This is a genomic window from Streptomyces sp. NPDC041135, from assembly GCF_055592085.1.
The window spans coordinates 1-57,671 of the sequence record NZ_JBVIYZ010000019.1; the positions used below are offsets into that span (position 1 = coordinate 1).

General features: G+C 71.7%; 42 protein-coding genes and 2 pseudogenes (1 of these 44 running past the window's edge). 21 read left to right on the top strand and 23 right to left on the bottom strand.

The window, feature by feature from the left end; all coding sequences use genetic code 11:
- The 4 genes from ACZ6CZ_RS29705 to ACZ6CZ_RS29720 all read right to left on the bottom strand — a co-directional run.
- A partial coding sequence (locus tag ACZ6CZ_RS29705) for a non-ribosomal peptide synthetase (protein WP_469027309.1) occupies positions 1–2,219 on the bottom strand: 2,219 nt, incomplete at its 3' end.
- A 53-nt stretch (positions 2,220–2,272) separates the two neighbouring features.
- Positions 2,273–9,055: an amino acid adenylation domain-containing protein gene (locus ACZ6CZ_RS29710; RefSeq protein ID WP_469027312.1), complete on the bottom strand. Its 6,783-nt coding sequence runs from the start codon at positions 9,053–9,055 to the stop codon at positions 2,273–2,275.
- A 327-nt stretch (positions 9,056–9,382) separates the two neighbouring features.
- Complete coding sequence (locus tag ACZ6CZ_RS29715; RefSeq protein WP_469027314.1) at positions 9,383–10,780, bottom strand: MFS transporter; 1,398 nt, start codon at positions 10,778–10,780, stop codon at positions 9,383–9,385.
- Positions 10,781–10,785: 5 nt separating this feature from the next.
- The gene (locus ACZ6CZ_RS29720) at positions 10,786–11,400 is read right to left on the bottom strand and encodes a helix-turn-helix domain-containing protein (RefSeq protein WP_469027317.1); all 615 of its coding nucleotides are present in this window, start codon (positions 11,398–11,400) and stop codon (positions 10,786–10,788) included.
- Positions 11,401–11,609: 209 nt separating this feature from the next.
- Here ACZ6CZ_RS29720 and ACZ6CZ_RS29725 point away from each other — a divergent pair, with 209 nt between their 5' ends.
- On the top strand, positions 11,610–12,929 hold the full coding sequence (locus ACZ6CZ_RS29725; protein ID WP_469027319.1) for an FAD-dependent oxidoreductase: 1,320 nt from the start codon (positions 11,610–11,612) through the stop codon (positions 12,927–12,929).
- A 52-nt stretch (positions 12,930–12,981) separates the two neighbouring features.
- Here ACZ6CZ_RS29725 and ACZ6CZ_RS29730 read toward each other — a convergent pair whose 3' ends face one another.
- From ACZ6CZ_RS29730 to ACZ6CZ_RS29740, 3 genes are all read right to left on the bottom strand, one after another.
- On the bottom strand, positions 12,982–14,229 hold the full coding sequence (locus tag ACZ6CZ_RS29730) for a L,D-transpeptidase (RefSeq protein ID WP_469027321.1): 1,248 nt from the start codon (positions 14,227–14,229) through the stop codon (positions 12,982–12,984).
- A 195-nt stretch (positions 14,230–14,424) separates the two neighbouring features.
- Complete coding sequence (locus ACZ6CZ_RS29735; RefSeq protein WP_469027324.1) at positions 14,425–15,354, bottom strand: NADP-dependent oxidoreductase; 930 nt, start codon at positions 15,352–15,354, stop codon at positions 14,425–14,427.
- Between the two features lie 162 nt (positions 15,355–15,516).
- Positions 15,517–16,155 carry an HD domain-containing protein gene (locus tag ACZ6CZ_RS29740; RefSeq protein ID WP_469027326.1) on the bottom strand — a complete coding sequence of 213 codons (639 nt, stop codon included), beginning with the start codon at positions 16,153–16,155 and terminating at the stop codon, positions 15,517–15,519.
- A gap of 433 nt (positions 16,156–16,588) precedes the next feature.
- On the opposite strand from ACZ6CZ_RS29740, the gene ACZ6CZ_RS29745 reads away from it, so the two are divergent.
- Positions 16,589–17,041 (top strand): DUF5707 domain-containing protein, encoded by a 453-nt coding sequence (locus ACZ6CZ_RS29745; RefSeq protein ID WP_469027328.1) that lies wholly within the window; start codon positions 16,589–16,591, stop codon positions 17,039–17,041.
- A gap of 88 nt (positions 17,042–17,129) precedes the next feature.
- On the opposite strand, the gene ACZ6CZ_RS29750 is transcribed toward ACZ6CZ_RS29745, so the two are convergent.
- Positions 17,130–18,590: a carotenoid oxygenase family protein gene (locus ACZ6CZ_RS29750; protein WP_469027331.1), complete on the bottom strand. Its 1,461-nt coding sequence runs from the start codon at positions 18,588–18,590 to the stop codon at positions 17,130–17,132.
- 515 nt (positions 18,591–19,105) lie between these two features.
- On the opposite strand from ACZ6CZ_RS29750, the gene ACZ6CZ_RS29755 reads away from it, so the two are divergent.
- A complete protein-coding gene (locus ACZ6CZ_RS29755; protein ID WP_469027513.1) occupies positions 19,106–21,148 on the top strand; it encodes a discoidin domain-containing protein in 2,043 nt (680 codons plus the stop codon).
- A gap of 282 nt (positions 21,149–21,430) precedes the next feature.
- Positions 21,431–21,700, top strand: a complete 270-nt coding sequence (locus ACZ6CZ_RS29760) for a hypothetical protein (protein ID WP_469027333.1) — start codon at positions 21,431–21,433, stop codon at positions 21,698–21,700.
- Between the two features lie 58 nt (positions 21,701–21,758).
- Here ACZ6CZ_RS29760 and ACZ6CZ_RS29765 read toward each other — a convergent pair.
- Positions 21,759–22,535: pseudogene (locus tag ACZ6CZ_RS29765) on the bottom strand (cytochrome ubiquinol oxidase subunit I); the annotation flags it as partial.
- Positions 22,536–22,711: 176 nt separating this feature from the next.
- Positions 22,712–22,882, bottom strand: a complete 171-nt coding sequence (locus tag ACZ6CZ_RS29770; protein WP_469027335.1) for a hypothetical protein — start codon at positions 22,880–22,882, stop codon at positions 22,712–22,714.
- A gap of 140 nt (positions 22,883–23,022) precedes the next feature.
- Here ACZ6CZ_RS29770 and ACZ6CZ_RS29775 point away from each other — a divergent pair, with 140 nt between their 5' ends.
- Entirely contained in the window at positions 23,023–23,586 is a 564-nt protein-coding gene (locus ACZ6CZ_RS29775) for a dihydrofolate reductase family protein (RefSeq protein ID WP_469027338.1), read from the top strand.
- 55 nt (positions 23,587–23,641) lie between these two features.
- On the opposite strand, the gene ACZ6CZ_RS29780 is transcribed toward ACZ6CZ_RS29775, so the two are convergent.
- Positions 23,642–24,409 (bottom strand): hypothetical protein, encoded by a 768-nt coding sequence (locus tag ACZ6CZ_RS29780; protein ID WP_469027515.1) that lies wholly within the window; start codon positions 24,407–24,409, stop codon positions 23,642–23,644.
- Positions 24,410–24,795: 386 nt separating this feature from the next.
- Here ACZ6CZ_RS29780 and ACZ6CZ_RS29785 point away from each other — a divergent pair, with 386 nt between their 5' ends.
- Positions 24,796–26,316, top strand: coding sequence for an FG-GAP-like repeat-containing protein (locus ACZ6CZ_RS29785; RefSeq protein WP_469027340.1), 1,521 nt, complete (start codon positions 24,796–24,798; stop codon positions 26,314–26,316).
- Between the two features lie 77 nt (positions 26,317–26,393).
- On the opposite strand, the gene ACZ6CZ_RS29790 is transcribed toward ACZ6CZ_RS29785, so the two are convergent.
- Entirely contained in the window at positions 26,394–28,184 is a 1,791-nt protein-coding gene (locus ACZ6CZ_RS29790; RefSeq protein ID WP_469027342.1) for an adenylyl cyclase, read from the bottom strand.
- Between the two features lie 264 nt (positions 28,185–28,448).
- Here ACZ6CZ_RS29790 and ACZ6CZ_RS29795 point away from each other — a divergent pair, with 264 nt between their 5' ends.
- Entirely contained in the window at positions 28,449–29,189 is a 741-nt protein-coding gene (locus ACZ6CZ_RS29795) for an SDR family NAD(P)-dependent oxidoreductase (RefSeq protein ID WP_469027345.1), read from the top strand.
- A gap of 90 nt (positions 29,190–29,279) precedes the next feature.
- Here ACZ6CZ_RS29795 and ACZ6CZ_RS29800 read toward each other — a convergent pair whose 3' ends face one another.
- Positions 29,280–29,807, bottom strand: a complete 528-nt coding sequence (locus ACZ6CZ_RS29800) for a DUF6584 family protein (protein ID WP_469027346.1) — start codon at positions 29,805–29,807, stop codon at positions 29,280–29,282.
- Between the two features lie 273 nt (positions 29,808–30,080).
- Here ACZ6CZ_RS29800 and ACZ6CZ_RS29805 point away from each other — a divergent pair, with 273 nt between their 5' ends.
- Complete coding sequence (locus ACZ6CZ_RS29805; protein ID WP_469027348.1) at positions 30,081–32,873, top strand: serine/threonine-protein kinase; 2,793 nt, start codon at positions 30,081–30,083, stop codon at positions 32,871–32,873.
- A gap of 492 nt (positions 32,874–33,365) precedes the next feature.
- Here the strand turns inward: ACZ6CZ_RS29805 and ACZ6CZ_RS29810 are convergent, their stop codons facing one another.
- A complete protein-coding gene (locus tag ACZ6CZ_RS29810) occupies positions 33,366–34,556 on the bottom strand; it encodes an epoxide hydrolase family protein (RefSeq protein WP_469027351.1) in 1,191 nt (396 codons plus the stop codon).
- A 115-nt stretch (positions 34,557–34,671) separates the two neighbouring features.
- Here ACZ6CZ_RS29810 and ACZ6CZ_RS29815 point away from each other — a divergent pair, with 115 nt between their 5' ends.
- Positions 34,672–35,247, top strand: a complete 576-nt coding sequence (locus tag ACZ6CZ_RS29815) for a CGNR zinc finger domain-containing protein (RefSeq protein ID WP_469027353.1) — start codon at positions 34,672–34,674, stop codon at positions 35,245–35,247.
- Between the two features lie 271 nt (positions 35,248–35,518).
- On the opposite strand, the gene ACZ6CZ_RS29820 is transcribed toward ACZ6CZ_RS29815, so the two are convergent.
- Positions 35,519–36,352 carry a hypothetical protein gene (locus ACZ6CZ_RS29820; RefSeq protein ID WP_469027355.1) on the bottom strand — a complete coding sequence of 278 codons (834 nt, stop codon included), beginning with the start codon at positions 36,350–36,352 and terminating at the stop codon, positions 35,519–35,521.
- A 353-nt stretch (positions 36,353–36,705) separates the two neighbouring features.
- On the opposite strand from ACZ6CZ_RS29820, the gene ACZ6CZ_RS29825 reads away from it, so the two are divergent.
- The 6 genes from ACZ6CZ_RS29825 to ACZ6CZ_RS29850 all read left to right on the top strand — a co-directional run bounded on the left by ACZ6CZ_RS29825 (position 36,706) and on the right by ACZ6CZ_RS29850 (position 46,237).
- Complete coding sequence (locus tag ACZ6CZ_RS29825; RefSeq protein WP_469027358.1) at positions 36,706–38,310, top strand: amino acid permease; 1,605 nt, start codon at positions 36,706–36,708, stop codon at positions 38,308–38,310.
- An 84-nt stretch (positions 38,311–38,394) separates the two neighbouring features.
- A complete protein-coding gene (locus ACZ6CZ_RS29830; protein WP_469027360.1) occupies positions 38,395–39,300 on the top strand; it encodes an urea amidolyase associated protein UAAP1 in 906 nt (301 codons plus the stop codon).
- A gap of 1 nt (position 39,301) precedes the next feature.
- Positions 39,302–40,120: an urea amidolyase associated protein UAAP2 gene (locus tag ACZ6CZ_RS29835; protein WP_469027362.1), complete on the top strand. Its 819-nt coding sequence runs from the start codon at positions 39,302–39,304 to the stop codon at positions 40,118–40,120.
- Positions 40,117–43,710, top strand: a complete 3,594-nt coding sequence (gene uca / locus ACZ6CZ_RS29840) for an urea carboxylase (RefSeq protein WP_469027365.1) — start codon at positions 40,117–40,119, stop codon at positions 43,708–43,710. The genes ACZ6CZ_RS29835 and uca overlap by 4 nt, the downstream gene beginning before the upstream one ends.
- Positions 43,711–43,751: 41 nt before the next feature.
- A complete protein-coding gene (locus tag ACZ6CZ_RS29845) occupies positions 43,752–45,449 on the top strand; it encodes an allophanate hydrolase (RefSeq protein WP_469027517.1) in 1,698 nt (565 codons plus the stop codon).
- 74 nt (positions 45,450–45,523) lie between these two features.
- Positions 45,524–46,237, top strand: a complete 714-nt coding sequence (locus tag ACZ6CZ_RS29850; protein WP_469027367.1) for a TetR/AcrR family transcriptional regulator — start codon at positions 45,524–45,526, stop codon at positions 46,235–46,237.
- Between the two features lie 38 nt (positions 46,238–46,275).
- On the opposite strand, the gene ACZ6CZ_RS29855 is transcribed toward ACZ6CZ_RS29850, so the two are convergent.
- Complete coding sequence (locus ACZ6CZ_RS29855) at positions 46,276–46,911, bottom strand: AAA family ATPase (RefSeq protein WP_469027370.1); 636 nt, start codon at positions 46,909–46,911, stop codon at positions 46,276–46,278.
- A gap of 100 nt (positions 46,912–47,011) precedes the next feature.
- Positions 47,012–47,356 carry a hypothetical protein gene (locus tag ACZ6CZ_RS29860; RefSeq protein ID WP_469027373.1) on the bottom strand — a complete coding sequence of 115 codons (345 nt, stop codon included), beginning with the start codon at positions 47,354–47,356 and terminating at the stop codon, positions 47,012–47,014.
- Between the two features lie 200 nt (positions 47,357–47,556).
- Between ACZ6CZ_RS29860 and ACZ6CZ_RS29865 the strand changes: the two genes are divergently transcribed.
- A complete protein-coding gene (locus tag ACZ6CZ_RS29865) occupies positions 47,557–47,826 on the top strand; it encodes a hypothetical protein (RefSeq protein ID WP_469027375.1) in 270 nt (89 codons plus the stop codon).
- 129 nt (positions 47,827–47,955) lie between these two features.
- On the opposite strand, the gene ACZ6CZ_RS29870 is transcribed toward ACZ6CZ_RS29865, so the two are convergent.
- The gene (locus tag ACZ6CZ_RS29870; protein WP_469027377.1) at positions 47,956–48,531 is read right to left on the bottom strand and encodes an AMIN-like domain-containing (lipo)protein; all 576 of its coding nucleotides are present in this window, start codon (positions 48,529–48,531) and stop codon (positions 47,956–47,958) included.
- Between the two features lie 240 nt (positions 48,532–48,771).
- Positions 48,772–49,287: a GNAT family N-acetyltransferase gene (locus tag ACZ6CZ_RS29875; RefSeq protein WP_469027379.1), complete on the bottom strand. Its 516-nt coding sequence runs from the start codon at positions 49,285–49,287 to the stop codon at positions 48,772–48,774.
- Positions 49,288–49,648: 361 nt separating this feature from the next.
- On the opposite strand from ACZ6CZ_RS29875, the gene ACZ6CZ_RS29880 reads away from it, so the two are divergent.
- Positions 49,649–50,629, top strand: coding sequence for an SDR family oxidoreductase (locus ACZ6CZ_RS29880; protein WP_469027381.1), 981 nt, complete (start codon positions 49,649–49,651; stop codon positions 50,627–50,629).
- On the opposite strand, the gene ACZ6CZ_RS29885 is transcribed toward ACZ6CZ_RS29880, so the two are convergent.
- Complete coding sequence (locus tag ACZ6CZ_RS29885; protein WP_469027384.1) at positions 50,620–51,678, bottom strand: helix-turn-helix transcriptional regulator; 1,059 nt, start codon at positions 51,676–51,678, stop codon at positions 50,620–50,622. The two genes, ACZ6CZ_RS29880 and ACZ6CZ_RS29885, sit on opposite strands and share 10 nt — an antisense overlap.
- A 935-nt stretch (positions 51,679–52,613) precedes the next feature.
- Here ACZ6CZ_RS29885 and ACZ6CZ_RS29890 point away from each other — a divergent pair.
- Complete coding sequence (locus ACZ6CZ_RS29890) at positions 52,614–53,228, top strand: DUF1326 domain-containing protein (protein ID WP_469027385.1); 615 nt, start codon at positions 52,614–52,616, stop codon at positions 53,226–53,228.
- Positions 53,225–53,983 carry a DUF2182 domain-containing protein gene (locus ACZ6CZ_RS29895; RefSeq protein ID WP_469027387.1) on the top strand — a complete coding sequence of 253 codons (759 nt, stop codon included), beginning with the start codon at positions 53,225–53,227 and terminating at the stop codon, positions 53,981–53,983. Before ACZ6CZ_RS29890 ends, ACZ6CZ_RS29895 begins: the two co-directional genes overlap by 4 nt.
- 63 nt (positions 53,984–54,046) lie before the next feature.
- Here the strand turns inward: ACZ6CZ_RS29895 and ACZ6CZ_RS29900 are convergent, their stop codons facing one another.
- Complete coding sequence (locus ACZ6CZ_RS29900; protein WP_469027389.1) at positions 54,047–54,736, bottom strand: hypothetical protein; 690 nt, start codon at positions 54,734–54,736, stop codon at positions 54,047–54,049.
- A gap of 253 nt (positions 54,737–54,989) precedes the next feature.
- Entirely contained in the window at positions 54,990–55,652 is a 663-nt protein-coding gene (locus tag ACZ6CZ_RS29905; protein WP_469027520.1) for a formylglycine-generating enzyme family protein, read from the bottom strand.
- A 194-nt stretch (positions 55,653–55,846) separates the two neighbouring features.
- Between ACZ6CZ_RS29905 and ACZ6CZ_RS29910 the strand changes: the two genes are divergently transcribed.
- Both ACZ6CZ_RS29910 and ACZ6CZ_RS29915 read left to right on the top strand, forming a co-directional pair.
- On the top strand, positions 55,847–56,647 hold the full coding sequence (locus ACZ6CZ_RS29910; protein ID WP_469027391.1) for a phosphotransferase: 801 nt from the start codon (positions 55,847–55,849) through the stop codon (positions 56,645–56,647).
- 88 nt (positions 56,648–56,735) lie between these two features.
- Positions 56,736–57,101 (top strand): annotated as a pseudogene (locus tag ACZ6CZ_RS29915) (transposase); the annotation flags it as partial.
- Positions 57,102–57,154: 53 nt separating this feature from the next.
- Here the strand turns inward: ACZ6CZ_RS29915 and ACZ6CZ_RS29920 are convergent.
- Positions 57,155–57,671: the 3' portion of a beta/gamma crystallin domain-containing protein gene (locus ACZ6CZ_RS29920; RefSeq protein WP_469027394.1), read on the bottom strand. Its footprint extends 92 nt past the window's final position; 517 of the gene's 609 nt are visible here — the last part of the coding sequence; its start codon lies off the right edge, out of view — the gene reads right to left on this strand; it ends in the stop codon at positions 57,155–57,157.

A 57,671-nucleotide genomic window follows, 5' to 3' on the forward strand; every position in this document is an offset into this window, starting at 1 on the left:
GCGGCGAGGACTTCGAGGTGGGAGGGGGTGGCTTTGAGGAAGCTGATGGGGGTGTTGGTGCAGATGAGGTCGATGGCGGCGTCGAAGGCGGTCTGGCCGTCTGCGGTGACGGGGATGGCGAGCTGCTGGCCCTGGATGAGGGGGAGGAACAGGGCGGTGATGGTCAGGTCGAAGGTGACCGAGGAGTAGAGGATGGTGCCGATGCCGCCGGGGGTGTGGGCGGGGTAGTTCTGGTCGCACCAGTGGAGGTAGTTGACGACTCCGCGGTGTTCGAGGGCGACGCCCTTGGGCTTGCCGGTGGAGCCTGAGGTGTAGATGACATAGGCGAGGTCATCGGGCGAGGCGAGGGGCTGGGGGTTGTCGGCGGGTCCGGTGGGCCAGTGGGTGTCGACCAGGAGGTGGTCGATGTCCTGCGGGAGTCGGTGGGCGAGGTCGGTGCTGGTGATGATCAACGGTGTTTCGGTGTCGTTGATCATGTAGGTGATGCGGTCGGTGGGGTAGTCGGGGTCGAGGGGGACGAAGGCGGCGCCGGCTTTGAGGATGCCGAGGAGGGTGGCGATGAGGTCGGGGGAGCGGTCCAGGCAGACCGCGATGAGGGTGTCCGGCGTGATGCCCCTACCGCGCAGGTGGTGGGCGAGTTGGTTGGCGCGAATGTTGATCTCGGCGTAGGTGTGCTGTTGGTCGCCGTGGGTGACGGCGATGGCGTCGGGGGTGGTGGCGACGCGGTCTTCGATGAGCTGGTGGATGGTGGCGGTGTCGGGGTAGGGGCCGGTGACACCGTTCCAGTCGACCAGGATCTCCTGCCGCTCCCGCTGCGTCAGCATGTTCAGTTCCGACAGGCGGGCCTGGGGCGCGGCCGCCACGGACGCGGCCAGGGTGGTGAGGTGCCCGGCCATCCGCTCGATCGTCGCCCGCTCGAAGAGATCCGTCCGGTACTCCAGGGCGGCGAGCAGCTCGCCACCCGACTCGGCCGCGGTCAGCTGGAGATCGAACTTGGCATCCTGACCACCCACACCCACCTGCTCGACCGTGACACCGGGCAGGCTCCACGCGTCGCCGTCCGGGGTGTTCTGGAAGACGAACAGGGTCTGGAAGAGGGGGTTGCGGGACAGGTCCCGGTTCGGGGCCAGCTCATCGACGAGGCGTTCGAAGGGGAGGTCCTGGTGGTCGTAGGCGCCGAGGGCGGTGTCCTTGATGCGCTCCAGCAGCTCGGTGAAGGTCGGGTCGCCGGAGAGGTCGGTGCGCATGACGAGGGTGTTGACGAAGAAGCCGATCAGGTCTTCGGTCTCGGCGCGGTTGCGGCCGGCGATCGGGGTGCCGACCGCGATGTCGTCCTGGCGGCAGTAGCGGGCCAGGACGATCTGGAACAGTGACAGCAGCGCCATGAACAGGCTCGCGCCCTGCCCGCTCGCCGTGGTCCGCAGCGCCTGCGCCACCTCCGGCGGCACCGAGAAGGTGACCACGTCGCCCTCACCGCTCGGCTGCGCCGGACGCTGGCGGTCGGTGGGAAGCTCCAGCGGCGTCACGTGGGCGAGGCGCTCGCGCCAGTACCCGAGGTCGCGCTCCAGGGCCGGACCGGTGAGCTGGTCGCGCTGCCAGGTGGCGAAGTCGGCGTATTGGATGGCCAGTTCGGGCAGTGACGCCTCGCGTCCGGTGACGGCGGCCGCGTACAGCTCGCGCAGTTCCCGGGCCATGATCCCGGACGACCAGCCGTCCGACACGATGTGATGGACCGTCAGCAGCAGGTAATGGTCGTCGTCCGCCAGGCGGACCGCGACGGCGCGCAGCGGCCGGCCGGCGGTCAGGTCGAACGGCCGCGTCGCCTCGGTGCGCAGGATCTCGCCCGCGCGGGTCTCCGTGTCCGCGTCGGCCCGCAGGTCGTGGACCGTGACCTCCACGGGCCAGGGCGCGCCGATCACCTGACGCGGGGTGCCGTTCTCGTCCGCCGGGAAGGCCGTGCGCAGCACTTCGTGGCGGGCGACCAGGCCCGACAGGGCCGTGCCCAGTGCGCTCAGGTCCACTGCGCCCCGCACTCGCAGCACCGTCGGCACCAGGTACTCCGGGCTGTCCGGCGCCAGCCGGTCCAGGAACCACAGCCGGTGCTGTGCGAACGACAGCGGCAGCGGTCCGGCCTCCCGGTCACCGCGTACGATCCGGGCCGCGTCCGCACGCCGTCGCATGCGGGACAGCAGCCGTGCCTCAACCGAGTTCTCGCCCATGATGATCTGTCCGTCCTCTTCTTCGTCTTCTCGCGTGGGCAACGGGCCGCTGTTCAGGAATGCTGTTCCTGCGCGTCGAACAATTCGATGAGCTGCTGCTTGATACCGACGACCGTCGGCGACTGGAAAAGGCGGCGGAGGCCGATACGCACTCCGGTCACCGCTTCCAGCTGATTGACGAGCTGAATGGCCAGCAGCGAATGCCCGCCGGACTCGAAGAAACCGTCGTGGATGCCGACCTTCTCCACGCCGAGGACGGTCGCCATGATCTGCGCGATCTCCGCCTCGATCTCGTCCCTCGGCGCGGTGTGTCCGGCCGTGCTGTCACCGTCGCTCCCGGGAGCCGGCAGTGCCGCGTGGTCGACCTTGCCGTTCCGGTTGAGCGGCAGTTCCGGCAGGATCGCGAAGGCGGACGGCATCATGGCGCGCGGCAGCCGCTCGGCGGCCCACTCGCGCAGCGCGCCGGTGTCCAGTGTGGTGCCGGGCGCGGGCACGCAGTAGGCGACGAGCCGCTTGTCGCCGGGCGTGTCCTCCCTGACCACCACCGCGCAGACCCCGACCGTGGGGTGGGTGAGCAGCGTCGCCTCGATCTCGCCCAGCTCGACCCGGACGCCGCGCAGCTTCACCTGACGATCGATGCGCCCGAGCAGGTCCAGCCGGCCGTCCGGGGTGAACCGGCCCAGGTCGCCGGTGCGGTACATCCGGCCGCCCCGGAAGGGGTCGGTGACGAAGCGCTGCGCGGTGAGGTCGGGCCGCTGGTGGTAGCCGCGCCCGACGCTGTCCCCGCCGAGGTACACCTCGCCCAGGACGCCGGCGGGCACGGGGCGGCGGTCCGGGTCCAGGACGTACACCGTCTGGTTGACCATGGGGCGGCCCGCGAGGACCGGTCCGGCCGGGTCGGTGCGCGAGGCCCGCCAGTAGGTGGTGTCCACGGAGACCTCGGTGGCGCCGTACAGGTTGACGAGGTCGCCGGGGAATCGCTCGGTGAACCGGCTCACCAGGGTCGGCTGGAGCGGCTCGCCGCTGGCGAAGGCGTACCGCAGGTGGGTGCAGTCCTCGGGCCGTACCTGGGCGACGAACAGGTCGAGCAGGCTGGGCACGAAGTGCAGGCCGACCACACGGTGGGCGCGCATCAGGCGGGACACCTCGGCCATGTCGAGCCGGTCGGAGCCGGGCACCAGGACGACCGTCGCGCCCTGCCACAGCGGCCAGAAGATCTCGTACGCCGACACGTCGAAGGACAGCGGGGTGGCCTGGAGGAAGCCCTCGCCGAGGGTGATCGGGAACGCGTGCTGCATGCCGGCCAGGTAGTTGACCACTCCGCGGTGCTCGATGCGGACGCCCTTGGGGCGGCCCGTGGAGCCGCTGGTGTAGATGAGGTAGCACAGGTCGCCGGGGCCGGCGACGGGTTCGGGGGCGGTGGCCGGCAGGGTGTCCGGCAGGTCGGCGGGCCGGTCCACGGCCAGCAGGTCAAGGCCCTCCGGCAGCAGGCCGGCGTGCGCGGTGTCGGTGACGACGAGTGGCGCGCCGGAGTCCGCGACGAGGTACGCCAGCCGCTCCGCCGGGTGTTCCGGGTCGAGCGGGACGTAGGCGGCACCGGCCTTCAGGATGCCCAGGAGCGTCCACACCATGGCGGGTGACCGCTCCAGGCAGACGCCGACCGGTACGTCCGGGCCGATGCCCGGGACGGCGCGCAGCCGGTGGGCCAGTCGGTTGGCCTGCTCGTCGAGCTGTTGGTAGGTCAGGCTGTCCGCGCCGCAGACGACGGCGACCGCGTCCGGGTCCTGTGCGGCCCGCTCCTCGAACAGCCGGTGCAGGGTCGCCGCCGCCGGGACGGGCGCGGCGGTGTCGTTCCACTCGGTGAGGATGCGGTGCCTCTCGCCCGCGTCGAGCATCTCCACCTCGGACAGCACGCTGTGCGGGCGGGCGGTGGCCGCCGTCAGGAGGTTGGTGAAGTGGCCGACCATGCGGCGCGCGGTGTCCTCGGTGAACAGGTCGTCCGCGTAGACGACGGCGCCGTCCAGCGTGCCGTCCGCCGCCTCCTTGAGGTACATCGACAGGTCGAACTTGGCATCCCGTACGGGCGTCTCGACGGGTTCGGCCGACAGGCCCGGCAGGTTCCAGGCGTCCGCCCCGGGTGTGTTCTGCAACGCGAACAGGGTCTGGAAGAGGGGGTTGCGGGAGAGGTCGCGGTCGGGGGCGAGTTCCTCGACGAGGCGTTCGAAGGGCAGGTCCTGGTGGTCGTAGGCGCCGAGGGCGGTGTCCTTGACGCGGTCGAGGAGTTCGGTGAAGGTCGGGTCGCCGGAGAGGTCGGTGCGCATGACGAGGGTGTTGACGAAGAAGCCGATCAGGTCCTCGGTCTCGGCGCGGTTGCGGCCGGCGATCGGGGTGCCGACGGCGATGTCCCGCTGGCCGCTGTAGCGGGCCAGCAGCAGCTGGAACACCGCCAGCAACGTCATGAACACGCTCGCGCCGCTCTGAGCGGACACCGCCCGGACACGGCCGGAGACCTCGGCGGGCACCGAGAACCGCACCACTCCGCCCCGGCCGCCGCGCTCCGCGGGCCGCGCGTGGTCGGTCGGCAGCTCCAGCGGCTCCAGCCCGCCCAACCGCTTCCGCCAGTAACCCAGTTGCCGCTCCAGCGGCTCACCGGACAGCCAGGCGCGCTGCCACACCGCGTAGTCGGCGTACTGCACCGGCAGCGGATCGGGTACGGCCGCGCCCGACGGGTCCGCGACGGCGGCCGCGTACTGCGTGGCCAGCTCGTTCATCAGCACGCCCACCGACCAGCCGTCGAAGGCGATGTGGTGCACGGTGACCGCCAGCACGCACTCGTCGTCGGCCAGCCGCACCAGCAGCGCGCGCAGCATCGGTCCGGTGCCGAGGTCGACCGGCCGCAGCCCGTCCTCGCGCAGCACCGCCGCCAGGGCCGCCTCGCGGGCGCCGGCGTCACCCGCCGCGCGCAGGTCCCGTACCAGTATCCGCACCGGGCGCGGCGGGTCGATCAGCTGCACCGGTGAGCCGGCCGCGTCCGTGCCGAACCGGGTGCGCAGGATCTCGTGGCGCGCCACCACCGCGGTGAACGCGGCGTTCAGGGCGTCCGTGTCCAGCGGGCCGCGCACGCGGAGGGCGAAGGGCAGCAGGTACTCGGCGCGGCCGGGTTCCAACTGGTCGAGGAACCACAGGCGTTGCTGGGCGAAGCTGAGCGGCAGCGGGCCGCCGTCGCGCGGCGTCGACGGGATACGGCCCGCTCCGGTGCCGTCCAGGTCCGTCACGGCGGCCGCCAGCAGCGCCGGGGTCGGCGCGCTGAACAGGGTCCGCACCGGCACGTCGACGCCCAGCCGGCGGCGCAGTCGAGACACGACCTGGGTGGCCAGCAGCGAATGCCCGCCCAGTGCGAAGAAGTCGTCGTGCACACCGATCCGGTCGACGCCGAGAACCTGCGACCAGACCTCGGTCACCGTCCGCTCGGCGTCCGTGCGTGGCGCGGTGTACGCGGCACCCAGCTCGGACCGGTCGGAGGCGGGTGCGGGCAGCGCGCGGCGGTCCGTCTTGCCGTTCGGGGTGAGCGGGATGTGCTCCAGCGGCACGAACGCGGCGGGCACCATGTAGTCCGGCAGGTCGCGCTGGAGGTGGGCGCGCAACGCGCTCACGTCGACGGAACCCACGGGCACCACGTACGCCACCAGCCTCTGGACGCCGGGGACGTCCTCGCGAAGGATCACGGTGGCGCCGGCTACGGAGGGATGCGCGAGCAACGCCGTCTCGATCTCGCCGAGTTCGATACGGTAGCCGCGCAGCTTGACCTGGTTGTCGGCGCGGCCCACGAACTCCAGCCGCCCGTCCGGCAGCCACCTCGCGAGGTCACCGGTGCGGTAGACGCGCCGCGGTGTGCCGTCGACGTCCACGACGGTGAACTTCTCGTCGGTCAGCTCGGGCCGGTGCAGATAGCCGCGGGCCAGCCCCGGGCAGCCGATCCACATCTCACCCGGCACACCCACCGGGACCGGACGGCCGTGACGGTCGACCACGAACACCTTCGCGTTGGCGACCGGCCGGCCGATCGGCACCCGGTCGACGGGACCGGTGATCCTGGCGGTCGTCGCCTCCTGCGCGGCCTCCGTGGGCCCGTAGCCGTTGACCAGAGGTACCGCGCAGGTGTCGAACCACTGCCGGACCTGCTCCCGTTGCAGCGCCTCGCCACCGAGCCGGACCAGCCGCAGCCGCGGGCCCAGCGCCTCCGGCCCGTCCAGGTCCGCGGCCAGCGCTCCGAACGCCGACGGGGTGAGCCAGGCCACCGTGACCTCGTACTCGCGCAGCGCCGCTGCCAGCCGGCCCGGGTCCCAGGCGTCGTCGCGCAGGACCAGTGAGGCTCCGCAGACGAGCGGCGCGAACAGCTGACCCACCGAGGAGTCGAAGGCGATCGACGCGAACTGCAGCACCCGGTCCGCCGGCGTCAGCTCCAGCTCACGGCAGGTCTCGCGCATCCGGGCGCGCAGCGCGCCGTGGGTGATCTGCACGCCCTTGGGGCGTCCGGTGGAACCACTGGTGTAGATCACGTACGCCACGTCGTCCGGACCGGCCTGTGCCACCGCAGCGGCCCGCGCCACCGGACCGGTGTGCGCCGCCGGCTCGGCAGATGCGGGGTACGGCGGTGCCGGCCAGACCCCGTCCAGCAGCAGCGTCGGGGTGTGGGCGGGCAGACGGCCGGTGTGCGCGGGCTGGGTGACGATCAGCGGGGCGCCGCTGTCCTCGACCATGTAGGCGAGCCGGTCCGTGGGATAGGCCGGATCGAGCGGCACGTACGCCGCGCCCGCCTTGTGGATGCCGAGCAGTGCGCACACCATGTCCGTGCCCCGGTCCAGGCACACCGCCACCAGGGTGCCCGGCCCCGCACCGCGCTCGCGCAGCCGGCCCGCGATCCACTCGGCCCACTCGTCGAGCTGCCGGTAGGTCAGCCGGTCGGTGCCGCAGGTCAGGGCCGGCGCGTCGGGGTGGCGGGCGGCCCGCTCCTCGATGAGCCGGGTCACGGTCACGGCGTCCGGGGCGTCGGTGTCGGCGCCGTTCCACTCGCCGAGGATCGTCCGGCGCTCGGCGTCGGTGAGCATCTCCAGCTCGGACAGGCGGGCCGCCGGGGCGGCGCAGGCGGCGGCCAGCAGCGTCTCGAAGTGACCGGCGAGCCGGACCATCGTGGCCTCGTCGAACAGATCGGTGGAGTACACCACCGTGCCGTCCAGAGCGCCGTCGGCGGCCTCGGTGGCGTAGAAGGTGAAGTCGAACTTGGAGTCCTGGGCCGACACGTCGAGCTGGCGCACGGCCAGACCGGGCAGGTCCCACGACCGGCTGTCCGGGGTGTTCTGCAGGACGAACATCGTCTGGAACAGCGGATTGCGCGACAGGTCCCGCTGCGGCGCCAGCTCCTCCACCAGGCGCTCGAAGGGCAGGTCCTGATGGTCGTAGGCGCCGAGCGCGGTGTCCTTGACCCGGTCGAGAAGCTCGGTGAACGTCGGGTCGCCGGACAGGTCGGTGCGCATGACCAGCGTGTTGACGAAGAAGCCGATCATGTTCTCGATCTCGGCCCGGTTGCGGCCGGCGATCGGGGTGCCCACCGCGATGTCCTCCTGTCCGCTGTAGCGCGACAGCACCACCTGGAAGACCGCCAGCAACGTCATGAACAGGCTCGCGCCGGTCTGCTTCGACAGCCTGCGGGCGCCGTCCGCGGTCTCCGCCGGCACCCGGAAGGTGAACATGGCGCCATGGCCGCTGCGCCGCGCCGGACGCCGGCGGTCGGTGGGCAGCTCCAGCGGCTCCGTGCCGGCGAGCCGGGCGCGCCAGTAGTCCAGCTGCTCCCGCAGCACCTCGCCGGTGAACCACTCGCGCTGCCAGACGGCGAAGTCGGCGTACTGGAGGGGAGGTTCGGGCAGGTCCGCGGCCGTACCCGTGACCCGCGCGGTGTACAGCGCGGTCAGCTCCCGGGACAGGACCCCGGCCGACCAGCCGTCGAAGGCGATGTGATGCACCGTCAGCGACAGCAGGTGCTCGTCGTCGGTCAGCCGGATCAGCAGCGCGCGCACCATCGGCCCGGTGCCGAGGTCCATCGGGCGGAAGCCCTCGGTGTCCACCAGCGCGGTGGCCGCCTCCTCGCGGGCGGCCTCCTCCGTGACGGACCGCAGGTCGTGCACGGCGAGCGGCAGCGGCCGGGGCGCGTCGACCACCTGGCCGGGGTGGCCGTCCGCGTCACTGACGAAACGGGTGCGCAGCACCTCGTGCCGGGCCACCAGCTCGGACAGCGACGCACGCAGCGCCGCCACGTCCAGCGGACCGCGGATGCGCAGTCCCATGGGGATCAGGTATTCGGCGCGGCCGGGCTCCAGCTGGTCCAGGAACCACAGCCGGCGCTGCGCGAACGACAGCGGCAGCGGGCGCCCGTCCCGGGGCGCACGCCGGATGACCGGGACGTCGTCCGGTGTCCCCGCGGCCACCAGGGCGTCCATGGCGTCGGTCGCGTCCTCGGAGCCGATGTCGGCGGACTCGAACAGCCGGCGGGCCCGCAGCATGGCCTCCTCCGCGAGGAACGACGCCACCGCGCGCACCGTCAACGGCTCCGGCAGCGGTTCCGCGCCGAATTCCGAACCGAATTCCTCCGCGACCCGGCGGGCCATTTCCGCCGCCTGTCCGCGGGTGCCGCCCAGCCGGAAGAATTCGTCCTCCGCCGCGGTCACCTCGGCGCCCAGCACCGCGTTCCAGACCGCCGCGATCCGGGCCTCGGCAGGTGAGAAACCACCCTGCTCCGCCGCCCGGCCGGGCGCCGCGGCCGTCATCGGATTCGTCGTCATGTGCCCACCAGTTCCTCGTCGTCGACCGTTCGCGGAAAGCCCTCGGAAACTCAGCCGAATCCGATGCTCGCAGAGCGATCTTGAGGAGATAACTGGTTACTTCTGCCCGCCGGGCATGGGCACTTCTGCCCGCGGCGGCGCGGCCGGGAGCGCACCGGACGCGGCCGTGTCCGCCGGGCGGAGGCCGACATGCCTGCCCGGACGGAGGGGGACGCTCCTGCCCGGACGGTGGCCGACGTCCCTGCCCGGACGGTGGCGGACGCGCGGGACCGGCGCCGCCCGGCACCGGTCCCGTACCGCCGATCAGGCGGTCACCTCCGCCACCCGTCAGGCGGCCACCTCCACCGCCGGTTCGCTGCCGACGGAGGCCGCGGCGGCGGTACTCCCGCTTCGGTGCTCGATGTCGACCGGGCCCGCGTCGGAGACCGTCCGCTTGCGCATGCCCGCCCACTCCCGGTTCAGCGCCGGCACCCCGATGGCGACGAGGTACAGGCCGCCCACGATCCACAGCGCGCCCGAGGTGCCCGCCACCGTCACCAGCCCCGCGCCCAGCAGTCCGCCGAAGGGGATGCCCGCCCACGTGACCGCCTGGGCCAGCGTCTTGACCCGTCCCAGCAGCGGAGTCGGGATCAGCTCGTACGTCACGGCTCCCACGATCGGATTGACGAAGCCCGACCCGAGGCCGCCCACCGCGAGCACCGCCAGCACCAGCCACAGCGGCGCACCCGTGGCCATGGCCACGAAGCGGGGGACGCCGCCCAGGGTGAAGCCGATGAGGTAGACGGCCCGCCGGGGCAGCCGCTCGGCCACGCCCGCGGCGACCAGCGCGGCGACGATCGACGTGGCGGCGAAGACGCTGACCACCATGCCTATGGCACCGGCGCCGTTGCCCGTCTCCTTCGCCCAGACCGGCAGCAGCACCGACATGAACGCCTGGTCGAGCAGGTTGGTCGCCGCCAGCATGCACACGATGGACCGCAGCAGCTTGGCGTCACGCAGGAACACGGCACCCTGGCGCAGCCGTGAGAGGTAGCCCTCGGCCTCCTCGACGGGCGTCTCGTGCGACTCGGGCACCGGGTCGCTGAGCGTGGTGGAGACGACCAGCGCCGACACGCCGAACAGGCAGGCGGTGACCCACAGGGCGTAGAGACTGCCGAAGGAGGCGACGACCACACCGGCGATGGCCGGACCGATGGTCGTCGCGGTCCGCTCGACCGCCGCCGACAGGCCGGTGCCGCGTTCCAGCGGCACCCGGGCGGCCCGGGTGGCGGCCGGTACGAAGAGCCCCTTGGCGCCGTTGGCCGGGCCGTCCGCCGCGCCGACCACGGCGAGCAGCGCCAGCAGCAGGCCGAAGGACAGGTGCCCGGTGAAGTACAGCAGCGGGGCGGCGGCCGTCGCCACGGTGGAGGCGAGGTCACCGGCCACGCTGATGCGCTTGGGACCGATCCGGTCGATGACGGGCCCCGCCAGCGCCTGGGCGATCACGTATGGAACGATCTGGCAGAACGCCACCAGACCGGTCTTGCCGACGCTGCCCGTCGTCGTCAGGACGAACCAGGGCAGGGCGATCGACAGCACCCGGTTGGCCGACAGGGCCGCCGCGTTGGCCGACAGCATGCCGACCAGTCCGCGCAGGACCCGGGGCCCGTCGGCCGGGGTGGTGGGGGAGGGCGCCTGTGCGCCGCTGTCCGCCGCCTGCTGGGCGGCCGCGTGCCGAGTGGTCATCTTTCTCACTCCGAGTCGGTGGGGTGGGAGACGTGCCGGTCCGCACTGGTGGGGAACAACTGGAACTGGAAGGCGACCCGCGCCGCGCCCTCCGGCAGGGGTGAACCGGCCGGTGGAGACGAGGAGTTGCGCCGGCGCAGCAGCCGGTGGATCTCCGCCGTCAGCTCTTTGGCCTCGGCGGGGGTGAGCGTGAGCACGTAGTCGCCGAAGTCCTGGGCGTCGCGCCACTCCGGCGGCAGCGAAGGGGTCGCGTCGATGGCGGTCGTCATCGCCTCGGACCAGACCCGGCCCAGGGCCTGCAAGTAGGCGATGCCGAGACCCTCGCCGCCGGCCAGCACCTCGTCGTCCGGTACGACCGTGTTGGCATGGGCCGCCTGCCACCAGCGCTCACGGCGGCCGCCCCGGGAGGGTGCCTCGACGATGAAGCCGTACTCGGCGAGCTGACGCAGGTGATAGCTGGTCGCGCCGGTGTTCTGGTCCAGCTTCCGAGCCAGCGTGGTGGCCGTGGCCGGCCCCTCCGTCCGCAGGACCGTCAGCATCCGGACCCGCAGCGGATGCGCGATGCCCCGCAGGTTACGGGCGGTCAGATGCACCTGGGAGGGCTGCTCGGGAAGTTCCATGCCTAGAACGGTAGTTGACAAAGAAGTCTGTGCATAGGGTTCTTTGCAAAGAAGTCTTTGTAGGGGGGATGGCGGCCCTCGCGGCTTGGGCCGGGGTGGGGTGACAGAAGCGACCGGTAGGGTCACCGTCACCCACACACCACGCAGTGAGTGCGGACGGCCGCGCTGCGGCCGGCGAACGCAACAGAACGTCATCCAGGGGGACTTGCGTGCACCGAGCGGTTGTCATGGGCGGAAGCTGGGCGGGCCTGCTCGGGGCGCGTGTACTGGCCGACCACGCGGACGAAGTCGTCATCCTCGAGCCCGATGACGCGGACGGGCCGGGGCCCGGCGCTCCTCATCGGCCGCAGCTGCACGCGTTGCTCTCCATGGGGCACACCCAGCTCGATCGCTGGTTCCCCGGCATGACCGGCGAACTGGTCCAGAACGGCGCCCGGTTGGGGACGGGGCCGGCCGTCCAGTACTACGTGGACGGCCGGTTGAAGGCCGACGTACCCGGCAACACCATGCTCGGCGCGAGCCGCCCGTTCCTCGAGGGCCACGTACGCCGTCGCGTCCTGTCGCTCCCCAACGTCTCGGTGCTGCCGGCCAGGGCACGGGGACTGCTGTTCGCCGGCGACCGTGTCGGCGGAGTCCGCTTCTCGTACGGCGACGCGGCGGACTCCTCGTCGGACCTGGCCGAGCTGGACGCGGATCTCGTCGTGGATGCCATGGGCCGCTCCAGCCGACTGAGCAACTGGCTGGCGGACGGCGGCTGGGACCCCGTGCCGGTGGAGCGCATGCAGGTCGACCTCGGCTACGCCACCGCCTCCTTCCAGCGCGGCGACGAACTCCCCGACACCGTGGTCGCCCACGCCTCACCGGGACCCGCAAGCGGCTACCAGCAGCACCTGAGCGAGCCGGCGGCGCTCGTGGCCGTCGAGGACAACCGATGGTCCGTCGTGGTGGTCGGCTATCACGACTACCGGCCCGGACGCGACCCGGAGGACTTCCTGCGCCGCATGAGACGGTGCGTGACCCCGCTGCGTGAGGTCGCGGAACGCGGTCGCCTGCAAGGGGACATCGAGACGTTCCACTTCCGGGAGAGCCGGCGACGGGGCTTCACCCGCCTCAGCCGCTTCCCGGGCGGCCTGGTGGCCCTCGGCGACTCCGTCGCCTCCGTCAACCCCGCCTACGGCCAGGGCCTGACCCTGGCGGCGCTAGGGGCCTCTTCACTCTCCGCCCACCTGCGCTCCGGCGCCTCACCCCGTCTCCCGGCCTGGGGCCACTTCCGCAGGCTCGGGGCGGTCGTGGACGCGGCATGGCAGGTGTCGGCCACCGCCGATCTCGCTCAGCCCCATGTCACCGGCCCCCGTCCTCGGGGTTACCGACTGACGCGCTGGGCCGGCGACAAGATAGTCGAGGCCTCCGTGATCGACCCCGTGGTGAACGGCGAGTTCATGGCCGTGGTCAACATGCGCAAGCACCCCCGCGCCCTCACCAGCCCCCGCCTGCTCCTCCGGACCGCCCGCGTCCTGGCACGCCGCTGAGTCCCCGTCGGCTCAGCGGTTGGCGTACCGGCCGCGTCGAGAGTGGCGTGGTTCAGTTGAGCCCGGTCGCGCTGCCGGCGGTCCAGGCGCTCCAGGACATGTTCCAGTCGCTGAGGCCGTTGCCCGGGGCCAGCTTCGTCGTGTCCGTCGAGTTCTTGACGATCACGACGTCACCGATCACCGAGTTGTCGAAGAACCACGCGGCGGGCTGGGAGGCGTCGCCGCCGCCCCTGGCGTCCCTCAGGCCCACGCAGCCGTGGCTGGTGTTGACCTTGCCGAAGACCGACGGGGCACCCCAGTAGTTGCCGTGGATGAACGTGCCCGAGTCGGTCAGGCGCATGGCGTGCGGTACGGCCGCGATGTCGTAGGCGGGCTTGCCGTCCTTCTCCGTGAGGCCGACGGTCGAGCCGTTCATCCGGATCTGCTTGAACTTCTCCGAGATGACCATCTGCCCGTTGTAGGTCGGGTGCTCGGCGCTGCCGGACGAGATCGGGATGGTCTTGATCGTCTTGCCGTCCCGGACGACGGTCATCTGCTTGGTCCTGGCGTCGACGGTGCTGATCTGGCTGCGGCCGATCGTGAACGTCACCGTCTTCTCGACGCCGCCGAAGCTCTGCTTGACGGTGACGGTGGAGCCGGGCTTCCAGTAGCTCTCGGGGCGGAAGTCCAGGCGGGCATCGTTGAACCAGTGCCCGACGACCCGCTGCCCGCTGCTGGAGCTGACCTGGATCTCCGACTGCACGGTGGCCTTGTCGCTGATCGCCTTGTCGAAGGTGACCGTCACCGGCATGCCCACGCCGACGGTGGAGCCGTCCTCGGGGGAGACGTGGCCGATGAAGTCGTTGGCCGGGGAGACCGTCGTGATCGTGGCGTTCTCGGTGACGGAGCGGGCCTCGGCATCCTGCGCCGTCGCGGCGATCTGATACTTGGTGGCCCGCTGCAACTGGCTGTTCGGCTGCCACGACGTGCCGTCCGCGGACCGGGTGCCCGGAACTTCGGTGCCGGTCGCGACCGCCGTCATGGTCACCTTGGTCAGCTTGCCCTCGCTGACGGTGACCTTGACGGGGTCGTTGATCCCGACGGCGTAGGCGCCTTGCCCGGGCGTGATCCTTATTCGGGCGTCGGACGCGTCCGGGGCGGGCGTCTGACTCGCCTGCGCCTGCGGGCTCGGCGGGCTTCCGGCGCCATCGCCGCCGGTCGCGGCGCTGCTGGTGCCGCCGAGGGCCGTAACCGCCAGTACGCCGCCGAGCGCGCTGACCAGAATCGCCGACTTGGCATGTCGTGTACGTACCGTGCGCAACCGCTTCTCCCTGTCATGGTCTTCTCGGTGCCAGTGCGCTGACCGCCCAAGAGCTGCATCTACCACCGAACCACACCGAGCCGCGCATTCGGTCTGAAAGGGGCAAATTGTGGTCGAAGCCACGCCTCGCCCCACGAGGTCGCCGTTTACGCGAAGCGGGGCGAGGCAATGATCAGGGCAGCGTCGAAGCGCAGGTCAGACGGCGGAGCCCTCGGTGACGCGGACGATGGTGCGGCCGGGGACACGCCTTCCGGGGGCGAAGGCGGCGACCGCCTCGGCCAGTGGCAGGACCGAGCCGACCCGCACCTGAAGCCTGCCGTCCCGCACTCGCCGGGCGAGATCGGCCAGGCGTGCCCGGTCGGGTTCCACCACGAAGAAGAGGGCCCGTCCGCCGTCGGGGCGCACGGTGGGCGGCTGGGCGATGGTGACGAGCGTCCCGCCTGGGCGTACGAGGGCGGCTGAGCGGTCGAGGACGTCACCGCCGATCACGTCGAACACGACGTCGACCTGGCCGGTGGTCTCGAACCGGTCGGACTCCAGGTCGAGGAAGGTGTGCGCGCCGAGGTCGAGGACAGCGTCCCGGTCCGCGGAGCGTCCCGCGCCGATCACGTGGGCCCCGGCCTCGTGAGCCAGCTGGACGGCGATCGAGCCGACCGCGCCGGCGGCGCCATGGATCAGGACGCTCTGGCCGGTGGTGAGACGCGCGTGGTCGAACAGGCCCTGCCAGGCGGTGAGGCCGGAGATGGGCAGCGCGGCCGCCACCGTGTGGTCGATGTCGGCGGGGAGCGGGGCGAGATTGCGGGCCTCGACGGCGACGTACTCGGCGAGCGAACCGTCGCGGGCCCAGTCGGTCAGGCCGAAGACCCGCTGGCCCACGGTGAGGCCGGTCGTCCCGAAGCCCAGTTCCGCCACCACTCCCGAGACCTCGTGCCCGGGCACGCTCGGGGCGCGGTCGCGGCCCGCCCGGTCGGTCCACGTCGCGGGCCAGTCGAGTTCCCCCCGGGTGAAACCCGCGGCGTGCACGCGCACGATGACGTCGTTCTCGGAGGCGTGCGGATGCGGGAGGTCCTCAAGGGCCAGACCGGTGACCCCGGCCTCGCGATCCCGGACAGTGATGGCTTGCACGAGCATCCCCTTACTTCGGTGCCGGGTGTCGACACTTTGTGACTTTGTGACTTTGTGACTTTGTGTGCCGGGTGTCGGCACTTCGTGTGTCGGGTGTCGGCGGCATCCGACGGCGTGATGCCGCCCCGAATGCGGGACCGGACACGGAGTCGCGGCCGGGGATCACCGCGGCCACGGAGCATCGCGGATGCGATCCACCATGGACGTGCGGCGGTAACCGGGAACGAAGTGCTCCAGGACGTCCGCATTGATGGTTCCGTAGACGGTGTCCGGGCGGTGTGCGAGGCCGTCGACGAATGCCCGCAGGAATTCTTCCTTGAAGTCACCGCGCGGATGCGCCTCGATGATGTCGTTCACCTGCTCACCTTCCAGTCTGTCGAGTCCCCACCCCACCGCGTCGGTCAGCACGCCGTAGTTCGTGACAGCGACCTCGGCGTCCATCCGACCGGGAATGCCCGGTGTCGTGTGCAGGGCGATCGCCCTCCAGACCACCTCGGCGGCGCTCTCGGAGAATCCGCGGTCGAGCAGGAACTTCCGCGCGTGGTCGGCGCCGTCCAGCTCGAAACGTTGCTGGGTTTCGGAGAACGGGATGGAAAGTCCCGCGTCATGGAACATCGCGGCGACGTAAAGCAACTCGGGATCGGGTTGGAGGCCCAGTTCACGCGCATGGAGGGAGCCGAAAAGAAAAACACGCCGGGAGTGGTGGAAGATCAGGGGATTCGTCCTCTCCCGAAGGAATTCCGTGGCCTCCGCGACGGCCGGAGTACCGGGTATTTCCACCCCTGCGATGATGTCGGTCATGATGCCTGTGCTCTCCGGTGCGTTGTTCCACGAGTGGACTGTGCGTCCGCTTCCCACGGTGCCGTCCGCGTGGCTCCCGGCGCCGCCTCGGCCCGGCCATGAACCACACGAATCCGGCCACCTCAGGATGGGCCGGTGAACCCGGACGTGCATCGGGTGGCGATCCTTTGGCCATCAGCCCCGCGGCCTACCAGCGCCGCTTCGCCACCGCCCGCCGCGATCAGGCCGGGTAGCGCCCACTGGACGGCGTGACGCCCACCCCAGCAGGCGCCGGCCGACGCGGCCGTGGTCGCGACCCACTTGCTCAGCGGGGCCTACTCAGGGGAGTTGAGTACGTGGGCTCATCCCGGGTGGTCGCCGAGCGGCCAGCATGGGTGCAACGGCGCAGGTGAGAGCGCCGGTTCATCCAGTGAACACTCCGAGGGGAATTCTCATGGCGCGTCGTATCGCTCTGTCCGTGGTTGCCGGTGTCGTCGTCCTGGGGGGTGCGGGTGCGTTCGCTCTGGCCTACGCCGGTGAGCAGCCTCCTGCGCCGGCCCACAGTACGGCCCGCTACACCGCTCCGGCCGGTGACCGGGACGGGTCGCTGACCTTCACCACCGACGTCACGGCGTCCTCCGGAGTGAAGAGCGTGAAGGTGCTGGCCTGGCCGGCGAACTCGGCCTTCGCCAAGCACGGCCTGACCGCCAAGGACATGACGAGTGCGGAGTCGGCCGTGTGCGAGCCGTCCGGTGAGGACACCGTCCGCTGCACCTACAAGGTGTCCGTCACCCGTGCCGACGCCGACGGGTCGCCGCGTGGCCGGTGGCACGTATCGGTGCTGGCCACCGCGGAGAACGGCGACACCACGCTCGACACCAAGGCGGCCGACTTCACCGTCGCGTGACCCACACACGCAGGTGATCGGCTCCCGTCGTGACGGGCGCCTGACGTGGGGTCCAGCGACATGTGAAGGCCCCGCCGCCGGGCCGTCGTCACGGTTCCTGCGTGGGAAGCCACGTGCCGTGCAGTCCGAGCGGCACCCGGACGGGAATCCGCACCCGGGCGACGGGGCCCGAGGCGGGGTCCTCGGCCGGAAGGACCAGGAACCAGCTCTCGCCGTTCGTGCGGTCGGTGGCGAAGGTCATCCAGTAGCCGTGGTCGTCCGCGGAGGCGTCCGCCCCCGGCTCGGGGGCGAAGACGGGTTCGCCCACGGAGAGGTCGCCCGCGTCCCAGATCTGGGCACCGCCCGTCTCGACGTCGTACCAGCGCACGGCGTCGTACTCGCCGGGCAGCAGGTCGGTGCGGCCGGTTCCGGTGGCCAGCGCGGCGCGGCGGTGGCGCCGGCCGATGCGGCGGTCGTCGATGCGCGGGAACTCCACCCGGGCGTCGTCCAGCGCCGTGCGGGACATGCGACCGGCCGCCGGATCGATCCGCGCCCGCACCAGGCGCGCCGTCGCGGGGCCGCTGTCGGGGCCGGTGTCGGGACCGACGGTGAGCCGGTTCCACTCGACGTAGTCGAGGATCACGGGTGCGTGAGCGTCCGGGCCGTCGTCGTAGGCGTTGACCGAGTGCCACATCCAGAAGGCGTCGTCGTCGGCACGCACCGGTGCGCCGCCGTCGCGCGGGACGAGCATCACCCGGGTGCCGCGCTCCGGCCGCCACGCGAGGAACGATCCGCCGGCCATGGCGGCGTCGAGATCGAAGAAGGCGGGGGCGAGGACGAGGACCACGTAGCGTGCCGTGAGTGCCATGTCGTGGATCATCAGGGGTTCGTCGATCCCTGGCACCGGCGTAGGACCTCGGGTCACCTTTCCGTCGGTACCGATCACGGACCAGGTCAGATACGGCGGCTCCAGCGCGTAGCAGAAGACCACCATCTCGCCGGTATCCGGGTCGATCTTGGGATGCGCGGTCATGCCGGCAGGCAGGGAGCCGTCGAAGTCCTCGCGGCCCAGGGTCGCGAGATCGGCGTCAAAACGGTACGGGCAGGCGGACTCGGCCAGCGCCAGCATGCGGCCGGCGTGACGGACCACGTTGATGTCCGGCAGGTCCTTGAAGGTGTCGGCCAGTTCCGGGCCCACCTCGTCGGCACCCGGCATGATCATCGACTCCAGGCCGCCCCAGAGCGCGCGCCCGGCCTTCTCCTCGGCGACCAGCGAGGGTGTGCGGACGAAGCGGTTGAGGTAGCGGGCCCGGCCGCCTGCGATCCGCACGGCGTGCAGCATGCCGTCCCCGTCGATCGGGTAGAGGTAGGAGCCGATCGGGGTGAAACGCGGATTCGGCCCGTTGCGGACGTACGTGCCGTCCAGCGCCGCGGGAAGTTCACCCACGACCTCCAGGTCCCCGATGTCCACCTCGTCGCTGACGGGCGCGAACACTCCCAGCAGATGCGGTACACGGGTGGGATCGAAGCCGGTGGCGTTCACGGCGGCCTCCAGGCGAACGTCGAGCACGGTACGGCGCCCGCTCCGCGCACCGGCGCGGGGCGCCGCTCCCGTCCCAGTGAAGCGCGCGGTGCGCCGAACCGCCAGGCGTCCGGCCGCGGGCCTGGGGAGGTGGTGCGAGCCGCCCGTCCATCAGCTTAAGTCAAGCCAAAAGAAAAGGCGTTGAAGTTCTTGACCGCTGTATCACCGGCGGGCATGGTTCCGTAGGGCGCTCCCCTGGTTCCGCTTTCGGCCGGTCTCCTGGGGATGAGTTCGTGTGCGCAGTCGGCGCGGTCGTGGCGACCGGTCCGGCCGCGGCCGTGACGTCAGCGGGCCGTGGGCGGACGCCGACCGTGCGGGCGTCGAAGCGAGCGCGAGCGCGCGTTCGTTCGCCTATTTGACGCGTTCCCGACAGGAGCCATCGCGGCGGTCGGGGCGCACGCACCCGCATTGCCCGGCGACACCAAGGAGACGCTGTGATCGGCAGACCCCCTGCCCCGTCCACTCATAGATCTTTCCGAACGACGGTCCTGGCGTGTGTGACGATGCTCGTCGCCGCGCTCGCCCTGACCGTCACGCAGTCCCCGGCCCGCGCCGCCGGAACCCTCCTCTCGCAGGGGAAGGCGGTCACGGCCTCCTCCACCGAGAACGCCGGCACCCCGGCCTCCGCCGCGGTCGACGGCAACACCGGTACACGCTGGTCCAGCGCGGCCGCCGACCCGCAGTGGCTCCAGGTCGACCTCGGTACCGGGTCGACGATCAGCTCCGTCACCCTGAACTGGGAGACGGCGTACGCCACGGCGTACCAGATCCAGACCTCCACCGACGGCGCCACGTGGAAGAGCGTCTACACCACCACCTCGGGCCGGGGCGGCACCGAGAACCTCACCGTCAGCGGTTCGGGGCGGTACGTCCGCCTCACCACCACCGCGCGGGCCACCCAGTACGGAGTCTCCCTCTGGGAGTTCCAGGTGTACGGCAGCGCCGGCACCGGCACCGGCTGCTCCACGACCAATGCCGCCCAAGGCAGGCCCGCCACCGCGTCCTCCACCGAGAACGCCGGCACCCCGGCCTCCGCCGCGGTCGACGGCAACACCGGTACGCGCTGGTCCAGTGCGGCCGCCGACCCGCAGTGGCTCCAGGTCGACCTCGGCTCCGCGCAGAGCATCTGCGGCGTCCAGCTGAGCTGGGAGTCCGCGTACGCGAAGGCCTACCAGATCCAGGTCTCCAACGACGGCTCCTCCTGGACCAACGCCTACAGCACGAGCACCGGCGCGGGTGCCACCGAACTGATCTCACTGACCGGCACCGGCCGGTACGTCCGGGTGTACGGCACCGCCCGCGCCACTCAGTACGGCTACTCGCTCTGGGAGTTCCAGGTCTTCACCGGAGGGACGACGACCCCTCCGACCGATGGCGCCACACTGCTGTCGTACAAGAAGCCGGCCACCGCCTCGACGTACCAGAACGCCAACAGCTGCCTCGACTGCACCCCCGCGAAGGCGTTCGACGAGGACCCGGCCACCCGCTGGGCCACCAGCGACACCAACGGCTGGGTGGACCCCGGCTGGATCGCCGTCGACCTCGGCGCGAGCGCGCACATCACCAAGGTCGTCCTCCAGTGGGACCCGGCCTACGCCACCGCCTACCAGATCCAGACCTCGTCCGACGGCGTCAACTGGACCAGCATCTACTCGACCACCAGCGGCAAGGGCTTCAAGGAGACCCTGAACGTCGACGGCACGGGACGCTGGGTGCGGATGTACGGCACCGCGCGCAGCAGCACGTACGGCTACTCGCTGTGGACCTTCGACGTGTACGGCACGGGCGGCAACCCCACCGCTCCGCCGGCGCTCCCGGCCGATCCGGGCAACCCCGGACACCTGGTGTGGAGCGACGAGTTCAACGGCCCGGCGGGCTCCAAGCCGGACAGCACCAAGTGGAGCCAGGACCCGGGCAACGGTCAGAACGGTGAGCTGGAGTACTACACCAACGGCGACAACACCTCGATGGACGGCAACGGCAACCTCGTCATCGAGGCGCGCAAGGAGGCCAACGGACAGTACACCTCCGGCCGGATCAACACCTCGGACCACTACAACTTCACCTACGGCCATGTCGAGGCGCGCATCAAGGTCTCGGGCACGCAGGGCCTGTGGCCGGCCTTCTGGCTGCTGGGCTCGAACTTCAAGACCGGCACGCCGTGGCCCAACTGCGGTGAGATCGACATCATGGAACACGTCGGCAAGGTCGCGGACTCCGTCTACTCCACGCTGCACGCCCCCGCGTACAACGGCGGCAACGGCTACGGTTCCCCCTACACGGTCGCGGGCAGTGACTTCGCCTCCGCCTTCCACACCTACGCCCTGGACTGGAACTCCAGCCGCATGACGTTCTCCGTCGACGGCAAGAGCTTCTTCACCGCCGACCGCTCGACGGTGGAGCAGACTCGGGGACCGTGGGTGTACGACCACCCGTTCTACATCATCCTGAACAACGCGGTGGGCGGCGACTGGCCCGGGGCTCCGGACGCCACGACCGTGCTGCCGCAGAAGATGCTCATCGACTACGTGCGCGTGTCGCAGTAGTCGCCCGCACCCGAGGAGGCACGCTCCGGCTGCCGGGTGCCCGTCCGTGGAGGAGCCGCGACTCCTCCACGGACGGCCCGGCAGGCCCGGCGAAGCGGCGCTCCGCCACGAGGCCGGGGCGCCTTCCGAACCGGCAGACCGCTGACGCCGACACCGGCTCGGGTCGGCCCGGTGAGGTGATCAGGTCGTCGCACGCCTGCTCGCGAAGGCGCCCCAAGGCGAACATGCCGGGAAGCGGCCGCGGTACTCGTGACGGCGGAGACCGACCGGAGGAGGGACACGGTGCCGCAGACCGATGACGAACTGCTCGCCTTCGACACCGGCGACCTGGAGGACTGGGACGAACGGCGCGCGCGAGCCGCTCTGGGCGGACGGCACGGTGCCCTGTACCGCAACCACCTGCTCATCGCCCTGCACCTCGACTCCTGGGCGGAGGCGGAAGGCCGCCGGACCGATGTCGACGCGCACTACAGAGCCGGATACAGACAGGCCCTGGAGGACATGGCCGCGTTCCTCAGGCAGACCTACTACCTCCCCCGCGGCCCTGACTGACCTCAGGGGGACGTGCCGCCGCCCTGCGAGTCGGCGCTTCAGCGGTGTCCGCCCGCCGGAAGGCCCAGTGGACGCCGGTGACGGCGGGCCACTGGCTGCGGGGCACCGTGTCGAGGGTCAGCGGGATGTGCGAGCCGGTGCGGTACACGCCCTCGATGGCCGCCAGTTCGACCGGCTGGTAGTCGGCGAGGAAGCGGGCGGCCCAGTCGCCCGCCACGATCTGGAAGGGAGCGACCACCGCGCCCACGGTGAACGGGATGACGAAGCCCGCCTTGTGGTAGGCGTCGCGTCGGCCCCGCAGCAGGGCGACGGCGTACACGGAGGCGGTCAGGAACGAGGCCACCATGAACGCCGCGAGGATCATGTGCACCGTCTGCGGCGGGCTCGCCGGATTCAGCATCGCCGCCCAGGGGTCCACGTGCACGACCTTGCCGTCCCGCAGGGTGAAGCCGCGGGGCTGGTTCATCCAGGCGTTCGCGCAGGCGACGAAGAAGGCCGAAGCGGTGCCCGCGATCACGATCGGGATGCCCATGAGGAGATGCCTGCGGGGCGACAACCGGTCCCAGGCGTACAGATAGATGCCGAGGAAGATCGCCTCGATGAAGAAGGCGATGCCCTCCAGGGCGAAGGGCAACCCGATGACCTGCCCGAAGCGTCCCATCAGGCCCGGCCGCAGCAGTCCCGTCTCGAAGCTGAGGATCGTGCCGGACACCGCGCCCACCGCGAACAGCACACCCATGGCCCGCGCCCGGCGCCGCGCCAGCAGCTGCAACGCCGGTTCGTTCCTGCGGATGCCCAGCCACTCCGTGAGAAGGGTCAGCGCCGGCAGACCCAAGGACGACCGGCTCCCGGCGCTCATGCCACGTCGCCTGCCGGATCGGCCGGGCACAAGGCACCGCAGGGCCGGCACAGTGTCCCAAGCCACGGGGCGGACATGACGCGACGAGGCCGCCGTGGTTCACCACCACCGCCTCGCTGCGCACCGGTGCTTGCGCTGAGTGGCCGTGGGTGTCAGCCCGGGCTCTCCTCGGCCTCCGCCCGTCCCTCCAGAGTGTCGTCGGTGGTCCCGCCGGACGTGTCGGGCCGGGGCCGCCCCTCCTCCTCCGGGTGGACGTCCCGCTCACCCGTCTCCTGCTCCAGGGGCGACGTGGGCTCGCGCTCTGCTTCTCCGGGACTGCTCATGGCTGCCTCCTTCGGGGGTCGTCGCGGAGGTACCGGTTTCCCACCCGGCCGAGGGGTGAAACAAGCCCCGGAGAGGCCACGGACGACCACTCGCCTTCATACTGGTCGCCCTTTGAACCCGCCATCGAAAAGAGTGCCCGATGCGCAGCGTGACGTATTCGATGAACGTCTCACTCGACGGCTACATCGTCGGGCCGGACGGCGGCTTCGACTGGACGGTGCCCGACGAGGAACTCTTTCGCTTCGCCACCGACGAGCTGCGAGGGGCCGGCGTCCACCTGCTGGGACGACGGCTGTACGAGACGATGCTGTACTGGGAGAGCGCCGATCAGGATCCGTCGCTCGGCTTCTCGACGGGCGAGTTCGCCGCGATGTGGCAGGGCCTGCCCAAGGTGGTCTTCTCCGCCACGCTGCCGGCGGTGCGGGGCAACGCCCGCCTGGCCTCCGGCGGCCTGGCGGAGGAGATCGAGAGGTGGCGAGCCGAGCCCGGCGAGGGTGACATCGCGATCGGCGGAGCGACCCTCGCCGCCGAGGCGGCCGCGCTGGGCTTGATCGACGAGTACCGGGCGAGGGTCCACCCCGTGCTGGTCGGTGGCGGCGTCCCGTTCTTCCCCCAGCACGAGCGCCGGGTGGACCTCGCACTCGTCGAGACCCGCACCTTCAGCTCCAGAGTCGTCTACCTCCGCTACCGGGTGGCGCGCTAGGCGCCACCCGGGCGGTCACCTCCACCCGCTGACATGTGCCGCCGGGCTGCGGCGCTCACCGCACGGCGACGTAGTCCCCGCTGGACGACTTCGCCCCGGAGGTGGAGTTCCCGTAGTACGTCCACCGCCACGTCCCCGGCCCGCCGGCCTTCACCGTGGTTTTGAGCGCTCCCGTACTGCTCGACGTCGCCTTCTTGACCGTCGTGTACGAGGAGGCACCCGCCGCCTTGAACTGCAGGCTGACCGTGCGGCCCGCATAGCCCTGGTACGTGTGGGTGTCCCAGTTCGCCCGGGTGACCCGCCCGGTCACGGTGAGGGTCTTCCCTGCCGTCACCGGCTCGGGAGAGGCGTTGACCGTGACGCGTGTGGCACGCTTGAGCTGCACCGTCAGATCCACGTCGTCACTGTCGTGGGCATCACCGGCGAGAAAGACCCGACCCGCGGTCTTCCAGGCACCGGCGTCCTCGTTACCGAAGTCGAGGTTTCGCGGGTCGATGTACAGCCACTCCGTGAAGTCGCAGATGCCCTTCGGCTTGTCCACGACCTTGCAGTCGCTGGTCTCGACGGCACTGTGCACCGTGTCCCCCGTGTCCAGCTTTCCCCGGTAGGGGAACACCGCCGGCCCGGAGTCGTACTTCAGCGTGGTCGTCATCCGGAAGACCCCGCGCACCGCGACCTCCTCCTTGACCCCGATCACGATCGGCTTCCCGCCGTTGACCGCCACCCGGGTGAAGGACACCCCGCCCTCCGCGGCCCCGGCCGGCACGGCCGCCACCGCGGTGAACACGACCGCGGCTCCACCGGCCACCACCGCGCTCCACATCGTCTTCTCCACCTACGAGTCCGTCCTTTCCCTTGCAGCCCGGACCGAGCGCGTGGGCGCACCGGCCAGAGGGTCATCCTCAGCGGCTGACTGTGTGACAGGGGAGGGCCGCAAGCGGTTGTCCTCGGTGCGGCAACGATTTGATCACCAGGCCGCCAGAAGGGCCGGGTACGCGGTCAACGGCGGGGAACGTCAGGGTGAAGTCCCGTACAACCAACCGCGCGCCTGGTGAGTCGTACCGGCTGGCGTGAGGACGCGTACGCCGGTGGCGCCCGCACGGTCGCGAGGGGCGCAGGGCTCGGCGACGCGTTCCCGCACCGCACCGATCATCCACTGCCCGACCCGCTACCCCACGCGCCGTCTTCTCCACCTAGATCAGGACAACCATGGCTTCTCGCTCCCTTCCCCAGCGCCGCGTCCGGCTCGTCATCGCCACCGGAGTCGCCCTGGTCAGCGGCGCCGTGCTGGCCCCGGTCGGCCACGCCGCCACCCCGGCCACGACGACCACCGCCACGACCGCCACCACGCCCAGCCCCAAGCGCCTGCACGACGACTTCAACGGCGACGGCTATCCCGACCTGGCGATCGGCGCGCCGGGCACCACGGTGAACGGCCAGGCCGAGGCGGGGGCCGTCAGCGTGCTGTACGGCTCCTCCAGCGGGCTGTCGACCTTGCGCAAGCAGGTGCTGACCTGGGCGAGCCGCTCGTCGGCGCAGCCGCAGACGCGCTATGGCAGTGACCTGCAGAGCGGTGACCTCGACCGGGACGGCTACGCCGACCTGCTGTCGCTCGTCGACATGTCACCGATCAGCGGTTACGAAGGACGGTTCCTCGCCGTGAGCTGGGGCGGCCCCAAGGGGCTGTCCGCCACGCCGGTCCTGCTGAGGAACGTGCCGGCGAACTCCCGCGGCGCGTTCGTGGTCGCCGACGTCGACGGGGACAAGAACCCGGACGTGGCGGTGTCGGGCGACGGGTACGGCGACGAGAACACGCCGGGCGACGGCTCGGTGCTGCACGGACCGTTCCAGCGGGACGGCGCCGGCGTGGGGGTGACCCGCTTCACCTTCGTCCCCGCCTGGGAGTCCTACGCCCTCGCGATCGCCGCCGGTGACGTGACCGGCGACGGCATCGCCGACCTGGCGGTCAGCGCCAGGCAGCAGGACGGGGAGGTAGGCACCGGCGGGGTCGCCCTGCTGGTGGGCGGTCCCACCGGGTTCACGAACAAGGGCCTCCTCAAGGACGCGAACGGCCGGCTCATCCGGGGTGACGACGTCGCGATCGGCGACCTCGACAAGGACGGTCACGCCGACATCGTCGTCGGTCATTCCGTCGACGGCACCGACTACGACCTCGACCTCCCGGTCAAGGGCGGTGCGATCGCCGTCGTCCACGGCGGCCCGAACGGCGTGTCCACCACCCGCAAGCCGGTGTGGATCAACCAGGACACCGCGGGCGTGCCGGGTGTGGGGGAGGGGCGGGACGGGATGGGCTCGGGCCTGTCCATCGCCGACACCGACGGCGACGGTTACCCGGACGTGGTGACCGGCCTGCCCGGCGAGGACTTCGACGGCCTCACCGATGCCGGCACCGTGCTCGTGCTGCGCGGCAGCGCGAAGGGTCTGACCACCGCCGGCATCAAGTCGTTCAGCCAGAACACCGCCGGGGTGCCCGGCACCGCCGAGAAGCTGGACCGTTTCGGCAGTGAGACCGCCCTCGTCGACGCCGACGGGGACAAGAGGAACGGCCTGGTCGTAGGGGACTCGGCGGAGAACGCGAACGCCGGTTCCGCGTGGGTCTTCTCGGCCACCTCCGGCGGCATCACCGCGAGCGGTTCCCGCTCGTTCGGCCCGTCCACCATGGGCCTGCCCGCGACCGGGGCCCTGTTCGGCGCCTCGGTGGCCGACTGACGCCGACCGCGTCCCAGGACGACGCGCCGACCGGGCTGCTCGGGGAGGGGAGCAGCCCGGTCAGGGGTGGGACGAGGTCAGGGCGTGCCGACGCCGTTCGCGTACGACCTCATGTTGAAGACGCCGAAGCCGTTCTGGACGGGGTCACCGGCGCCGTTGACGCAGTGCAGGATGCCGCCTCCGCCCGCGCCGTTGAGGCAGACCGTCATCAGTGAGGTGAGGACGACGCCGGGGGTGTCGGGAACCTCGTAGGCGCGGTCGGTGTAGATGTCCGCGTTGAGGTTGAAGAAGCAGTAGCTTCCCAGGCCCCAGGCGTGGTGGTCGCTCACCTGGTCGCCGACCTTGTAGGCGGCGTAGCCGTTGGTGCTGCCGTGCCGCCAGGCGGACTGCGTGGGGACGTCGTAGGGATGCTCGTTCTGGAAGAAGTACGTACGGCCGTGGTTGCCGTTCCAGAGCACCTCGTACTTCTGGTGGTGCTCCACGAACAGGCCGTACGCGGTGACCCGGTCGCCGTTGACGAGGAAGCCGGTGCCGGCCGGGTTGACGGACCAGCCGACCGAGCCGTCCAGGCCGTGGTCGGCCCGCCAGGCCCACACGTGGTCGACGATCACGTCGTTGCTGTCGATCTGGACGCTGACGTCGGTGCCGCCGGGCACCGCGCCGCCGATGCGCGGGAAGATGTCGAACAGGGCGGTGGGCCGGGCGGCATGGCTGCGCCGGCTGTGGCCGTCGCCGACACGCAGCAGGACGGGGGAGTGGGCCGAGGCGGCCTCCAGGATCACGCCGGCCACCGAGACGTCGTCGACGTCGGCGACCTCGATCAGCGCGTTGCCCCGGACCGCCTGGAGGGTGGCCAGGCCCAGGCCCAGGACGACGGTGCCGGGGCGGGACACCCGCAGCGGGGCGGACAGCGGGTAGATGCCCGGGGTCAGCAGCAGGTGCTTGCCGAGGGCGAGCGCCAGGTTGATGCTGGCGGCCGACTCGCCCGGGTGCGCGACGTGGAACCGCGACAGCGGGATGCTGTGGCCTGCGGCCCGCCCGTTCGCCCAGGACGTGCCGGTGCTGTCGCGGCGCAGCGCGGGGACGAAGACGCTGTACGCGCCGTGGCGGTCCACGGTCAGGAACGGCTTCTCGCGCACCACCGGAGTGCGGTCCACGGTGGTGTACGGCGGCTTCGGGAAGGACGTCGCGGGCGCGCCCTCGACGCCGACGAAGACCATGTTCCAGTTGGCGCCGGTCCAGCTGCCGATGGTGTCGTTGCGGGACAGCCACTGCTGCTGCGAACCGGAGTTGATGTCGCCGTCCACCACGCTGTCGGCCAGGAACCCGCCGCTGGACCAGCCGTTGCCGGGCGGGCTCGGCATCAGGTTCATGTTGCCCTTGACGTGGACGCGCCGCATCGGTGCGGCCTGGGCGACGGCCCAGCGCTCGAGCCCGTCCGGCGGCACGATGGTGAGGTTCTCGGCGGACCGCCAGAAGTCCTGTGTGCCGTTGCCGTCGAACCACTGGGCGTCGACGGTGACATGCCCGTTGATCACGACGTCCTCGGGGCTGTCGCCGAGCCCGAGCACGTGCGTGTAGAAGCCGACGTTGACGTCGACGTTGTAGGTGCCCGGCTCGAACGCCAGGGCGTACCGCTCGGTGCCGAACTGGTTGGACTCCTGGATCGCGAAGACGGCGTCCAGTTGCTTCTGGATCGCGGCATCGCCCATCGAGGGGTTGAAGAGCAGGACGTTCGGCCCCAGGCCGGCCGTCCGGTGGCCGCCCGGGTGCCCCGCGGGTGCGGGCGACGACGCGGAGGCGGTTCCTGCGGAGAGGCCGCCGGCCAGCGGCACCGCGGCGGCGACGGCCGCCGCTCCACGGAGCATGGCACGGCGAGTGGGAATCACGGACACGGCTCTCCCTGATCATGGTGGGCAAAGGGGATCGCGGCTGGTCCTCAACCGACTGAGAGCGCTCTCAGGGACGAAGTGAATCACCGCCGCAGAGCAGCGTCAACAAGCGTGCGCGGCTCAATACGGTCGTTCCCGGGCTGAGTTGCGCCTCTCGGAGGCGGGACTTGAACCTCACACCCGTGTCAGGTTCTAGCGTGACGGCAGACGCACGATCGAGCCGTCCACGGAGGAAGCACCATGAGTGACCTGACCGGCAAAGTGGCGCTGGTGACCGGTGGCAGCCGCGGTATCGGTGCGGCGGTGGCGAAGCGGCTGGCCGAGGCGGGAGCGGCGGTCGCGCTGACCTACGTGCAGGCGGAGGACCGGGCTCGTGCGGTCGCCGGGCTGATCGAGGCCAATGGCGGCTCGGCCACGGTCGTGCGGGCCGACCTGACGCGGCCGGACGACGCGGCCGAGGCCGTGGAGCAGACGGTGCGGGAGCTGGGCGGCATCGACATCCTGGTGAACAACGCGGGCTTCCTCGCCTACGGCCCGCTGGACGAGGTGACCACCGAGGACCTGGACCGGGTGCTTGCCGTGGACGTCCGGTCGGCGTTCCTGGCCGCCCAGGCCGCCGCCCGTCACATGGGCGACGGAGGGCGGATCATCAGCATCGGCTCGTGCTTCAACGGGCGCGTTCCAGCGGGGAACTTCGTGCTCCAGGCGATGGCCAAGACCGCGCTGGTCGGCCTGACGAGGGGACTCGCCAGAGAGCTGGGGCCACGCGGGATCACCGCCACCGTCGTGGACCCGGGGCCGATCGACACCGACATGAACCCGGCCGACGGTGACTCCGCCGAGTGGCAGGCCTCCCTCACCGCCCTGGGCCGCTACGGCGAGGCCGAGGACGTCGCCGCGGCCGTGGCCTACCTGGCGGGGCCGGCCGGCCGGTACATCACCGGAACCGCCATCGCCGTGGACGGCGGTTACACCGCCTGAGGAAGTCCGTCCGCCACGCCGGTCCGGCTCCTTCGGGAACGGCCTTCCGGACCGCGAGCGGCGCTCCTCGCAGGCCCGCGGTGACCTGGGTCAGCCGAAGAGGGCAACGAGTCCGTTCACCCAGATCGCGAGGATCACGCAGGCCACCACTGTGCAGCCGGCGCCCGCCAGCACGCCGCTGACCGTCCACGGCGCGGAAGGTGTCCCGTGTCCCCTTCGCAGGCCTTCCTGGTAGGAGGCGGGATCGTTCCAGTCGACGGCATGTCCCGAGGCCTCGGCGCAGGCGGTCCGCACCGCGATCAGTTGCCCCTTCGCGAACGTGGTGGCGGCCTCCGCCTCGGGGCCGTGCCAGGCGAGGGCCTTCATCCGCCACCCAGGAGACGCGTACCGTGCTTCGAAGGCGGCGGTCTCCCCGGCGTTCCGGTCCTCTTCGAGGTACATCCAGCGTCCAGCCTCGGCGGCGTCGCCGTAGAGCCGGTACACCTCGGCCAGACGACGGCGGAGCGTCAGGTCGTGCGGGAACGACGCGATGAGACCGCGCAGGCGCTGGCGCGCGACGGGAATCCGGCCGGCGGCCAGGTCTGCGTCGATTCGGGCGAGGGTCTCGTTCAGGGGCATGCACCTCATGATCCAGCACGGCACCGAAGTACGTCGACCTGGCAGGTGTCGGTGCCGGGCCCGGTGTTGAGCAGGGTCAGAACGCCGGCTGCCGAGCCGTGGTGCCGATCCCGGCGAGCGGTTGGCAGACGGAATACGGCACGAGTAGGGCGGCATGGCCCGGAGGGAGTTTTCGGAACCGGCCACTTCGCACCATGGGTTCGGTAGCTTGAAGCGGCGCGGACGTCCGTGTGGCGGCGCGGGTCCGCACTCCGACCCTGGGGGGCTCTCTTGGTGAAGTGGGGCAGGCGCAAGGCGAAGGAGGCCTCACCTCCCGGGCGGCCTCCGCAGCCACCGGCCGACAGCGCGGCGGCCGAGCAGGCGGGGCGGCGGGGGGACGCCGCCGAGGCCGCGCGCCGGTACGAGGCCGCGGTCGCCGAAGCCGTACGCGACTTCGGGCCGGAGGCCGTCGAGACACTGGCGGCACGCCATCAACTGGCGCACTGGACGGGCGAGTCGGGCCGTCCGGAGGAGGCCCTTGAGCTGTTCGCCCGGCTGCTCGCGGACCGGGAGAGGCTCCAGGGGCCTCACCACCCGGACTCCGAACTGGCCCGGCACCAGCTGGCGCACTGGTACGGCAGGGCGGGCCGGTTCCAGGAGGCGGTCCAGCGTTACGAGATCATGCGACGGATCGCCGTACAACAGGGCCGTCCCGAGACGGCGTTGTCCCTGATGTGCGAGGTCGGCCACTGGCAGCGGCAAGCCGGTGACACCGCGGCCGCGCTGCGTACGTTCGCCGAGATGCTGCGCAGCGCGCAGCAGGAGCTCGGGCCGACGCACGAGCTGACCGGAATCGCCCGCCAGCGGTATGCGGAACTCGCCGGCAACCTGCCGTTCGGCAACGAGGGCGGTCACGACGGGCTGCAGAACCTCATCGCGGCGGCGGCGGAAGTGGAGGCGTCCGGTGACTTCCGCCGGGCCGGGCGCCTGTACGGGCAGATAGCGGACCAGTCCGAACAGCTCTACGGACAGGCGAGTTCACAGACGCTCTCCGCACGCGTCGCGCAGGCCAAGGCCGCCGTGAACGCGGGGGACCACGCGGAGGCGGTCGACTGCTTCGACGCGGTCCTCGCCTGCATGGAACCGCAGGGGCGGGGGCCGGGCACGCGCGAGTACGAGGTCCTCCGCGGTCAGCGGGACGAGCTGGCCCGCACCGCCGGGCGTGTCACCTTCCGCATCGGGCAGCGAACCGGAACCTTGCTGGGACAGGAGGTGCAGAGCGCGCCCGGGAGCGCGTGCGGCGTGCTGGCCCGTCGGCCGGAAGCCTCGCACGCCACCTGCGTCGCGGCCGTCCTCGACGGCACGGACGACCACGTGCCCGCCGACGTGACCGTGGAACAGTGGTCGGCCGCGATACGCACCCTGGCCGGGCAACGGTACGAAGCGATGGCCCTCTACTTCGCCCGCGAGGACAGGCGCCCCACGACCGCTGAAGCGCGACTGTGCGCGCGACTGGGCCTGCTCGGTGTCTACGTGTCGTGCATGGACTCCAAGAACGTCCAGGTCGAGGCCTACGCCTTCAGCGGCGCCGAACCGGTGTACGCGCCGGTCGTCGTCGTACCGGAGGAGCCGGGCGGAGGACAGCAGGCGGCCGCCCGGCCGGTGGCCGGCGGGGTGCCCTTCCATCCGGCGGCCAAGGCGCTCGGGCAGTGGCGCGAGGTGGGCCGTGCGCGGCCCGCCGAGGACGCGGATGCCGACGCACCGCCGGCGTTCGGCACGTACGAGGTGCTCCAGCGCGTGGGGCAGGGCGGGTTCGGCCACGTCTACCTCTGCCAGGACCCCGACGGGCTGATGGTCGCGGTGAAGACCCTGCACACGCAGTACGCGCGCGTCCCCTCGATCAAGGAGGGTTTCGCGCACGAGGTCCAGGCGGCGCGGCGGGTCAGCGGACGCTTCACCGTGCCGGTGATCGCCGCCGACCCCGGCAGTGACACACCGTGGATGGCGGTGCCGTACGTGGCCGCCCCGTCGCTGCAGGAACTCCTCGACCGCTGCGGCGGACTGGACGAGCCGACCGTACGCGGCCTGGGAGCCGGCATAGCGGTCGCGCTGACCGCGATACACGCGCAGGGCATCGTCCACCTCGACCTCAAACCGGGCAACGTCCTGCTCACCGCGGACGGCCCGCGCGTCATCGACTTCGGCATCGCCCAGATCGAGCGGCTCACCGAACCGCGCCGCGGGTTCGCCGGAACCTACGCCTACGCCTCTCCGGAGCAGTTGCGCGAGCAGCCGGTCTTCACTCCGGCCAGCGACGTGTTCTCCCTCGGCACGGTCCTGGCCCGGCTGGCCCTCGGACGCAGCCCCTGGGGCAGCGACACGGCGACCGTGGTCGCCAACATCCGGGCCGGCAGCCCCGACCTGCGGGGACTGCCGGCCGCGCTGCACGACGTGGTGCGCTCGTGTCTGCTCCTGGACCCGGCTCGGCGGCCGACGCCCGGCGAGGTGGCCGAAGCCCTGGTGCCCGGGGCGGCGAACGGCGATGTCGGTCCACTCCCGCTCTCCGAAGAGGCCCAGAACCTCGTCGCCGCGCACGCCACGATGCCCGCGACCCGCTACTACGAAACACTCACCCGCACCAGCGAAGGCGATTCGGCGGATCCCGGCCCGGCCGCGACGCGCCCGCTGCCGACCGGTGATGTCCCAGCCACTGCCGCCGGGGGCAGACGGGAAGACGGTGGGCGGCGCGCCGCACCGTCCGGCGACGCGACACCCGCCCGCGCCGCCGCCGACCTCGAAGCCCGCATCCGTGCCTGGGAGGGGGAGGGGGACGGCAGACCGATGACGCGGACGCGCCGCGAGTGCGGCGTGTTCCTGGAGGAGGCGCGTGCCCGCCTCGGCGCAACTCACCCGCTGACGCTACGACTTCGGGTCTCGCACGCCATGCTCGGCTTCGACCGGCCCGGCGGAGTGGCACACGCCGAGCAGGTCGTACGGGAAGCTGCCGCGCACCTCGGTGACGGACACCCCACCGTTCGCGACGCCCGTACCCTGCTGGCCGTGGTGAGGTCGAGCGGAGCACAGTGAGAACCCGGGCCCGTGGCAAGCCACGTGGTGACCCGGTGTCTCGACGGTGTGTGCACAGTACCGCGCACACAGCTCGGCGACCGGCTTCACCAACGCCGCCACCGGTATCACCGGCCAGGGCGTGCCCGGTGCCGCCACCGGTTTCGTCCGCGAACCCTCGGGCACACCGGCAAGCGCACCGCCACCTGCACCTACGGTCCGCCACCGGCGTCTTGGCCACCGGCGCGGCAGCGGCCGTGGTCGGTGTCGCCTGCGCAGGCACAGCCGGGGACGGGAACGGCAACCGGCGGATCAGCCGCTGCTCTCGGCCTCCAGAGTCAGCCCTGTGTTTCCTGCCGGCAGGAAACACAGGGCTGTACTGAGAGCGGCGTTCCGATCGAGGAGACAAGAGCGGTTCGGCATGCGGCTGATGGAGGCGACCGGGCTGGCTGCCTGTGCCTCGGGCAGCGGCGTGACCGGGTTGGCCGGCGTTCGGATGCCGCTGGGCATGATCTACGATCCGTCCCGATCAGCGGCGGAGGCGGCCAGCACTGCCGCGAGGCCCTCTCGCAGGTCCTCGACGAAGTACTCGGGGACCTCCAGCGACGGGAAGTGTCCCCCGCGTTCGGGAGCCGTCCAGCGGACGATCCGCCGGTACCGTTCCTGTGCCCAGGGGCGCGGGCACTTCTCGATGTCACGCGGATACACCGTGATCGCCGACGGGACGCCGACCCGGAGTTCCGGGTCCAGGGAGTTGTGGCTCTCGTAGTAGATGCGGGCCGCCGACGCGCCGGTTCGCGTCAGCCAGTACAGGGTGACGTCGTCGAGCACGCGGTCTCTGGACATCGTCTCGAACGGGCTGTCCTCGGTGTCCGACCACTCGGCGAACTTGTCGAGCATCCAGGCGAGAAGCCCGACCGGGGAGTCGACGAGCGAGTAGCCGATGGTCTGCGGCCGGGTGGCCTGCTGCGTCGCGTACGCCGCGCGGTGGCGGCGGAAGTCACGGGTTTCCTCCGTCCACTCCCGTTCGAGCGCCGTCAGCCCGTCCGTCGTCAAGCCGGGCGGCGCCTGCGCGAGCGTGGTGTGGATGCCGAGAACGTGCTCCGGGAACCTGCCGCCGAGGACCGTGGTGACGACGCCTCCCCAGTCCCCGCCGTGCGCCGCGAACCTGCTGTAGCCGAGCCTTCCCATCAGTTCCACCCATGCGGCCGCGATCTTCTCGGTGTCCCACCCGGTGGTGGCCGGCTTGTCGCTGTGACCGAAGCCCGGCAGCGACGGGACCACGACGTGGAACGCCGGCGCGTCCGCCTCCGCCGGGTCCGCCAACTCGTCCACCACGTCGATGAACTCCGCGATGCTGCCCGGCCAGCCGTGCGTCACGATCAGCGGAGTGGCATCCGCGCGCGCGGATCGCCGGTGCAGGAAGTGGATCCCCAGATCATCGATGGTCGTGCGGAACTGGCCGATGCGGTCGAGGCGTTCCTCGAACGACCGCCAGTCGTAGCCGGTGCGCCAGTGGTTCACGACATCGACGAGGTCGGCGAGGGGAACGCCCTGCGCCCATCGGCGTGGGCCGGGTGCGGAGCGATGGACCGTCTCGGGCTCCGGTAGCCGCGCCGCGGCCAGTCGTGCGCGCAGATCGTCGAGGTCGGCGTCGGTCGCGTGGGCTGCAAAGGCTTCTACGTCGCTGGTCGGGCGGAGCATGAGACCTCCTGGCCGTCGTGGACCGGCCGCGGGCCATACGAGTGCGTCATCGCGAACCGGCTTAGACGGTTCTAGCAGTTCCTTGAGCCGCACTGCAACCGGCTAAGGTGGTTCCATGCACGCTGAGTTCCCTGCCTTCCGCCTCGGCAATGTGCTGGCGACCAGCTTCACGGGGACCCTGTCGGAGCGTTACGGCACCGCCGTTGAACGCATCCCCACGCCGCGGCGACTCCTCGACTGGCTCGCAGTGCACGGGCTCGCCGTGGACTCCTGCACCCCCGCTCAGCTCGGTCTCGCCCGGGACCTGAGGGAGTCGATCCACGCCGCCGCGACGGCGGCCGCGATGCAGGAAGCCCTCCCCGCGCCCGCTGTTCAGGTCATCAACGACCGCAGCACCGAGGGCCGGGCCGCGGCGATCCTGACGCCCGAGGGCGAGCGGCGATGGTGGCTCGGCCCGGCTTCCCGTGTGGAGGACGCCCTCGGCGTGATCGCCGCCGACGCGATCGGCGTCGTCGCGGGCGAACGAGACGGAAGGCTGGCCCTGTGCGCGTCACCGACCTGCCGAGCCGCCTTCCTCGACACCAGTCAGAGTCGCACCCGCAAGTGGTGTGACATGAACACATGCGGCAATCGGCAGAAGAAGGCGCGCTTCAACGCCAACCGGCGCAGAAACAACGACTGGTCTGAGTGACCGTCACCTCGGAGACGGCGCCGAGTAAGGGTCTCGCGGCGCAGCCCTGCCGGCTGCCGCAGTCTGGGGCCCGGACGGGCAGCCCCTGTCGGGGCCACCGTCGACGGCGACCACGGCCGACGCCGCGGATCCGACCTGGCTTCGACGTCGCGCCGCCATCAACGCGGCGCAGGAGCGTCGAGGTCGCTGAGGCAGGGGACGTCACCAGCCGGTGCTTGATCGCTCGCGGCGTTCCTCGCCGTCCGCCGCACGGTGACGCGCCGGCGCCCCGCTACCCATACGTGCGCAGCACCTCGGCGACGGTGGCCCGGTACGTCCGCAACGCGTGCAGTCCAGCGGCGTAGCGGTCGCGGTGCCGTGTGATGTCCGTGGCCTGCTTCTGCGCCCGCACCGCGTGCCAGAGTTCGGCCGTGTGGTGGCGGCGCTTGCACGTGACGTCCGCGACGGCGGTGGCCCGCTCCCGCTTCGTATGCCGGGTGTTGCCGTCACCGCCGCGGTGCCAGGCCGGGTCCGTGTACGCCGCGACGGGATCGGGATAACGCGTGAGTCCCTGTCGCGCCACGCAGCGCGACCACACAGCCCAGGCCGCTCGGACGCGCGGGTCGCGCTTCACCGCCTTGTCGACCTCGAGCGCCCGTGAACCGGCGTAGAGCCAGTCCCGCTTCAGGTCGATGCCGCGCATCAGCCGCCGGTCCGCCTCGGCGTTGCAGGCGGGGAAGTCCGCGTACTCGGCATCGGTCATCCGGCGGCCCTTCGGCCGGACAGCCGGGGACTTCGCCGGGTCCCAGCCATACCCCCAGCGGCGAGCGGCGGCGAGATCCAGGACCCCGTAGTCGGTGCCGACCATGGTGGCGACGAGGGGATCACTGGGGTAGCGGGGATCGAGCGGGAAGCCCGGGTGGCCGCGCTCCGCCATGCACGTCCGGACCAGCAACGCCGACGCCCGCTGCGACCGCTGGTAGTCCCGCGGCGTGTAGTCGTAGCGGTCGGCCGGGAGTGGGCCGAGGTCCGCCGCCGTACGGATGGTCTCCGAGCGTGCCGAACCGGAGACACAGAGTGCCGTCAGGACCGCCACGGCACCCAGCAGCCACCTCCGCCTTGTCATGTGCAGGGATGCTAGCGGACAGCGTGCGGCGGGCGGCCGGGCCCTCGTACGTCCCCCGCGCACGCCAGGGTCCCGACGCTGCTCCGCGCTGAAACACGAACCGGCCCGTCTCCCCGGGCAGCAAGCGGCCACAGGGCGGCGGGGCTGACGCGCCCTGCGTTCCCCGCGAAGACCACGCGTATCCAGAACGCGTGGTTCTGCCGAGATCGCCGCCTGACCATGGAGGCGGCCTCCCTCGGGCTTGCGGATACACGAAGTTAACTCCCCCGACCCGGGCGTGAGACCGGTCCGGCCCACGATCGCCATACCTGTCGAGCGACAGGTATCCGTCGATCGCGATCGGAGGTGCGGTGATGAACCGGCCCCAACTCCCCCCAGGGCAGAGTCAGCACGGCGGCGCCACGACCAGGGCCGCTTCCCTCGGCTACCAGCAGGAACTGCGGCGCGGAGTGGGCGGCTTCGCGTCCTTCGCCGCGGGCTTCTCCTTCGTGTCGATCCTCACCACCGTCTTCCAGTTGTTCGGGCTCGGCTTCGGGCTCGGCGGCGCGTCGTTCTTCTGGACCTGGCCGCTGGTCTTCGCGGGTCAGTTGCTGGTGGCGCTCTGTTTCGCCGAACTCGCGGCGCGCTGGCCGATATCGGGGGTGATCTACCAGTGGTCGAGCCGGCTGGCCGGTACCACGGCGGGCTGGTTCGTCGGCTGGATCATGGTCATCGGGCAGATCCTCACCGTCGCGGCGGCCGCGATCGCCGCGCAGGCGGTCCTGCCGGGCATCTGGTCCGGCTTCCAGATCGCCGGGGGACCGGGCGCCGACCCTTCCGTCGGCTCGGTGACCGGTGCGCGCAACGCGGTCCTGCTGGGCTGCCTGCTGCTGGTGGTCACCACGGTGGTGAACATCCTGGGTATCCGTCAGATGGCCGCCGCCACCAGCTTCGGTGTCGCGATCGAGATCGTCGGCGTGATCGCACTCGTACTGGTGCTGTTCTTCCTGCCCGAGCGGGGACCGGAGGCGGTGCTCCACCACACCGGCTGGGCCGGACACAGCGGCTATGCCGGGGCCTTCCTCGCCTCCTCGCTGATGGCGGCGTACGTCATGGTCGGCTTCGACTCGGCGGGCGAGCTGGCGGAGGAGACCCACAGCCCGCGCCGCACCGTTCCCCGGACCATCCTGCGGGCGCTGATCACCTCGGGCGTCGGCGGGGCCGTGCTGATCCTGTCGGGGCTGATGGCTGCGGGCAGCCTGACCGACGGAAGGCTGGCCGCGGGCGGACTGTCCTGGGTGCTCACCGACCGGCTCGGCGGGGTCGTGGGCCGGCTGCTGCTGTGCTGCGTGGCGGTCGCGGTGTTCGCCTGCACGCTGGCGGTGCAGACCTCCGGCGCCCGGATGATGTACTCCATGGCGCGCGAGGGCGCCCTGCCGTTCCACCGGCACCTCGCGAAGGTCTCGGCCCGCACCGGCACACCGGTCATCACGTCGATCGTGGTGGGCGTCGGGGCCGCCGCCGCGCTCCTCGTGAACATCGGCCAGTCGGCCATCTTCACCGCGCTCTCCAGCCTCTGCATCGCCCTGCTCTACCTCGCCTACCTGGGCGTGACCGTGCCGCTGCTGGTCAGGCGGCTGCGGTGGCGGGCCGCCGGGAAGCTCCCGGCAGGCGTCGACGAGACCGGGCAGCCCCTCTTCTCGCTGGGCCGGTGGGGAGTGGCGGTCAACGCGGTCGCGGTGCTCTACCAGGCCGGGATGACGGTGAACCTCGTCTGGCCGCGCGCGGAGATCTACGACCTCACCGGCGGCACCTGGTGGCTGCGCTGGAGCGCCCTGCTGTTCATCGGGCTCAGCCTCGCCGCCGGTGCCGGCTACTTCCTGGCCCGCAGGCTGCACCGCCGTATCGAGCTGCGGCACGTGCCGCACACGCACACCGAGCCACCCCGCGAGGCCGCGGCCGTCGCCGAACCCGCCTGAGGCACCGGCGAGGTGAACAGCGACACCGACCACCCACCGAGCAGCGGCATCGAGCACCCACCGACGAAGGGACGAGGGCGATCCATGACCACCGCCGACACCACGACGGCCGGCACGCCGCACGACCGGCCCCCCACCGGGCGGGTTCCCGCCCGTGATCCGCGTCCGACCGACACTGTCCGCGGCGCCCGGTACGACGCCCGCGCCCAGGGCGGCAGGTCGGGGGAGTGGATGCCGTACCTTCCGGCGTCCGACAGCCCGCACCGCCCCGCGGGGGTCGATCCGGCCACCCTGGTGTGGGCCGAGACGGTGGCGCCCGGCGGCTACAGCCACAAGGTGCTCGCCCGCGGCACCCGGCTGCGCCTCGACGACCCGACCGGTGACGCCTGCGCCCACCTGCTGCTCCACAACGCACTGGAACCGGTCGAGCGGCTCAACGTCGCCGACACCCAGAAGGTGCCCTGGCAGGCCTACCTCGGCGAGAACCATCCGCTGCTCTCCGGTGACGGCCGGGTCCTGGCCGTCGTCAGCGCCGACTCCTCCGGCCGGCACGACGCCTTCTGCGGGACCACCACCGACGCCTGGAACGAGCGCAAGTACGGTGACGCCCGGCCCGAGGGCCCCTCACCGTCCGGCCGTGCGCTGCTGCTCAAGGCGGCCGCCAAGCACGGCCTGGGCCGGCGCGACCTGCCACCCGGCGTGTCCCTCTTCCAGGGCGTGCGCGTCGAGGCGGACGGCACCCTCGCCTGGCAGGGCAGCGCCGGACCGGGCACCCATGTCGAACTCGTCGCGGAAATGCCCCTGCTGGTGCTGATCGCCAACGTCGCCCACCCGCTTGACCCACGCCCGGACTACGTCGTCGGCCCCCTGCGGCTGCACGCCTGGCGCGGCGCCCCGACCGGCCCCGGCGAACCGCGCTTCACCGCCACGCCGGAGCTGCACCGGGCGTACCTCAACACCGTCGACTACTGCGAAGCCAGGGGGCTCTGACATGGCCGGTTCCGACGCGGCGACCACGCCGACCAAGAGCACACCACCGGTCGCCCGGCCGACCGTGTCCGGCGGCGGCGTCGCCTCCACCGTCCCCGTCGGCGCGGTGTACGCGGAGGGCACCCGCCTGGACCGCGGAGCGAGTCTGGTCGAGGGCACCGTCGTCCTCGACGAGACGGTGGCCCCCAACGCGCCCTGGTCGGCCGTGGTGCGCCGGGGGCACGTCCTGACCATCGTCGACGTCGGCGGCAACCAGTCGGCCGACTGCCTGCTCTACGACGCCCACGACCCCGAGGAGCGCTACAGCGTCCCCGACACCCTGGCCTGGCAGGGCAACGCCTACGTGCGGACCGGCACCGTGCTGCGCAGCAACGAGGGCCGGGCGCTGATGACGGTCGTCGCCGACGAGATCGACCGCCACGACACCATCGGCGGCGCCTGCGGCAAGGAGTCCAACACCCTGCGCTACGGCCACCACGTGATGTTCCAGCACGGCTGCCGGGAGAACTTCCTCGCCGAGGCCGGCCGGCGCGGTCTCGGACTGCGCGACCTCGTCTCCAACCTCAACTGGTTCATGAACGTGCCCGTCGAGGCGGACGGCGCGCTGGGCATCGTGGACGGCATGTCGGCGCCGGGCCGCCGGGTCGCGGTGCGCGCCGAGACGGACGTCCTGGTGCTGGTGTCCAACTGCCCGCAGATGAACAACCCGTGCAACGACTTCAACCCGACCCCGCTCCGGATGCTCGTCGTGGACCCGGCAGCGGCCACCGCCGACCCGAGGTCCGCACAGGTGACCGCCCCCTCGGAGGGAGCCGCATGATCCGTCCCACCGCCGTACTCGTCGCCAACCGCGGTGAGATAGCGCGCCGCGTCATCCGTACCGCCAGGAGGATGGGGCTCGCCACCGTCGCCGTCTTCTCCGACGCCGACCGGGCCGCTCCGCACGTCCGCGAGGCCGACCACGCGGTCCACCTCGGCCCGGCACCCGCCCGTGACTCGTACCTGCGGGGCGACGCGATCATCGAGGCCGCGCTCACCCACGGGGCCGGGATCGTCCACCCCGGATACGGCTTCCTCTCCGAGAACACCGCCTTCGCCCGCGCCGTGGAGGAGGCGGGTCTCCGGTTCGCCGGGCCGACCGCCGACCAGATCACCGCCTTCGGCGAGAAGCACACCGCGCGCGCCCTGGCCAAGGCCGCCGGGGTGCCGCTGCTGACCGGGACGGAGCTGCTGGCGAGCGCCGAGGAGGCCGTCACGGCCGCCGCTTCGATCGGGCTGCCGGTGATGGTCAAGGCCACCGGCGGCGGAGGCGGCATCGGCATGCAGGCCTGCGCCACGGCCGGCGAGGTCCGCGAGGCCTTCGCACGGGTCGCGGCGCTCGCGGAGTCCCACTTCGGCTCCGGAGGAGTGTTCCTGGAGCGCCTGGTGCGCCCCGCACGCCATGTCGAGGTCCAGGTCTTCGGCGACGGCACCGGCCGCATCGCCGTCCTCGGCGACCGCGACTGCTCGTTGCAGCGCCGCAACCAGAAGGTGATCGAGGAGGCCCCGGCGCCGGCGCTGCCCGAGCGGGTGCGCGCCCTGCTGCACGACTCCTCACGCCGGCTGCTCGCCTCCGTCGGCTACCGGGGCGCGGGCACCGTGGAGTTCGTCTACGACCCGGTGCGCGAGGAGGCCGCCTTCCTGGAGGTCAACACCCGCCTCCAGGTGGAGCACCCGGTGACCGAGGAGGCTTACGGCGTCGACCTCGTCGAACTCATGCTGCTGCTGGCCCGTGACGGCGCGGTCGACGGCGCGGTGTTCGAGCGGGAGTGGGCACCCACCGGGTACGCCGTGGAGGCCCGCGTCTACGCCGAGGACCCCGGCAAGGGCTCGCTGCCCTCCTCGGGTCTGATCACCCGGGCCGCCTTCCCCGGCGAGGGTGCGGACGCCCTGCCCGGCGTCCGGGTCGACGGCTTCGCCGAGACCGGTCTGGAGATCTCCCCGTACTACGACCCCATGCTCGCCAAAGTGATCGCGAAGGCAACCACCCGGGACGCCGCGTTCGATCTGCTGGGCCGCGCCCTGGACGCCGGCCGGGTGGACGGCATCGTCACCAACCTGGGCCTGCTGCGCGCACTGACCGCACGGAGCGAGGTGCGCGAGGCCGTCCACAGCACCAGCACGCTCGACACCGCCACCGATCCCGAGCCGCGCATCGACGTGCTGGCGCCGGGCCCGCTGACCACCGTGCAGGACCTGCCCGGCCGGCTCGGCCACTGGCACGTGGGCGTGCCGCCGAGCGGGCCGTTCGACGCCGTCTCCTTCGCCGAGGCCAACCTCGCCGCCGGCAACCCCGAGACGGCGCCCGGCCTCGAGGTCACCGCCGGCGGCCTGAGCCTGCGCTTCTCGCACGCCACCGTGGTCGCCGTCACCGGCGCTCCCGTCCCGGTGACGGTGGACGGCACCCCGGTGGCCCGGTGGGAACCGGTGCCGGTGCCGGCCGGCGCCACCCTGGTCCTCGGCGCCTGCCAGGGGCCCGGACTGCGCAGTTATGTGGCCGTGCGGGGCGGCATCGACGTACCCGCGTACCTGGGCAGCGCCTCGACGTTCACCCTCGGCGGTTTCGGCGGCCACGGCGGGCGGGCGCTGCGCGCGGGGGACGTCCTGCGGCCCGGCACCGGCCCGGCCACGGACGGCCGCCCGACCCCGCACGGGCGACGGCCGGCGATCGTCTCGCACTGGCGGATCGGGGTCACCGAAGGCCCGCACGCGGCACCGGAGTTCTTCACCCGCGAGGACATCGACACCCTCTACGCCACCGACTATCAGGTGCACCACAACTCGGCCCGCACCGGCATCCGCCTGATCGGCCCGAAACCCCGGTGGGCCCGCCAGGACGGCGGCGAGGCCGGACTGCACCCCTCCAACATCCACGACACCCCGTACGCGGTGGGCGCGCTGGACTTCACCGGGGACACCCCGATCGTCCTGGGCCCCGACGGGCCGTCCCTCGGCGGATTCGTGTGCCCCGCCGTCGTGGCCAGCGGCGACCTGTGGAAGCTCGGCCAGCTCCGGCCGGGCGACACCCTCCGCTTCGTACCGGTCAAGGAGGCCGACGCGGCCGGCCTCGACGACCACCGCGCCGCCCCGGCGCTGCTCAGCGCGGGCGGTGACGGCGACGACGGGGTGCTGGGCCGGCTGGAGGCCACCGACGCCCGGCCCGCCGTCACCTACCGCCGCGACGGAGACGACAACGTCCTGGTCGAGTACGGCCCCATGGCGCTCGACCTCGGCCTGCGCATGCGGGTGCACGCCTTGCAGGAGACCCTGGCCGCGCACGCGCCCGACGGCGTCGTCGACGTCACCCCGGGCATCCGGTCCCTCCAGATCCACACCGACCCCCGCCGGCTGCGCGCCCGGGATCTGACCGCGCTGCTGCGCGCACTGGAGGAGGAGGTCCCGCCGACCAACGAGCTGGTGGTGCCCTCCCGCACGGTGCGGCTGCCGCTGAGCTGGGACGATCCGGCGACCCGGCTGGCCGTCGAGCGCTACATGGCCGGGGTGCGCGACGACGCCCCCTGGTGCCCCTCGAACATCGAGTTCATCCGCCGCGTCAACGGCCTGGAGAGCGCCGACGACGTCCACCGCACCGTCTTCGACGCCTCCTACCTGGTACTCGGACTCGGCGACGTGTACCTCGGCGCTCCCGTGGCCACCCCCCTGGACCCGCGCCACCGCCTGGTGACCACCAAGTACAACCCCGCCCGCACCTGGACCGCGGAGAACTCCGTCGGCATCGGCGGCGCCTACCTGTGCGTCTACGGCATGGAGGGCCCCGGCGGATACCAGCTGGTGGGCCGCACCGTGCAGATCTGGAACCGGTTCCGCAGGGGCGGCCTGTTCCAGGACTCCCCCTGGGCGCTGCGCTTCTTCGACCGCATCGAGTGGTACCCCGTCACCGCGGAGGAACTGCTCGAACTGCGCGCCGAGACCGATGCCGGCCGCGGTGACTTCCCGGTCGAGGAGGGCACCTTCTCGATCGCCGGGCATCACGCCTTCCTGACCGCCGAGGCCGACTCGATCGCCGCCTTCCGGGAGCGGCAGAGTGCCGCCTTCGAGGCCGAGAGGCAGCGCTGGCGGGCGGCGGGCGAGTTCGACCGCGACGACGACCCGGCGCCCGCGGCCGCACCCACCGCCGTCACCGTCCCCGACGGCGCCGTCCCGGTCACCGCGCCGTTCACCGCGACCGTCTGGCAGCTCACCGCCGAACCGGGCGCCACCATGGCCGACGGCGATCCGATCCTCTCCCTGGAGGCGATGAAGATGGAGTCGAAGGTGTACGCCCCCGCCGCCGGAACCCTGCTGGAGATCTACGTCAAACCCGGCGAACAGGTCGCGCCCGGCCAGATCCTCGCGGCGGTGCGAGCATGAGCCGCACGAGCGGGATGAGTGGCTCGAGCGGCGTGAGCGGCATGGCACCGGCCGACCGCGTGGCAGCCGCCTACGACCGCGCCGAGAGCGCCGGCCGACCCGAGATCTGGATCCACCTCAGGCCACGCGAGCAGGTGCTCGCCGAGGCGGCCGGCACCGACCCGGCGCTGCCGCTGGCCGGCCTGACGGTCGCCGTCAAGGACAACATCGACGTGGCGGGGCTCCCCACGACAGCGGGCGCGCCGTCGTACGCCTACGTGCCGCGGGCCGACGCACCCGCGGTCGCGCGGCTGCGCGCGGCCGGCGCGGTGGTGCTCGGCAAGACCAACCTGGACCAGTTCGCCACCGGCCTCGTCGGCACCCGCAGCCCGTACGGCGCGGTGCGCAACGCCTGGGACGCGGACCGCATCTCGGGCGGCTCGTCCTCCGGCTCCGCCGTCGCGGTCGCGCTGGGCATCACCGACCTCGCCCTCGGAACCGACACGGCCGGCTCCGGGCGGGTGCCCGCCGCCCTCAACGGCATCGTCGGCGTCAAGCCCACCAAGGGACTCGTACCCGTGACCGGTGTGGTCCCCGCCTGCTACACCCTCGACTGCGTGAGCGTCTTCGCCCGCGACCTGCGACTCGCCCGCACCGCGGCCGAGTTGATCGAGGGCCCGCACCCGTCCGACCCGCTCTCGCGCACCGGCGCCCCGCTCCCGCCGCCCCCCGCGCGCCCGCGGATCGCCGTGCCGGCCCCGCAGCACCTCCAGGACCTGGCCGGCGGCTGGCGCGAGGCCTTCGCCGCCGCGGTCACCCGGCTGGCGAGCACCGGGGCGGAGATCGTCGAGACCGACATCACCCCGCTGCTGGAGGCCGCGGACCTGCTCTACGGCGGCGCGTTCGTCGCCGAACGGTACGCCGCCGTCGGCGCGCATCTGGAGAAGCACCGCGACCTGATCGGCACGGACCTCGATCCGACCGTCGCCTCCCTCGTGCTGGCCGGCCGGGAGAAGACGGCCGCCGACTGGGCGGCCGACACCGCGCGCCTCGCCGCGCTGGCCTCCGCCGCACGCGCCCTCCTCGACGGCTGTGCGGCGCTGCTGACCCCGACCACCACCTGGCATCCCACCCTCGCTCAGGTGGCGGCCGACCCGGTCGGCGCCAACGCCCGGCTCGGCCGTTTCACCAACTTCGCGAACCTGCTGGACTGCGCCTCGCTCGCCGTGCCCGCGGGGTTCGCAGGCGGACTGCCGTTCGGCGTGATGTTCACCGGCCCGGCCTTCTCCGACCGCGCGCTGGCCGCCCTGGCCGAACGGTTCGCCAACCCCGCGCTCGAGGTGTTCGTGGTCGGCGCCCATCTCACCGGGCAGCCCCTCAACGCCCAGCTCGTGCAGGCGGGCGGCACGCTGGTGGGCACGGCGCGCACGGCCACCGGCTACCGGCTGTACGCCCTGCCCACCGACCCACCCCGGCCGGGCCTGATCCGGGACGCCGGGACCGGCCGGGGCGCCGAGGCCGCGCGGGGCTCCGGGAGCGGCGACCTGACGCTGACCGGAATCGAGGGCGAGGTGTGGCGGCTTCCGGCGGCGGGCTTCGGGACGTTCACCGCCGCCGTCCCCCCGCCGATGGCCATCGGCACCGTGGAACTGGCCGACGGGCGGCAGGTCAGCGGCTTCCTCGTCGAGCCGCACGCCGTCGAGGGAGCGCCCGACATCACCCGCTTCGGCGGCTGGCGGGCCTACCGGGCCTCCTCGTGAGCGAGTGCGGCGCAGCGGCCGTCCTCCCGTCGGGCCCGGCCGGGTGCCCGGTACCGGGGTGGCAGGATGGGCCCATGACGACGACGCGTCCCCGTCAAGGCAGGCCCCGGCACACGCCGCCGTCCGACCCCGGCACCTCCGCGCGGGACGAGATCCTCGACGCCGCCGGGGCCCTCTTCGTCGAACGCGGCATCGCCGGCACCAGCACCCGGACGATCGCCGAGCGCGTCGGCATCCGACAGGCCTCGCTCTACTACCACTTCGCCACCAAGGAGGACATCCTCGCCGAGCTGCTCGCCACCTCCGTACGGCCCAGTCTGCGGATGATGGAGCGGCTGCGGGCGCTGGTGCCCGAACGGGCCGAGCCGGCCGCCGCCCTCTACGCGGCGGCCGCCCTGGACGTACGCACCCTCGCCGGCACCACCTACAACGTCGGCACCCTCTATCTGCTGCCGGAGGTGCGGACCGAACGGTTCGACGCCTTCCGCGCCGAACGGGGCCGGCTCCAGGCGAGCTACGGCGCCCTCGGCGCCCTGGCGGCGACCGGCGATGTCGCGCGTCGCATGCCCGCCGAGCGGATCGGCGAACTGCTGATCCAGCTCGTGGAGGTCGTCATCCAGATACGGCACTCCCGCGAGCCGGAACCGGCCGACACGGACGCCATCGCGTCCTCGTGCCTACGGCTGTGCGGCCTCGGCGAGCGGGAGGTGACCGCGGCCAGGAACCGGGCCGAGACCCTCCTGCACGGCTCCGACGGACCGCTGCCTCACCCCGCGCACGGGATGTGACACGCGACCTCGGCGAGGCGTGCGGACACTCCCGACGGTCATCCTCCGGATGACCGTCCCACCGTGATCTGCGCGTCGACTCTCGCGAGCACCGCGTCGGCCAGTTCCGCAGGGGACTGTCCCTCACCCGCGTCGATGCGATCCACGCCCAGCCTGTCAACGGCATCGATCATGAGTGTCTGATAGCGCTCAGTGCGGGCCAGGAACTTGTCCATCAGGCGCCGTTCCTCATCTGCGGCTGCTTCATAGTGGCCCGCTGCGTGAACACGGGCACGTACCAGGGCGTCGTCCGCGGTGAGCCAGACGGCAGCCGTGCGCGGGACCTGCAGCCTCGCGACGCGGACGGGCCAGAGCGCCGCCCCCTCCAGGACCAGGCCCTTCCTGCCGCTTCCCTCGGTCGCAAGGGCTCTGATCAGCTCCTCGACACGGGGCCACAGCCGATCGTAGTGACCGAGAACGGACGTGATCAGTTCGTCGACCGTGAGTGATCCGTAGTGCTCGGCGACGTGCGCCGGCACCTCCCACTGCGGTGTTCTCCAGGGGCGCCCAGGGTGCCGGGCCAGTCCGTCAGTGGCGAGGCAGTCGAAGTTCAGCTTCTCCGCGACCACTTGGGCCACCGTCGACTTGCCGACGTTCGACGTCCCACCGATCAATACCACCCGCGCGTTCCGCACACCGACGACCCTACTGATCGTCCCCGGAGCCTGCCCGCGGCCGGCGGATGTACTTCGTGAAGTCGGTGCATTCCAGGGATGGTTCACACCGTCGGGCGGCTCACGCGCCGCCGCCGGGGGGCTGGCCGTCAGGGATCCGGTGACGGGTGTCGGTGCACCGGCGTCGGTCGTGCGCTGCGCCGCCACTGTGGTGGGCGAGCAGGCAGCACGGAGTCAACGGTTCGGGGTGCCGGCCGAGCAGGTGACGCAGCCCCCAGTCCTGCTCCTGCGACTGGCGCCGGTGGCCGGCGTAGGAGCGGCGCGCACACCAGGCGAGCAGTCCGGCGAGGTACAGGCCGACCACCAGGAGCGCCGGGTGACCGGTGGCTGCGGCGTACAACCCGGCGGCCGCGGCGAGCGCCGTACCGGCTAAGCACGCGCGTGCCCTACGGCGGTAGTCGGTCATGCATGGCCTTGCGCCGCGAGGCCGACCGACTTGGCCCACCAGGGACGTTCCCGCACCACCTCTGCGTCACGCCCCTCGCCTGCACTCCTGGTGCTCACGTTCATAGGCGGATGCTATGGGCGCCTGCACATCGGGGCCACCGCGTTTCTGCGCACACGGGGAGGCCCACCACGTGCGTAGGCCTCCCTGCGCGGTGGGAGGTGGAACCGGCCCGGTCGGCCCAGGGTGAGGACGGTGACCGAGGTGGCAGGGGCGGTGCGGGTGAAGCTGCCGAAGGCAGCGACATCCTCGCCACCACCGACTACCTCGACAACGGCGGCGCAAGGGCGAACCAGAGGGTCAGCGTCTACGCGGCCACCGTCCCGCTCCAGGCCGGCAAGACCGTCGCGTACCTGACGCTGCCGAACGTCGGACCGAACGCCGCGAAGAGCCAGGTGGCCATGCGGATCTTCGCCACCGCCATCGACTGACGGCCGGCGACAGCCAAGGGCGGGCGCCGCATCCAGCGGCGCCCGCCCTTTCCGCGTCATTCCGGCCGGATGCCCGTGCCGTGGGCGCTGTGACTCACGGTGACACGGTGAGGGGCCCGCCGGATCCGGTCACCGGCTGCCCGTCCAGTTGTGGGCGACGTCGACCACCAGCCGGCCCTGCGCCTGCTGGACCCGGAACGGCAGCCGGGCCCGTACGCCGAGACCCACCTGCGTCTCGCCCTCGAAGCTGCCGGCGAACCGGGTGTCCCGGAACGTGCGATAGCCGTGGATGTTCACGCCCGGCAGGGTGCGGCCCACTCGTCCGGGGTAGGTGACCGCGCCGGTCGTGGGGTTGTAGCTCGGCGCGCCGACATGGACGTCGAGCACGGCCCCGCCGCCGACCGGGATCGTGCGCCCGCTGGCGCTCTGCCGGAGCTGATCGACGTACTCGACGTGGTAGCTGACGGAACGGCCACCACCGGGTACGTCGAACACCATCCGGTCGTAGCAGTCGTGCCGGCCGGTCCTGATGTCCTTCAGCGGTACCGCCCCGGTGGCCGTACCCCCCTTGCCTCCACTGCCCCAGCCGGTCGGGCAGGCCGTGGCCCGCGCGACGGCCGGTGCGGCGTCCGCCGCCGTCGCCACACCGCCCAGCCCGGCACCCGCCAGGACGAGCACAGTCGCCATTACTGTCGTTCTTCGCATGATGGTCCCCTTGGTCACGCCATGCCGTTGTTCAATGAGACATACGGCCAAGGCGAATGGTTGCAGGGACTACACCACCAGTTCTGAGGAAATGTCCCACTCGGACCCCCCGGACCCGATGCTGCCCCGCGAACCCGCTTGGCAGGTCGGCGAGGGCTGAGCCGTCGATGCAGACCCCCCCGCATGGAGTCGACGCTCGGCGTCACGCGCTGATTGCCGGACGGCCCCCCCGCACCGCTGTCAGACCCGATCGAACGGCTCCGCGTACGTGAAGGTGCCCCGCAGCGCGGGATCGTGGGCGGTCAGGGGGCGGACCTGGAAGTACTCGCCCCAGGAGGGATCCGGTGCGGTGATGCCGTAGTCCGTGCTGGTGCGGAAGCCGTAGCGGCCGTAGTAGGCGGGGCTGCCGAGGAGGGCGACGAAGGGCTCGCCCAGGGCGTCCGCCGCGCCGAGCGCGGCGTGCACGAGAGCGAGGCCGACGCCGCGGCGCTGATGATCGGGGTCCACGCTGAGCGGGCCGAGCCCCAGGGCCGGCGCCGTGCCGACACGGCCGCGGGTGCAGACCACGTGGCCCACCACCTCACCCTGGTCGCTGAGTGCCACGAGTGACAGTTCCGGGAGCCACCCGTCGCAGGTGCGCAGCTCGTCGAGGAGGGACACCTCCACCGGAACCGCCGTCTCCGGCTTGGCGAAGGCCGTCGCGGTGACGGCGCGTACGGCGGGGACGTCGGCAGGCGTTTCGCGTCGGATCAGCACCGGCACAGTCTGAGCGCCCAGCCACGGCCCCGCAAAGGATTTTGTGACACGCCCGGCTGCCCGCCCAACGCCCCGGGCCGTGGATGCGAAAGCGCGGCCGGCCGTTCCCGCGTGACGGGCCGACCCGGTACGCGATAGAACCCGACGTGTGACCGTCTTCCACTGCGCCAAGTGCGGGACCGCGCTCACCGGGGATCTCCTGGCCCTGCCCGGCGACACGGGAGAGCATTCCCTCGGTTACGAAACGCTTTCGGCGGGCTGGCGCACTGCCCGCGGTGTCGGCGCCGTGGTGAGGGCGGCGTGCGACAGCCTCGGGAAAAGGTGACGTGTTCTGTCAGTTATGGCATAGACGATGGATGACATGAGGAACGAGGACAGCACCACACAGAGCACTCGGCGCACCGCGCAGTCCGGATCGGCGGGTCCGCTCGCCGGGCGGATCGCGCTCGTGGCGGGCGCCACCCGCGGGGCGGGACGGGCTCAGGCCGTGGAACTGGGCCGGGCCGGTGCGACCGTATACGTCACCGGCCGTACCACCCGGACCCGGGCCAGCGAGGTCGGCCGGAGCACCGAGACCATCGAGGAGAGCGCCGAACTCGTCACCGCGGCGGGCGGTACGGGCATCGCGGTTCCCACCGACCATCTCGACGAGGCCCAGGTACGCGCCCTCGTCGAGCGGATCGACCAGGAACACGGGCGGCTCGACATCCTCGTCAACGATCTGTGGGGCGGTGAACACCTGCTGGTCGCTTCGGTGTTCGGGAAGAAGAGCTGGGAGACACCGCTCGCCGACGGCCTGCGCATCCTGGAGCTGGGCGCGCGCTCGCACGTGATCACAGCGGCCCTGCTGCTTCCGCTGCTGATCCGCTCCGACGCACCGCTGCATGTGGAGGTCACCGACGGCACCGCGCGCTCCAACCGCCGCTACCGCGAGAACATCTACTACGACCTGGCGAAGAGCGCCCCGATCCGCCTCGCGTTCGGCCTCGGCCAGGAACTGGCGGAGTACGGGGGCACGGCGGTCGCGGTCTCGCCCGGCTTCCTGCGCTCGGAGCAGATGCTCTCCCACTTCGGTGTGAGCGAGGAGAACTGGCGTGACGCGATCGCCCAGGAGCCCGCGTTCGCGATCGCGGAGTCCCCGTTCTACCTGGCCCGTACGGTAGCGGCGCTGGCCGCCGACCCGGACCGCGCGCAGCGGTGGAACGGCAGGTCCACCTCCAGCGGGGAACTCGCCCGGGTGTACGGGGTGACGGACGTGGACGGCAGCCGGCCGGACGCCTGGGCCTACTTCGAGGACGTCGTCTGGGGCGGCAAGGAAGGCTCCCCCGAGGACTACCGCTGATCCCCGGCCTGCTCGGGTTCCGCCTGCTGAGGGTCGACCCGGTAGAGGGCGGCCAGGGCCGCGGCGCGCTCGCGGAAGCGGGTGCGCAAAGAGGCCGGTGCCAGCACCTCGGCGTCCGCGCCGAGCCGGGCCAGCTGGTCGAAGGCGACCTCCTCGGACTCCACCGGCAGGTCGAGGGTGACCAGGCCGGCGGGGTCCGGGGCGCTCGCGGAGGCCAGCGCGTCCGCGACGGCGGCCCCGTCCGCCACGGCGGGCAGCCGCCGTAGCCCCCAGCCGGTCAGCCGGATCGTGACGGTGGTGCGCAGCAGGGTGCGGGCGAAGGCGGCCGAGGTGGCCTCCCAGTGCGCGGCCAGCTCGAAGCCGGGGTCGCGCACGAACGGTTGCTCCGCTCCGGGAGCGGGGCCGAGGGCGGTGATCCGGTCGACGCGGTAGGTACGCCAGCCGCCGTCACGGTCCTCCCGCGCACCGGGGACGCGGACAACGGCGTACCAGGTGCCGGCCTTCAGCACGAGCCCGTACGGCTCCACCACCCGCAGCACGGCAGGGGACGGCGGGCCGCCCCGGCCCGGCTGCGCGTACGACAGCTCGACGGCCCGGTCCGCCCACACCGCCCGGGCCAGCTCCGGCAGCAGTTCCGGGGTGGCGGGTTCGCGGAACCAGGCCGGGGCGTCGAGGTGGAAGCGGCGCACCGAGGACTCCGCGGCCTGACGCACCGACGGGAGCAAGGTGGCGGTCAGCTTCAGCCGGGCGGTTTCCGCCGCGTCCGACAGGCCCAGATCCCGCAACGCCGAGGGCAGCCCGGACAGGAACAGCGTCTCCGCCTCGCTCGGGCGGAGCGTGGTGAGCCGGGTCCGGTATCCCGCGGCGAGGAAGTACCCGCCCACCCGGCCCCGCTCCGACCGGACGGGGACGCCGGCCTCCTGCAACGCCTGGGCGTCGCGGATCACGGTCCGCTCGGAGATCTCCAGCTCACGGGCGAGGGCGGCCGCGGTCAGGCCGGGGTTCGACTGGATCAGGAGAGCCATACGGATCAGGCGGGAGGCACGCATCCATCAAGGATCACCGACCCGGCGAGCGAGGAGCCCTTCTTGTCTCGAGTCCGAGCCGGCCGACCTGCGCAGGCAGCGGCTTTCCGGTGTACCTACGAGTATGTACAGAACTGGGACAGCATCTGAGACGGGCCGTCCACGAAGCGCTCGGCGAGGACGGGGCCCCTTACCGTCCCGGCTCCTCCACAACCCCGACGTCCGGGCGCGCTTCGCCAGTGACGAGCACCCGGATCAAGTCGCCAACGTCTGACCGCGGTGGGTGACGATGTGACCCGGTTCTTCCCTGGTGCGGCCCAGAGGGTGCTCCGTCTGTGGCGGTGACACTGGCCGAGGGCCCGACGGCCCGACGCAGACCACCATCTCAGCTGTCACGGCACGTTTCGGACGGAGTCGGTGTGCTACCGGTGTGACCGGCAAGCGTCTCAGCGAAAGCGGAGGCAGGGTGACGGTCGCCTGACCAGCGGCAGCGGCCGGATCACCTGACCTGAGCACCCGTCCCGTGAGAGAACCGAGCAAGGAGAAGTCGTGACCCGTTCCCGAGGAGAACCGCCCGAAGACGACGTCCGCCGACGACGTCATTCAGACGCCCGACGAAGACACGACCACCGAGGGCGCCACCGGACGCACCCCATGCGCGAGGCGATGGAGGAAGGCGGGCTCACCCCGGACGACGTGCGTGACGAGAGCTGACACGGTCGGCGAGCGAGCCCGCCCCGGCGGATACGCCCGAGTCATCCGCCGGGGCCGGCGCTGGATCGTCCGCACCGAACGTGTCGATCAGACTTCGTATCAGCACGGCCGCTGAGCTGCGCTGACAGCGGATCTGCGCGATGGGGGTCGTCAGGAATAGCCTGGAAAGGAGTGGTGCCGGGGCGGAGCGGACCTCTCGACGCGTTCCCTTGACCCGGGGGGCCGCACAACAGGGAGGAAGTGCCATGCCCTGGAACCTGAGCGGCACGTACCTGGAGAGCTGCAACTGTGACGTGGTGTGCCCCTGCACCACCTCGGGCCTCACCGCACCGGCCGACCACGAGCGCTGCCAGGTGACTTTCGCCTTCCACGTGGACGCCGGGAACGTGGACGACGTCGACGTCTCCGACCGTAGCGTGGCCGTCTTCATCGACGGGCCACGGGTGATGGCCGAGGGCGGCTGGCACGTGGCGCTCTACGTCGACGCGTCAGCCGACGACGGTCAGGCGGAGGCGCTGGGCAAGGTCTTCTCGGGCCAGGTGGGCGGGCCGATGGCGGGGCTCACTCCGCTCATCGGCGACGTCCTCGGCGTGGAGCGCGTCCCGATCGACTACCGCGACGACGGCCGCCACCACGCCGCGCGGGTGGGTGATGCCATCGACATCGAGATCGAGGACCAGATCGCCCCGCAGTTCGGTGAGGACGGTCCGGTGATGGGCCTGACGGGCATGTTCCACCCGGTGAACAGCACCCTGACGATCGCCCGGTCCACCCGGGCGACGGGCGACGGCGTGTACGGCCGGTCGTGGGACTTCACGGGCGGCAACGCACACTCGGCGCCCTTCACGTGGTCCGGATGACCGGTGGGCCGGCCACCATCCGCATCCGGTTGGCTCCCGCCGGGCTGCTGCTGGTCGTGGCGGCCGCCGCCTGGGTCTGCATGGCGACGCGCTGGGGCGGCATGTCGGCGATGCCCGGCACCATGGGCCTGGGCCCAGCCGCTTTCCTGGCCGTGTGGACGCTGATGATGACCGCGATGATGCTGCCCGCAACGGCACCCGTCGCCGCCTTGTACGCGCGCACCATCACCGCGCACCGGGCATCGCGCATGGCCGTTTTCACGGTCGCCTACCTGCTCGTCTGGGCCGCGGCCGGGCTGCCGGCGTACGCACTGGCCGTCGGCCTCGGCCGGGCAGCGCGCCTGCCCCCCACGGCCGGGACAGCGGTGGCCGCGGCCGTGTTCGCGGTCAGCGGCGTCTATCAGCTCACGCCTCTCAAAGACCGTTGTCTGGCGAGGTGCCGTTCGCCGATCGGCCTGATGCTGCGCTACGCCTCGTACCCGCGGACCTCGCGCGATCTGCGTGCCGGAGCCCACCACGGAGCCTTCTGCCTGGGCTGCTGCTGGTCGCTGATGGTGCTGCTGGCGGCGTTCGGTGTGATGAACCTGTGGGCCATGGTGGTCCTGGCCGCCGTGATCACCGCTGAGAAACTCGCTCCGGCCGGTCGCCTGGTGGCCCGCGCCGTAGGGATCGCCTCGGTCGTCCTGGCCGTCGCCGTCTTCTGGGTCCCGGCGCTGGCTCCGGGTCTCACCGGCGGCGGTATGACCGGGATGTGAGGACGGGCCGCGCCCACTGACACCGTTCGGCGGTACCGGTCATGTGACGGCGCTCCGAGGTCCTCACCCCTCGCTGTCCTTGACGCCTCCCCGCAGGCCCCACTCGTCCAGGCCGGAGTAGATCAACGCGGTGCGGCCCCGCGGAAAGGAGAGAGCCTCGGCTTCCCCCGAGTAGATCGCCACCAGTGAGTCGGCTCCGCGCCACCATGTGTCGGAGATGCCCCTCACTTCGCGCACCGGTTCGTACCCGTCCAGCGCGATGCCGTCGACGTCGTCACCGGTGACCTTGACGATCTGCCCTGCGCACACGGACGCGTGGTGGGTCAGCGCCAGGGACTCCACCCAGCCCTCGACGGTGGCGTGGAGAGGTGCCCACCGACCCGAGTCAATGCCGAACTCACCGGACGGCCCGATCATGAACGAGTAGGGGACTGCGGTCCGCTGCATCCCGGCTTCGAACCACCACCCATCGGCGGACGAGCCTTCGGGTGCGTCCGCTTCGAGGTACCTGGGTCCGCCGTCGTACTGCGGTGAGGGCGGCAGGACGAGTCCACCCCACCGCTCTTCATAGGTCGCCATCCGGTCGATGACCGCCGCCGGGATGCCTCGCTCAAGCCACCACTGCCTGTGCTCCTCAATGGGCCGGATGTCGACCTTGACGCCGTGAGCGCGGACGAACGATCGGGCTCGGCGCGTCAGGCCCTCGGGCACATCGTTGAAGAGGTTGAGATTCACCAGGGCGACGCTACCCATGACCTGAGGAATCGCGCAGCCTGGGCTGACGGATCATCGGGGAGCCGAATCCCGGCTGTCCCGCCTGTGTTCTTCCGGCGCCGACGGCATCGGCGCCGCAACCGACACCAGCTGGCTCACCACCCGTCCTGGCGGCGGCAGATGACCCGCACCTGCCTGAACCGCGTCCGTGCCCCAGCCCGAAACGGCGAGCCCGTCATCCGGCGGATCGACGGCAGAACGGTGCCCTCGCGCAGCTGCTCACCCTAGACAGTCAGGGCCGAGGCGGGCGCGGTATGGAGCGTGCGACGCGGAATCCCACGTCGTCGATCCGGAAGGTCGGATGGCTGCGCCGCCGCACCGACGCCCGGCAGCTCCAGTGCTCGTCGGCCCATCCGCCGCCACGGAGGACTCGATAAGTGCCATATACGTCGGCGTCGTAGACGTCCCAGCACCAATCCCAGGCGTTGCCCAGCATGTCGTACAGGCCCCAGGCGTTGGGCTGCTTGCCGCCCACGGGGTGGATCTGCCCATCCGAGGTGCCCTGATACCAGGCCACCTCATCGAGCCGGCCGTAGCGAGGGCCGGTGGTACCCGCACGACAGGCGTGCTCCCATTCCGCCTCGGTCGGCAGCCGGTACCCGTCCGCGGAGGTGTCCCAGTCGGTCATCTCGGCGCCAGCACGTAGGTGATACGCGGGTGTCAGCCCGTCGCGCCGGGACAACGCGTTGCAGAACTGGACCGCGTCCCACCATGAAACGCCCTCAACGGGCAGCCGATCGCCTCGGGAGCTGCTCGGATGCTCACCAGTGACCCGTGCGTACCAGAACTGGGTGACTGGGAACGCCGCCATGTGGAACGGCTCGACCTCGACCAGCCAGCTGCTCCGCGTCCGCCGGTCCGACAGTGTCACCCGTCCCGGCGGGACGGCAACCATCTCGATGCCTGCCCCCGTGTCCACAACGGACCACCCTACCGGCGTCTTCCCACCGCCCTGGTGCACCTGGGCTGTGTTCCCGACGGGCATGGCTTGGGCGGCCCGGATCCTGCGAATGAGGCATGGGCACTTGTTCGTGCCGGCCGGGTTCGCGGACGGGCGCTCGGGGTCGATGCGGCGGTAGCGTGATCGTCATGACGGCTGAGGGCGAGTCACTGGTCGGCGGGATGGTGAACACGGGGGCGGTCTTCCGCCGCGGTGCCCTGGTCGAACGCCCGGCGCCGCGCAACGCGCTCGCCCTGCATGCCTATCTCCTCGCGCTGAGGGAGAAGGGCTTCGACGCGGCGCCGGCCCCCGTCGGTCTCACCGCCGATGGTCGTGAGCAGCTCACCTTCATCCCTGGCGACGTGGCTCTGCCACCCTTCCCGAACTGGGCGATGACGAAGGCTGCCCTCGAATCGGTGGGGAGCCTGCTGCGGCGCTTGCACGAGACAGGCGCGGCCGTGGCGGTCGACACCCGTGCCGAGTGGCCCCGGGACCTCGCCGATCCGGAGGGGGGAACGATGCTGTGCCACAACGACGTGTGCCTGGAAAACGTCGTCTTCCGAGGCGGCTGTGCCGTTGCCCTGATCGATTTCGACTTGGCAGCTCCGGGCCGCCCTCTCTGGGACATCGCCATGACCGCCCGCTATTGGGTGCCCATGCTCGATCCCGGATCAGCGACTGTCCTCTATCCCTTCGGGCTGGATGCGCCCGCACGGCTGCGGATCCTTGCCGACAGCTACGGCCTTCCGGCGGGGGAGCGCGCTGCGTTGCCTGGCGTCATCGAGCAGGCCGCGGAGGTCTGCCGGGCCTTCGTCGCCCGGCGCGTGAACGACGGTGACCCGGTCTATCGCCAGGCGTTGGCCGAGCGCGGTGGGTGGGACCGCTGGGACCGTATGCAGACGTGGCTGGCTGACCACCGCAAGACGTTCACGGCTGCCTTGCTGAAGTGACTGGACGTCTCCCCGACGAGCTCGGCTCGTTCCAGACCGCTCACAACCGGCTGATCAGGTGGGCCGTCGACGGCACCCGGGAGATGATCCTCGCCGCCGTCCTGACCGCGCGTATTCCTCACGTGGCACCCGCAGTCACCTGCGGCGTCGGGGCATCCGTGCGGTCATCCCACGGCCGTCCGACCCGGCTGGCCACCGCCTGCGGCGAGGGCGACTCGGTGGCCGTCCGCCCGGCTTCAACAGCGAGGCGTACAAGCGGCGGAACACCGTCGAGCGGTGCATCAACCGCCTCAAGCAGCGGCGCGGCCGGGCCACACGAACCGATAAGCTCGCGATCGCCTACCAGGCCGCACTCCACCTCGCCGGCATCCTCATCTGGGCCCGACGCCGGCCAAACAGACAGAACCCAGGTGCGAAGCTGTGCGTCATGGCGTCTTCGACAGTCCGGATCTGATGCCGGCGAGCAGCTCAGGTAGCCCGGCACCGCAGGCCCCGCACGGGCCGGTGCTACTCGGTGTCGGTGAGGGTGACGATGAAGACGTTGGTGACGCGGTCGGCCCAGCGCTGGCACTCGAGGTTCTCGGGCAGGTTGGAGTCGGAGACTTCGATCCACCTGTCGTTCAGGACGAAGTGGACCGAGCCGACTGCCACGTAAGCTCCGGTGGACTCATCCCGGACGAACAGCGCGGTGGTCACCGGCTGCCCGGACGGGTCCATCTTTCCGATGAGGCTGACGTGTGATCCGCTGGTTGAGGAGGGGATGGTGACGCTGCCGACCAGGAAGGAATCGGCCTTGAGGCTGTGGCGACCGGGTGGGGCGCCGGTGGCGTCGGCAAAGCCGATCATGATTCCGAGAGTGGCGGAGTCCGCGACCAGGAAACGGGTCGGCCTGCCGATGTCGGTGATGTCCGGGCTGTCGGCCGTCAGCTCCGAACGCTCGCCGGATTCCCCTTCGTAGTTCCAGAAGAAGACCTTCGCCCTCTTTCCGATCCGCACGGAGGCGAACTTGTCGGTCAGGGCATCG

Coding starts and splice junctions, on each gene's coding strand:
- ACZ6CZ_RS29835 (WP_469027362.1), top strand. CDS start 39,302: ATGGCCGGTTCCGACGCGGCGACCACGCCGACCAAGAGCACACCACCG.
- ACZ6CZ_RS29720 (WP_469027317.1), bottom strand. CDS start 11,400: ATGGAACTTCCCGAGCAGCCCTCCCAGGTGCATCTGACCGCCCGTAAC.
- ACZ6CZ_RS29845 (WP_469027517.1), top strand. CDS start 43,752: ATGGCACCGGCCGACCGCGTGGCAGCCGCCTACGACCGCGCCGAGAGC.
- ACZ6CZ_RS29795 (WP_469027345.1), top strand. CDS start 28,449: ATGAGTGACCTGACCGGCAAAGTGGCGCTGGTGACCGGTGGCAGCCGC.
- ACZ6CZ_RS29900 (WP_469027389.1), bottom strand. CDS start 54,736: ATGGGTAGCGTCGCCCTGGTGAATCTCAACCTCTTCAACGATGTGCCC.
- ACZ6CZ_RS29810 (WP_469027351.1), bottom strand. CDS start 34,556: ATGCTCCGCCCGACCAGCGACGTAGAAGCCTTTGCAGCCCACGCGACC.
- ACZ6CZ_RS29790 (WP_469027342.1), bottom strand. CDS start 28,184: ATGCTCCGTGGAGCGGCGGCCGTCGCCGCCGCGGTGCCGCTGGCCGGC.
- ACZ6CZ_RS29910 (WP_469027391.1), top strand. CDS start 55,847: ATGACGGCTGAGGGCGAGTCACTGGTCGGCGGGATGGTGAACACGGGG.
- ACZ6CZ_RS29740 (WP_469027326.1), bottom strand. CDS start 16,155: ATGACCGACATCATCGCAGGGGTGGAAATACCCGGTACTCCGGCCGTC.
- ACZ6CZ_RS29830 (WP_469027360.1), top strand. CDS start 38,395: ATGACCACCGCCGACACCACGACGGCCGGCACGCCGCACGACCGGCCC.
- ACZ6CZ_RS29815 (WP_469027353.1), top strand. CDS start 34,672: ATGCACGCTGAGTTCCCTGCCTTCCGCCTCGGCAATGTGCTGGCGACC.
- ACZ6CZ_RS29825 (WP_469027358.1), top strand. CDS start 36,706: ATGAACCGGCCCCAACTCCCCCCAGGGCAGAGTCAGCACGGCGGCGCC.
- ACZ6CZ_RS29745 (WP_469027328.1), top strand. CDS start 16,589: ATGGCGCGTCGTATCGCTCTGTCCGTGGTTGCCGGTGTCGTCGTCCTG.
- ACZ6CZ_RS29800 (WP_469027346.1), bottom strand. CDS start 29,807: ATGCCCCTGAACGAGACCCTCGCCCGAATCGACGCAGACCTGGCCGCC.
- ACZ6CZ_RS29890 (WP_469027385.1), top strand. CDS start 52,614: ATGCCCTGGAACCTGAGCGGCACGTACCTGGAGAGCTGCAACTGTGAC.
- ACZ6CZ_RS29895 (WP_469027387.1), top strand. CDS start 53,225: ATGACCGGTGGGCCGGCCACCATCCGCATCCGGTTGGCTCCCGCCGGG.
- ACZ6CZ_RS29820 (WP_469027355.1), bottom strand. CDS start 36,352: ATGACAAGGCGGAGGTGGCTGCTGGGTGCCGTGGCGGTCCTGACGGCA.
- ACZ6CZ_RS29870 (WP_469027377.1), bottom strand. CDS start 48,531: ATGCGAAGAACGACAGTAATGGCGACTGTGCTCGTCCTGGCGGGTGCC.
- ACZ6CZ_RS29770 (WP_469027335.1), bottom strand. CDS start 22,882: ATGAGCAGTCCCGGAGAAGCAGAGCGCGAGCCCACGTCGCCCCTGGAG.
- ACZ6CZ_RS29785 (WP_469027340.1), top strand. CDS start 24,796: ATGGCTTCTCGCTCCCTTCCCCAGCGCCGCGTCCGGCTCGTCATCGCC.
- ACZ6CZ_RS29775 (WP_469027338.1), top strand. CDS start 23,023: ATGCGCAGCGTGACGTATTCGATGAACGTCTCACTCGACGGCTACATC.
- ACZ6CZ_RS29715 (WP_469027314.1), bottom strand. CDS start 10,780: ATGACCACTCGGCACGCGGCCGCCCAGCAGGCGGCGGACAGCGGCGCA.
- ACZ6CZ_RS29885 (WP_469027384.1), bottom strand. CDS start 51,678: ATGCGTGCCTCCCGCCTGATCCGTATGGCTCTCCTGATCCAGTCGAAC.
- ACZ6CZ_RS29850 (WP_469027367.1), top strand. CDS start 45,524: ATGACGACGACGCGTCCCCGTCAAGGCAGGCCCCGGCACACGCCGCCG.
- uca (WP_469027365.1), top strand. CDS start 40,117: ATGATCCGTCCCACCGCCGTACTCGTCGCCAACCGCGGTGAGATAGCG.
- ACZ6CZ_RS29905 (WP_469027520.1), bottom strand. CDS start 55,652: ATGGTTGCCGTCCCGCCGGGACGGGTGACACTGTCGGACCGGCGGACG.
- ACZ6CZ_RS29780 (WP_469027515.1), bottom strand. CDS start 24,409: ATGTGGAGCGCGGTGGTGGCCGGTGGAGCCGCGGTCGTGTTCACCGCG.
- ACZ6CZ_RS29755 (WP_469027513.1), top strand. CDS start 19,106: ATGCTCGTCGCCGCGCTCGCCCTGACCGTCACGCAGTCCCCGGCCCGC.
- ACZ6CZ_RS29880 (WP_469027381.1), top strand. CDS start 49,649: ATGAGGAACGAGGACAGCACCACACAGAGCACTCGGCGCACCGCGCAG.
- ACZ6CZ_RS29860 (WP_469027373.1), bottom strand. CDS start 47,356: ATGACCGACTACCGCCGTAGGGCACGCGCGTGCTTAGCCGGTACGGCG.
- ACZ6CZ_RS29710 (WP_469027312.1), bottom strand. CDS start 9,055: ATGACGACGAATCCGATGACGGCCGCGGCGCCCGGCCGGGCGGCGGAG.